The organism is Solibacillus sp. FSL R7-0682, from assembly GCF_038005985.1.
Lineage (GTDB): Bacteria > Bacillota > Bacilli > Bacillales_A > Planococcaceae > Solibacillus.
Genome location: NZ_JBBOUI010000001.1, coordinates 40,001 through 97,500, shown reverse-complemented (window position 1 = coordinate 97,500; position 57,500 = coordinate 40,001). Strand labels below are relative to the sequence as shown.

58 protein-coding genes, 2 tRNA genes and 2 rRNA genes are annotated in these 57,500 nt (G+C 38.6%); 5 read left to right on the top strand and 57 right to left on the bottom strand.

The features are described 5' to 3' along the window. Nucleotides 1-106: 106 nt before the first annotated feature. From lysS to MKZ17_RS00395, 19 genes are all read right to left on the bottom strand, one after another. Nucleotides 107-1,609, bottom strand: a complete 1,503-nt coding sequence (gene lysS / locus MKZ17_RS00485; RefSeq protein ID WP_340721884.1) for a lysine--tRNA ligase — start codon at nt 1,607-1,609, stop codon at nt 107-109. A gap of 204 nt (nt 1,610-1,813) precedes the next feature. Then, nucleotides 1,814-2,848, bottom strand: a complete 1,035-nt coding sequence (gene dusB / locus MKZ17_RS00480; RefSeq protein ID WP_340721883.1) for a tRNA dihydrouridine synthase DusB — start codon at nt 2,846-2,848, stop codon at nt 1,814-1,816. Nucleotides 2,849-2,866: 18 nt separating this feature from the next. Next, a complete protein-coding gene (locus tag MKZ17_RS00475) occupies nt 2,867-3,070 on the bottom strand; it encodes a helix-turn-helix domain-containing protein (protein WP_340721882.1) in 204 nt (67 codons plus the stop codon). After that, nucleotides 3,022-3,543 carry a 2-amino-4-hydroxy-6-hydroxymethyldihydropteridine diphosphokinase gene (gene folK / locus MKZ17_RS00470; RefSeq protein WP_340721881.1) on the bottom strand — a complete coding sequence of 174 codons (522 nt, stop codon included), beginning with the start codon at nt 3,541-3,543 and terminating at the stop codon, nt 3,022-3,024. The genes MKZ17_RS00475 and folK overlap by 49 nt, the downstream gene beginning before the upstream one ends. Further along, nucleotides 3,540-3,908, bottom strand: a complete 369-nt coding sequence (gene folB, locus MKZ17_RS00465) for a dihydroneopterin aldolase (RefSeq protein WP_340721880.1) — start codon at nt 3,906-3,908, stop codon at nt 3,540-3,542. The genes folK and folB overlap by 4 nt, the downstream gene beginning before the upstream one ends. Before the next feature lie 10 nt (nt 3,909-3,918). Then, nucleotides 3,919-4,782, bottom strand: a complete 864-nt coding sequence (gene folP / locus MKZ17_RS00460; protein ID WP_340721879.1) for a dihydropteroate synthase — start codon at nt 4,780-4,782, stop codon at nt 3,919-3,921. Then, a complete protein-coding gene (gene pabC, locus MKZ17_RS00455) occupies nt 4,776-5,630 on the bottom strand; it encodes an aminodeoxychorismate lyase (protein ID WP_340721878.1) in 855 nt (284 codons plus the stop codon). Before pabC ends, folP begins: the two co-directional genes overlap by 7 nt. Then, nucleotides 5,630-6,211, bottom strand: a complete 582-nt coding sequence (pabA, locus tag MKZ17_RS00450; RefSeq protein ID WP_340721877.1) for an aminodeoxychorismate/anthranilate synthase component II — start codon at nt 6,209-6,211, stop codon at nt 5,630-5,632. The genes pabC and pabA overlap by 1 nt, the downstream gene beginning before the upstream one ends. Continuing rightward, nucleotides 6,208-7,617 (bottom strand): anthranilate synthase component I family protein, encoded by a 1,410-nt coding sequence (locus MKZ17_RS00445; protein WP_340721876.1) that lies wholly within the window; start codon nt 7,615-7,617, stop codon nt 6,208-6,210. Before MKZ17_RS00445 ends, pabA begins: the two co-directional genes overlap by 4 nt. 155 nt (nt 7,618-7,772) lie before the next feature. Beyond that, the gene (gene cysK / locus MKZ17_RS00440) at nt 7,773-8,708 is read right to left on the bottom strand and encodes a cysteine synthase A (protein WP_340721875.1); all 936 of its coding nucleotides are present in this window, start codon (nt 8,706-8,708) and stop codon (nt 7,773-7,775) included. A 224-nt stretch (nt 8,709-8,932) separates the two neighbouring features. Next, a complete protein-coding gene (locus MKZ17_RS00435; RefSeq protein WP_340721874.1) occupies nt 8,933-9,901 on the bottom strand; it encodes a peptidyl-prolyl cis-trans isomerase in 969 nt (322 codons plus the stop codon). Next, nucleotides 9,885-10,766, bottom strand: a complete 882-nt coding sequence (gene hslO, locus MKZ17_RS00430) for an Hsp33 family molecular chaperone HslO (RefSeq protein WP_340721873.1) — start codon at nt 10,764-10,766, stop codon at nt 9,885-9,887. The genes MKZ17_RS00435 and hslO overlap by 17 nt, the downstream gene beginning before the upstream one ends. An 18-nt stretch (nt 10,767-10,784) precedes the next feature. Then, nucleotides 10,785-11,552, bottom strand: a complete 768-nt coding sequence (locus tag MKZ17_RS00425; RefSeq protein ID WP_340721872.1) for a type III pantothenate kinase — start codon at nt 11,550-11,552, stop codon at nt 10,785-10,787. A gap of 90 nt (nt 11,553-11,642) precedes the next feature. Further along, nucleotides 11,643-12,269 carry a nitroreductase family protein gene (locus tag MKZ17_RS00420; RefSeq protein WP_340721871.1) on the bottom strand — a complete coding sequence of 209 codons (627 nt, stop codon included), beginning with the start codon at nt 12,267-12,269 and terminating at the stop codon, nt 11,643-11,645. 30 nt (nt 12,270-12,299) lie between these two features. Continuing rightward, complete coding sequence (locus MKZ17_RS00415) at nt 12,300-12,728, bottom strand: MarR family winged helix-turn-helix transcriptional regulator (RefSeq protein ID WP_340721870.1); 429 nt, start codon at nt 12,726-12,728, stop codon at nt 12,300-12,302. A gap of 171 nt (nt 12,729-12,899) precedes the next feature. Further along, on the bottom strand, nt 12,900-14,927 hold the full coding sequence (gene ftsH / locus MKZ17_RS00410) for an ATP-dependent zinc metalloprotease FtsH (protein ID WP_340721869.1): 2,028 nt from the start codon (nt 14,925-14,927) through the stop codon (nt 12,900-12,902). Between the two features lie 166 nt (nt 14,928-15,093). Then, the gene (gene hpt, locus MKZ17_RS00405; protein WP_340721868.1) at nt 15,094-15,636 is read right to left on the bottom strand and encodes a hypoxanthine phosphoribosyltransferase; all 543 of its coding nucleotides are present in this window, start codon (nt 15,634-15,636) and stop codon (nt 15,094-15,096) included. Between the two features lie 32 nt (nt 15,637-15,668). After that, nucleotides 15,669-17,075 (bottom strand): tRNA lysidine(34) synthetase TilS, encoded by a 1,407-nt coding sequence (tilS, locus tag MKZ17_RS00400; protein WP_340721867.1) that lies wholly within the window; start codon nt 17,073-17,075, stop codon nt 15,669-15,671. 48 nt (nt 17,076-17,123) lie between these two features. Then, on the bottom strand, nt 17,124-19,475 hold the full coding sequence (locus MKZ17_RS00395) for a SpoIIE family protein phosphatase (protein WP_340721866.1): 2,352 nt from the start codon (nt 19,473-19,475) through the stop codon (nt 17,124-17,126). A 291-nt stretch (nt 19,476-19,766) separates the two neighbouring features. Between MKZ17_RS00395 and MKZ17_RS00390 the strand changes: the two genes are divergently transcribed. The 3 genes from MKZ17_RS00390 to MKZ17_RS00380 all read left to right on the top strand — a co-directional run bounded on the left by MKZ17_RS00390 (nt 19,767) and on the right by MKZ17_RS00380 (nt 20,243). Then, nucleotides 19,767-19,843 (top strand) — tRNA-Met (locus MKZ17_RS00390). A gap of 10 nt (nt 19,844-19,853) precedes the next feature. After that, nucleotides 19,854-19,925, top strand: a tRNA-Glu gene (locus tag MKZ17_RS00385). Nucleotides 19,926-20,042: 117 nt separating this feature from the next. Next, a complete protein-coding gene (locus MKZ17_RS00380) occupies nt 20,043-20,243 on the top strand; it encodes a sodium:potassium antiporter (RefSeq protein WP_340721865.1) in 201 nt (66 codons plus the stop codon). A gap of 138 nt (nt 20,244-20,381) precedes the next feature. Here the strand turns inward: MKZ17_RS00380 and MKZ17_RS00375 are convergent, their stop codons facing one another. From MKZ17_RS00375 to spoVT, 8 genes are all read right to left on the bottom strand, one after another. After that, the gene (locus MKZ17_RS00375; RefSeq protein WP_340721864.1) at nt 20,382-20,810 is read right to left on the bottom strand and encodes a S1 domain-containing RNA-binding protein; all 429 of its coding nucleotides are present in this window, start codon (nt 20,808-20,810) and stop codon (nt 20,382-20,384) included. A 267-nt stretch (nt 20,811-21,077) separates the two neighbouring features. Further along, complete coding sequence (locus tag MKZ17_RS00370) at nt 21,078-21,500, bottom strand: FtsB family cell division protein (RefSeq protein WP_340721863.1); 423 nt, start codon at nt 21,498-21,500, stop codon at nt 21,078-21,080. Nucleotides 21,501-21,569: 69 nt separating this feature from the next. Beyond that, complete coding sequence (gene yabQ / locus MKZ17_RS00365; RefSeq protein ID WP_340721862.1) at nt 21,570-22,001, bottom strand: spore cortex biosynthesis protein YabQ; 432 nt, start codon at nt 21,999-22,001, stop codon at nt 21,570-21,572. Nucleotides 22,002-22,003: 2 nt separating this feature from the next. Next, nucleotides 22,004-22,303, bottom strand: coding sequence for a sporulation protein YabP (yabP, locus tag MKZ17_RS00360; protein WP_340721861.1), 300 nt, complete (start codon nt 22,301-22,303; stop codon nt 22,004-22,006). A 93-nt stretch (nt 22,304-22,396) separates the two neighbouring features. Beyond that, nucleotides 22,397-22,687 (bottom strand): RNA-binding S4 domain-containing protein, encoded by a 291-nt coding sequence (locus MKZ17_RS00355; protein WP_340721860.1) that lies wholly within the window; start codon nt 22,685-22,687, stop codon nt 22,397-22,399. Nucleotides 22,688-22,691: 4 nt separating this feature from the next. Further along, entirely contained in the window at nt 22,692-24,158 is a 1,467-nt protein-coding gene (mazG, locus tag MKZ17_RS00350; RefSeq protein WP_340725480.1) for a nucleoside triphosphate pyrophosphohydrolase, read from the bottom strand. Nucleotides 24,159-24,167: 9 nt separating this feature from the next. Beyond that, nucleotides 24,168-25,775 carry a putative polysaccharide biosynthesis protein gene (locus MKZ17_RS00345; protein WP_340721859.1) on the bottom strand — a complete coding sequence of 536 codons (1,608 nt, stop codon included), beginning with the start codon at nt 25,773-25,775 and terminating at the stop codon, nt 24,168-24,170. 143 nt (nt 25,776-25,918) lie between these two features. Then, nucleotides 25,919-26,455 carry a stage V sporulation protein T gene (spoVT, locus tag MKZ17_RS00340; protein ID WP_340721858.1) on the bottom strand — a complete coding sequence of 179 codons (537 nt, stop codon included), beginning with the start codon at nt 26,453-26,455 and terminating at the stop codon, nt 25,919-25,921. A gap of 259 nt (nt 26,456-26,714) precedes the next feature. Between spoVT and MKZ17_RS00335 the strand changes: the two genes are divergently transcribed. Next, nucleotides 26,715-27,038, top strand: a complete 324-nt coding sequence (locus MKZ17_RS00335) for a hypothetical protein (RefSeq protein WP_340721857.1) — start codon at nt 26,715-26,717, stop codon at nt 27,036-27,038. A gap of 85 nt (nt 27,039-27,123) precedes the next feature. Here MKZ17_RS00335 and mfd read toward each other — a convergent pair whose 3' ends face one another. The 18 genes from mfd to metG all read right to left on the bottom strand — a co-directional run bounded on the left by mfd (nt 27,124) and on the right by metG (nt 45,938). Beyond that, nucleotides 27,124-30,633 (bottom strand): transcription-repair coupling factor, encoded by a 3,510-nt coding sequence (gene mfd, locus MKZ17_RS00330; protein WP_340721856.1) that lies wholly within the window; start codon nt 30,631-30,633, stop codon nt 27,124-27,126. Nucleotides 30,634-30,708: 75 nt separating this feature from the next. After that, nucleotides 30,709-30,936 carry an anti-sigma-F factor Fin family protein gene (locus MKZ17_RS00325; protein WP_340721855.1) on the bottom strand — a complete coding sequence of 76 codons (228 nt, stop codon included), beginning with the start codon at nt 30,934-30,936 and terminating at the stop codon, nt 30,709-30,711. A 58-nt stretch (nt 30,937-30,994) separates the two neighbouring features. Beyond that, on the bottom strand, nt 30,995-31,558 hold the full coding sequence (gene pth, locus MKZ17_RS00320) for an aminoacyl-tRNA hydrolase (protein WP_340725479.1): 564 nt from the start codon (nt 31,556-31,558) through the stop codon (nt 30,995-30,997). Between the two features lie 81 nt (nt 31,559-31,639). After that, on the bottom strand, nt 31,640-32,845 hold the full coding sequence (locus MKZ17_RS00315) for an MFS transporter (RefSeq protein ID WP_340721854.1): 1,206 nt from the start codon (nt 32,843-32,845) through the stop codon (nt 31,640-31,642). A 127-nt stretch (nt 32,846-32,972) separates the two neighbouring features. Next, nucleotides 32,973-33,626 (bottom strand): 50S ribosomal protein L25/general stress protein Ctc, encoded by a 654-nt coding sequence (locus MKZ17_RS00310; RefSeq protein ID WP_340721853.1) that lies wholly within the window; start codon nt 33,624-33,626, stop codon nt 32,973-32,975. Between the two features lie 112 nt (nt 33,627-33,738). Then, on the bottom strand, nt 33,739-34,698 hold the full coding sequence (locus MKZ17_RS00305) for a ribose-phosphate diphosphokinase (protein WP_340721852.1): 960 nt from the start codon (nt 34,696-34,698) through the stop codon (nt 33,739-33,741). Between the two features lie 27 nt (nt 34,699-34,725). Beyond that, nucleotides 34,726-36,096, bottom strand: coding sequence for a bifunctional UDP-N-acetylglucosamine diphosphorylase/glucosamine-1-phosphate N-acetyltransferase GlmU (gene glmU, locus MKZ17_RS00300; RefSeq protein WP_340721851.1), 1,371 nt, complete (start codon nt 36,094-36,096; stop codon nt 34,726-34,728). A 280-nt stretch (nt 36,097-36,376) separates the two neighbouring features. Then, entirely contained in the window at nt 36,377-36,676 is a 300-nt protein-coding gene (gene spoVG, locus MKZ17_RS00295; RefSeq protein WP_340721850.1) for a septation regulator SpoVG, read from the bottom strand. A gap of 153 nt (nt 36,677-36,829) precedes the next feature. After that, nucleotides 36,830-37,204, bottom strand: coding sequence for a RidA family protein (locus MKZ17_RS00290; RefSeq protein ID WP_340721849.1), 375 nt, complete (start codon nt 37,202-37,204; stop codon nt 36,830-36,832). Nucleotide 37,205: 1 nt separating this feature from the next. Then, entirely contained in the window at nt 37,206-38,033 is an 828-nt protein-coding gene (purR, locus tag MKZ17_RS00285; RefSeq protein WP_340721848.1) for a pur operon repressor, read from the bottom strand. 73 nt (nt 38,034-38,106) lie between these two features. Then, nucleotides 38,107-38,973, bottom strand: a complete 867-nt coding sequence (gene ispE, locus MKZ17_RS00280; RefSeq protein ID WP_340721847.1) for a 4-(cytidine 5'-diphospho)-2-C-methyl-D-erythritol kinase — start codon at nt 38,971-38,973, stop codon at nt 38,107-38,109. Nucleotides 38,974-39,163: 190 nt separating this feature from the next. After that, nucleotides 39,164-39,355, bottom strand: coding sequence for a small, acid-soluble spore protein, alpha/beta type (locus tag MKZ17_RS00275; RefSeq protein ID WP_340721846.1), 192 nt, complete (start codon nt 39,353-39,355; stop codon nt 39,164-39,166). 118 nt (nt 39,356-39,473) lie between these two features. Then, on the bottom strand, nt 39,474-39,731 hold the full coding sequence (gene veg, locus MKZ17_RS00270) for a biofilm formation stimulator Veg (RefSeq protein WP_340721845.1): 258 nt from the start codon (nt 39,729-39,731) through the stop codon (nt 39,474-39,476). 140 nt (nt 39,732-39,871) lie between these two features. Continuing rightward, a complete protein-coding gene (rsmA, locus tag MKZ17_RS00265; protein WP_340721844.1) occupies nt 39,872-40,759 on the bottom strand; it encodes a 16S rRNA (adenine(1518)-N(6)/adenine(1519)-N(6))-dimethyltransferase RsmA in 888 nt (295 codons plus the stop codon). After that, nucleotides 40,752-41,315, bottom strand: coding sequence for a ribonuclease M5 (gene rnmV / locus MKZ17_RS00260; RefSeq protein ID WP_340721843.1), 564 nt, complete (start codon nt 41,313-41,315; stop codon nt 40,752-40,754). The genes rsmA and rnmV overlap by 8 nt, the downstream gene beginning before the upstream one ends. A gap of 180 nt (nt 41,316-41,495) precedes the next feature. Continuing rightward, the gene (locus MKZ17_RS00255) at nt 41,496-42,698 is read right to left on the bottom strand and encodes a ubiquitin-like domain-containing protein (protein WP_340721842.1); all 1,203 of its coding nucleotides are present in this window, start codon (nt 42,696-42,698) and stop codon (nt 41,496-41,498) included. Between the two features lie 255 nt (nt 42,699-42,953). Then, nucleotides 42,954-43,730 carry a TatD family hydrolase gene (locus tag MKZ17_RS00250; RefSeq protein WP_340721841.1) on the bottom strand — a complete coding sequence of 259 codons (777 nt, stop codon included), beginning with the start codon at nt 43,728-43,730 and terminating at the stop codon, nt 42,954-42,956. Nucleotides 43,731-43,979: 249 nt separating this feature from the next. After that, nucleotides 43,980-45,938: a methionine--tRNA ligase gene (gene metG, locus MKZ17_RS00245; protein ID WP_340721840.1), complete on the bottom strand. Its 1,959-nt coding sequence runs from the start codon at nt 45,936-45,938 to the stop codon at nt 43,980-43,982. 345 nt (nt 45,939-46,283) lie between these two features. Here metG and MKZ17_RS00240 point away from each other — a divergent pair, with 345 nt between their 5' ends. Further along, nucleotides 46,284-46,562 carry an AbrB/MazE/SpoVT family DNA-binding domain-containing protein gene (locus tag MKZ17_RS00240; protein ID WP_445326890.1) on the top strand — a complete coding sequence of 93 codons (279 nt, stop codon included), beginning with the start codon at nt 46,284-46,286 and terminating at the stop codon, nt 46,560-46,562. A 67-nt stretch (nt 46,563-46,629) separates the two neighbouring features. Here the strand turns inward: MKZ17_RS00240 and rsmI are convergent, their stop codons facing one another. From rsmI to MKZ17_RS00180, 12 genes are all read right to left on the bottom strand, one after another. Continuing rightward, a complete protein-coding gene (gene rsmI, locus MKZ17_RS00235) occupies nt 46,630-47,502 on the bottom strand; it encodes a 16S rRNA (cytidine(1402)-2'-O)-methyltransferase (RefSeq protein WP_340721839.1) in 873 nt (290 codons plus the stop codon). Beyond that, nucleotides 47,483-47,761 carry a GIY-YIG nuclease family protein gene (locus tag MKZ17_RS00230; RefSeq protein WP_340721838.1) on the bottom strand — a complete coding sequence of 93 codons (279 nt, stop codon included), beginning with the start codon at nt 47,759-47,761 and terminating at the stop codon, nt 47,483-47,485. The genes rsmI and MKZ17_RS00230 overlap by 20 nt, the downstream gene beginning before the upstream one ends. Next, nucleotides 47,745-48,494 carry a tRNA1(Val) (adenine(37)-N6)-methyltransferase gene (locus MKZ17_RS00225; RefSeq protein WP_340721837.1) on the bottom strand — a complete coding sequence of 250 codons (750 nt, stop codon included), beginning with the start codon at nt 48,492-48,494 and terminating at the stop codon, nt 47,745-47,747. Before MKZ17_RS00225 ends, MKZ17_RS00230 begins: the two co-directional genes overlap by 17 nt. A gap of 152 nt (nt 48,495-48,646) precedes the next feature. Next, nucleotides 48,647-49,006, bottom strand: coding sequence for a DNA replication initiation control protein YabA (gene yabA / locus MKZ17_RS00220; protein WP_340721836.1), 360 nt, complete (start codon nt 49,004-49,006; stop codon nt 48,647-48,649). Nucleotides 49,007-49,030: 24 nt separating this feature from the next. Then, nucleotides 49,031-49,846 (bottom strand): PSP1 domain-containing protein, encoded by an 816-nt coding sequence (locus MKZ17_RS00215; RefSeq protein ID WP_340721835.1) that lies wholly within the window; start codon nt 49,844-49,846, stop codon nt 49,031-49,033. Further along, nucleotides 49,839-50,843, bottom strand: a complete 1,005-nt coding sequence (holB, locus tag MKZ17_RS00210; RefSeq protein WP_340721834.1) for a DNA polymerase III subunit delta' — start codon at nt 50,841-50,843, stop codon at nt 49,839-49,841. Before holB ends, MKZ17_RS00215 begins: the two co-directional genes overlap by 8 nt. Before the next feature lie 117 nt (nt 50,844-50,960). Further along, nucleotides 50,961-51,401: a YaaR family protein gene (locus tag MKZ17_RS00205; RefSeq protein WP_340721833.1), complete on the bottom strand. Its 441-nt coding sequence runs from the start codon at nt 51,399-51,401 to the stop codon at nt 50,961-50,963. 21 nt (nt 51,402-51,422) lie between these two features. After that, nucleotides 51,423-51,752, bottom strand: coding sequence for a cyclic-di-AMP receptor (locus tag MKZ17_RS00200; RefSeq protein WP_340721832.1), 330 nt, complete (start codon nt 51,750-51,752; stop codon nt 51,423-51,425). Nucleotides 51,753-51,821: 69 nt separating this feature from the next. Continuing rightward, entirely contained in the window at nt 51,822-52,451 is a 630-nt protein-coding gene (gene tmk / locus MKZ17_RS00195) for a dTMP kinase (RefSeq protein ID WP_340721831.1), read from the bottom strand. A 19-nt stretch (nt 52,452-52,470) separates the two neighbouring features. Continuing rightward, entirely contained in the window at nt 52,471-53,892 is a 1,422-nt protein-coding gene (locus MKZ17_RS00190) for an aminotransferase class I/II-fold pyridoxal phosphate-dependent enzyme (protein ID WP_340721830.1), read from the bottom strand. Between the two features lie 352 nt (nt 53,893-54,244). After that, nucleotides 54,245-54,360 (bottom strand): 5S ribosomal RNA (gene rrf, locus MKZ17_RS00185). 60 nt (nt 54,361-54,420) lie between these two features. Then, nucleotides 54,421-57,348, bottom strand: a 23S ribosomal RNA gene (locus tag MKZ17_RS00180). Nucleotides 57,349-57,500 lie beyond the last annotated feature (152 nt).

The following is a 57,500-nucleotide window of genomic DNA, read 5'->3' as shown; positions in this document are numbered from 1 at the left end:
TTTTAATTACTTTCTTCTATATAAGAAGACACTACATACCAAACGTTTAACATAATTAAAAAAAGAGAGGAATGTCAAAATAACATCCTCTCTCATTCATTAAAAACTATTTTGAAACGTGACGCATTGTTGGGAATAATAGTACGTCGCGAATTGAAGGTGAATTTGTTAGTAACATAATTAAGCGATCAATACCAATACCTAGTCCACCAGTTGGCGGCATACCATATTCTAATGCCTCAATGAAGTCGTTATCCATTTCATGCGCTTCATCGTTACCAGCCGCTTTTTCTGCCATTTGTGCTTCAAAGCGTTCACGTTGATCGATTGGATCATTTAACTCCGTGAAGGCATTGGCATGCTCCCGACGAACGATGAATAACTCGAAGCGATCCGTGAAGCGTGAATCCTCTGGGTTTTTCTTCGCAAGAGGTGAGATTTCAACAGGGTGACCTGTAATGAATGTTGGTTGCACTAACGTCTCTTCGACTTTTTGCTCAAAGAATTCATTAATAATATGACCAACTTCATGCGATTCTTTAATTTCTACGCCATGCTCAGCTGCATGTGTGCGTGCTTCTTCCACCGTCATCGGTGCCCAGAAATCTACACCAGTCGCTTCTTTAACTGCATCTACCATATGCAGTCGTTTCCAGCCTACACCTAATTCAATTGTGTCTTCCCCGTATTGTACAGAAGTTGAACCTAACACATCTTGCGCAACGTGTGCGATTAAGTTTTCTGTTAAGTCCATAATATCTTTATAATCTGCATACGCTTCATATAATTCAATCATTGTGAATTCAGGATTGTGACGTGTTGAAATTCCTTCGTTACGGAATACACGGCCAATTTCATATACTTTTTCTAATCCACCAACGATTAAACGTTTTAAGTGTAGCTCAATTGCGATACGCATGTATAATTCCATATCTAATGCGTTGTGGTGTGTAATGAACGGACGAGCAGCTGCACCACCAGCAATTGTGTGTAACATTGGTGTTTCTACTTCTAAATAGCCATTGTTATCTAAATAATTACGTATTGCACGGATAATTTTAGAACGCACGATGAATGTGTTTTTGCTTTCTTCGTTTGTCATTAAATCTACGTAGCGTTGACGGTAACGTTGCTCGATATCTGTTAAGCCGTGGAATTTGTCTGGTAACGGGCGCAATGCTTTTGTTAAGAAAGTGAACTCAGTCGCTTTTACTGATAACTCTCCTACTTGTGTACGGAATACATTCCCTTTAACTCCAACAATATCACCAAGGTCAGCTTTATTGAATAATTCATATGCTTCCTCACCAATTGCATCTTTACGTACGTAAATTTGGATTTGGCCACCTAAGTCTTGAATATGCGCAAAACCAGCTTTACCTTTACCGCGCTTTGTCATAATACGTCCTGCGATTACCACTTCGCGTAAATTTTCTTCAAGTTGCTCTTTATCGAACTGCTCGTTTTCTGCAATTACTTCGTTTGATAAATGTGTACGATCAAAACGGCCACCGAATGGGTCCATACCGTTCTCACGAATATCAGTCATCTTTTGGCGTCTCACCAAAAGTTGGTCGTTTAATTCTTCGATATTTGACACGTGTCTCACTCCTTCATAATTTTGCGCTCATGTCACGGCACAATTGTCCATAATGTTTCTATTGTACAGTATTTTAATAGGTGATTCATCTGTTTCGAATTAATTTGAAATGTTTAATAATTCTGTTAAATGATAGTTTTAGCAAAATATCACTCTCATTTACACCCATACAAAAAAGGGGCCGCTTCCCTAGCGGACACCCTTTCTTTTAGTTTATACCATTTCTAATTGAGCTTGCTCATCCTGGATTGCATCTTGTTCGTATTCCGCAACCACACCATTAATTAACATACGTAACTCTTGCTCAGTCTCCGCCATGTTAATAGCATTACGGATTTTTCCGTTCCCACGTATACCTTTTAAGTACCATGAAGCATGCTTGCGCATTTCACGTACAGCAACTACTTCACCTTTTAGTGCTTTTAAGCGTTCAAAGTGAAGCAAACAAACGTCCATTTTTTCGCGAACTGATGGCTCTGGCGTAAGCTCTCCTGTTTCTAGATAACGCACCGTTTGATACATCATCCACGGATTTCCTAGTGCCGCGCGACCAATCATAACTGCATCTGCCCCTGTATGCTCTAAAATACGCTTTGCATCTTGTGGCGTTTCTACATCCCCATTGGCAATGAATGGGATATTGATGTTTTGCTTAACTTCCGCTAATACATCCCAGTTTGCTTTACCTTCATACATTTGTACACGCGTTCGACCATGCATCGCAATTGCCGCTGCACCTGCACGCTCTGCTGCTTGTGCATTTTCTACCGCAAATACACGTTCGTCGTCCCAACCGATACGCATTTTTACGGAAACAGGCTTATCCACGGCATCTACTACTGCCGAAACCATTTCGTAAATTTTATTCGGATCAAGGAGCCATTTTGCACCGGCTTCACATTTAATGATTTTATTTACAGGACAGCCCATATTAATATCAATAATATCCGCTGTCGTATTTTTATCTACATACTTTGCAGCTTGAACAAGATTATCCTTATCGCCACCGAAAATTTGTAATGTTAATGGATTCTCACGCTCATCAATATAAAGCATGCCCATTGTTTTTTCATTGCGGAAATTGATTGCCTTATCACTAATCATTTCTGCATAAACAAGACCTGCACCAAACTCTTTAACCGTTAAACGGAAAGCCGAATTACAAATCCCTGCCATTGGAGCAAGAACGACACGGTTGTCCATTACAATGTCGCCAATTTGGAAAGGTTTTTGCTCGATGTTTGACATCATATTCCCTCCATAAGGTTATTGACCTTTTAATTCCTCAATATCTATCGATAGCTCATCTGCAATCGTTTGGAGCGTTTCTTCTTTAGGCAGTTTTTCGCCTCGCTCGATACGCCCTAAAGTTGTCACAGATATGCCTATACGTTTTGCAAATTCTGTCTGTTGAATTCGTTTTAACTTTCGAAAGGCACGAATTCTTCGGCCGTATTGACCTTTTTCCAAAGCTTGACGCCCTCTTTCTGCAAATCAAATGCTTGTAGTGCTTGTTGCACATCCTCAAGCATATCATATTTTGGCGTCATAATCTCCTGAAGCGGTACTAGAACGAAAGCACGTTCATACATTCTTGGATGCGGGACGATTAAGCTTTCAGTCTCAATATTTTCGTGATTATATAGCAAAATGTCAAGGTCAATAATTCGAGGACCCCATCTGAATTCACGGATACGCCCTAATTTATTTTCAATCCCTTGGCAAATCGCTAGCAAATTAGCCGCGTCAACGGGCGTTTCTAGCGCGACCGCAATATTTAAAAAGTCAGCTTGCTCTGTATAGCCGACCGCTGCAGTTTCATATATTGAAGAAATAGCTGTAATTGTAATGGCATCATGCCCACTTAGTAAACGAACAGCCTCTTGTAAATTTTGCTCTCGTTCGCCAATATTCGTTCCAATCGATAAAAAGGCTCTATTCATATAAATGTACCTCTTGTAATATCGACCGCTACTTCTTTGTAGTGCCCTGGAATTGGAGGGTCAGGTTTTACAACTTCTATGCGGCAACCAAATACTTGCCCTTCATATTGTGTAAGAATACGCATTGCGATCGTTTCAGCAACAGCCTCAATTAACTTAAACGGCTTGCCTTCAATAATTTCTTTGCAAATATCGTAAACACCCACATAGCTTACTGTATCGTCTAACTCATCCGTTTCCCCTGCGCGCTTTATATTAACCGCCAATGAAACGTTTGCACGAAAGCGTTGACCTAATACATTTTCTTCTGGTAGAACGCCGTGATAACCAAAAAACTGCATTTCTCTTAAATGAATGTAATCCATCGTTAACTCCTTAATGTCTCGGTGTTAATTCACCTTGTACTAAAAACTTCCCTACTAATGCATCCATCATTTTGACTGTACGTGCGACTTCCTTCACATCATGCACACGCATCATGTGACAGCCCTTTTGTACACCGAATGCACAAGTAGCTGCTGTTCCTTCCACACGCTCATCTACCGGTAAATCCAAAACTGCACCTATCATACGCTTACGTGAAGTAGCCAATAGAACTGGATAGCCAAGTGCGACAAGCTCATCTAAGCGTTGCATTGTTTCAATACTTTGTGCCAAGTTTTTCACAAAGCCAATTCCCGGATCAAGAAAAATATGATTGTCAGGAATACCTGCTTGTTTGGCAATCATAATACTTTCTTTTAAATCTTCTATAAAATCTTCAAAATAATTCGTGTACTCGGCAGATTCACGGTTGTGCATTAAAATAATTGGAACGTTTAGCTCTGCCGCCACCTGTACCATTTGTGGATCCGCCTTTGCACCCCAAATATCATTTATCATATGTGCACCCGCTTCAATAGCTGCTTTGGCAACTGTTGCTTTATACGTATCTACGGAAATGATCGCTGGCACTTCTTTTACTAATGCTTCAATGACAGGGGTAATACGCGCGATTTCCTCTTCATCAGAAATTCGTGTGTAGCCTGGACGTGTTGATTCTCCCCCAACATCGATAATCTTTGCGCCCTCTGCAACCATTTTTTTCGCCTGTGCGACGGCTGCTTCCACAGAGTCAAATTGCCCACCATCCGAAAAGGAATCCGGTGTGACATTCAAAATTCCCATAACAAATGTTTCTTTCATAAAATCAAGCTCAATGCCATTCAAAACAAGTGGCTTTTTATAGTTTTCTAACATTTATGTTCTCCTAAATGTGCTACGATTTTTTGCAAATATGCATTGTGTAATTGTTGATAGTATTTACCTTCAGCACCCGCAAAACGAATGCCTCCAATACAGACAATTGGCACTAGCTCTTGAACCGCCGTTGTAACGAAGCATTCATCCGCCTGTTCAAGTTCCCACTTCAAAAAGCGTCCCTCACGCACAGGAATCACCAAACGCTCTGCCAGTCCAATGACGATTTGGCGTGTAATCCCATTTAAAATGCCTGTTTCAACAGAAGGCGTATATAGTATACCATCTTTTATCCAAAATACATTCGACGTAATCCCTTCCGCCACAACGCCTTGTGCATCGGTAAAAAAGCCTTCATATTGAGCTAGATTTGGTAGCTCCATTCGTGCTTTTACGTTGTTTCCATAATGGTGGCTTTTTAGACGTATTTGTTGCTCAGGTGTATTACGCACCGTTTGTAGCCATACCGCTTCTTTTTCTTTACCGCGTACAATGTTAGGTAGTTCTTTTCGAAAAAGAATAACTGTTGGGGAATTGTATTCGGTTGGGGAAAGTCCAATCGGATGAGCACCCGCGGAGACGTTCAAGCGGAAATAACCTTCCTGACCATCCTGTTCATTTAACTTTTTAATAACTGCTTGAATTTCATTAATTGTATAAGGAAATGCAATCCGATATTCCTTTAACGCTTCAAGCAATCGATTGAAATGTTCTTGTAAGTAAACAGCTTGTCCCTCATATGTGCGAAACGTTTCAAAAAATCCTAGACCGTATAAAAAGCCATGATCAAATGGTGAAATTGTTAAATCCTTTTCATCCATATAACGACCATTCATCCAACAAAGCATTACTTCACCACCTGACAATAAAGCTCTATAAACGTACGTAACAGTTGCTTACCATCTTCCGTCATAATGGATTCTGGGTGATATTGTACGCCTTCAACCTGGTACTCTTTATGTCGTAACCCCATAATTTCGCCTTCTTCCGTCCAGGCAGTCACTTCAAGACAATCTGGTAAGGATTCCGGTTCAACAATGAGCGAATGATAACGTGTTGCAGCAAAGGGACTTGTATTTTTATAATGCAGTCCAATTCCTTTATGAAACACCGGGGACGTTTTACCATGCATTAAGCGTTCTGCCCTTACGACCTTTCCGCCAAATACTTGTGCAATAGCCTGATGCCCTAAGCACACACCTAAAATCGGAATCTTTCCAGCAAAATGCGCAATAATGTTTAAGCTTTCCCCTGCTTCGTTTGGTGTACAGGGCCCTGGCGAAATTACTAACATCATTGGGGCAAGCTGTTCAATTTCTTCGATTGTAATGTCATCATTCCGTCTTACAACGAGCTCATGTCCGAATTCACCAAAATATTGTACTAAGTTGTACGTAAAGGAATCATAATTATCAATCATTAAAATCATCGAACCACCCCTTCTGCCATTGCCTTTGCTTGCCACATTGCTTTTGCTTTATTCATCGATTCAATGTATTCATTTGCTGGAATTGAATCGATGACAATACCTGCACCTGCTTGAATATAGGCCATTTCGTCTTTAATATATGCTGTGCGAATGACGATATTTAACTCTAAATCGCCCGTATAACCAATCCAGCCAATCGATCCTGTATAAAGCCCGCGCCGAACAGGCTCTAATTCTTCAATAATTTCCATCGTTCTGATTTTTGGTGCCCCCGTAATCGTGCCCCCAGGGAACATGGCACGAATGACATCTGTATTCGTTTTTCCTGTCGCAACTTTGCCACGGACGTTGGATACAATATGCATAACGTGAGAGTAATACTCAATCACCATAAATTCATTCACTTCTACTGTTCCGTATTCACAAACTCTCCCTAAATCATTGCGCTCTAAATCAACAAGCATAACATGTTCTGCCCGTTCTTTTTCGTGATGGATCAACTCGTTGGCAAGTGCTTCATCTTGTTCTTTCGAATCACCGCGAGGACGTGTCCCTGCAATTGGCCTAGTTGAAAGCTCTTGGCCTTTTCGCTTCACGAGTAATTCCGGAGAGCCACTTACAACAGCAAAATCTTCACTTTCAATATAAGCCATATATGGCGAAGGATTAAATGAACGAACTGCTTCAAATACCGTAATCGGCGCAGTTTGTAACCTTTTCCCTTGGCGCACTGATAGGTTCACTTGGAAAACGTCGCCTTGCCCGATATATTGCTGAATCTTTTCTACAGCCCTTTCAAAATCTTCGTCTTGGAAGGATACTTGTAATTCATTATCATCTTGTTTAATATCTTTAGCCGCCTCTTGATTGAAATGGCGGTTTTCCAGACCTAATGTCGCCTGTTTTTGCCACGCCTCACGCCATTCATTCAAATCAACTGAACTATTCTTAAGCTTCATTAATGTTACTTCATCTGTTTTTACATTATGTACTGCCCATGATTCAAATAAATAAAAGAAAATATCCGGTACTTGAAGATCATCTTCTGCTAGTGCAGGCAATACCTCAATTGTGCGAGCATAGTCATACGAAATAAATCCAATTGCTCCACCTTGGAAATCTGGTAAATTTGGAATTGGCGCATAGTAATAATCTTTTATTAATACTTCAAGTTGTTCAAGCGCTTCCCCTTGTCTTACTTCTACCTCGCCAGATTGCCATGTAATTTGTAGGCCTCCCTGGATAGATTTAGTCGTCGCAATTGGTTGCCATGCCGCAATCGAATAATGGCCACCACGACCACTTTCCAAAAATACTCGTGCCTTTTCATTTTTTGTTTGTTGTTGAAAACTATAATAAAACTCATCTTTTGTCAGTGAAAAAGTTTGGTACTCTACTTGCTGCATACATTTAACACCTGCTTTTCTTATTTTCTTAATTAAACTCGAAAATGCTGGAAAAATCCATTTATTAATGATAAGCGGTGAATTTCAGTATTAAATAGACAAAAAACCACTCTATAAGTTCGCACTCATAGAATGGTCTAATATAAATTTTATGATTAGTCTTCAAATTGGTATAAAGGAGTAGATAGGTAGCGTTCACCGTTTGATGGGATAATCGCTAATACGTTTTTACCTTTACCTAGACGTTTTGCTGTTTCAATCGCTGCATAAATAGCTGCACCAGACGAAATACCAGCTAAAATACCTTCTTCACGTGCTACTTTACGTGCATTCTCGAATGCCACTTCATTTTCTACTGGGAACACAGATGTATACACTTCTGTATTTAATACATCTGGAACAAATCCAGCACCAATCCCTTGAATTTTGTGTGGACCAGGGTTACCACCTGAAAGGACAGGAGAATCTTTTGGCTCAACTGCTACAATTTCAATTTCTGGGTATTTCTCTTTTAATACTTCACCCGCACCTGTAATCGTACCACCTGTACCAACACCAGATACGAAAGCATCTAATTGTAAACCTTCTTCTTCAAATGCCGCAATAATTTCTGGTCCTGTTGTTAATCGGTGGATTTCAGCATTTGCTTCGTTTTTGAATTGCTGTGGTAAGAAGTAGCCTTCTGAAGCAGATAATTCTTCTGCTTTTGCAATTGCACCTTTCATCCCTTCTGGACCTGGTGTTAATACTAAGTCTGCGCCATATGCACGTAATAAGTTACGACGCTCTAATGACATTGTTTCTGGCATTACTAAAATCGCTTTGTAACCTTTTGCTGCAGCGATCATCGCTAGACCGATACCTGTGTTACCTGAAGTTGGCTCGATAATTGTCCCACCCGGCTTTAATGTGCCATCTTTTTCTGCCGCTTCAATCATCGCTAAAGCTAAACGATCTTTTACAGAAGAACCTGGGTTGAAGTACTCAAGCTTAACATATACCGTACCTTCATTTTCATTTGTTGCATTGTTTAATTTTACGATTGGTGTGCGTCCTACTAAGTCCGCCACTGAATTTGCTAATTTGCTCATTTAAACTAATCCCCTCTCAATTCCTACTAACTTAATAGGTTTTCCTTAATTCGTATCTTATCAATTTTTATTAGTAATTGTCAATGATCTACGCCAACAATTTCAAATAAATTTTCTGATTATTTAATTTTAATAAGGTATCTTTCATTTTTCCTTAAAAGGAACTGTTTTGCAAAAGAAAAAGAGCTGAACAAAAAATATTTTTTGACAGCTCCTTCCCATTTTTATTTTGTCGCCTCGCCGTAAAACCATGTGGCCTCAAACTCTGCCCAAAAGGCTTCCGGAGTAATTGATGGTGGTAATTGCTCTAATGCGAGCTGACGCTTTACATGATTCTCAACTTCTTCATATGAAAAAGATTGGCCTTCGGTAATTTCTGCTACATAGGCAATGGCATACCGACCATCACTTAAAACAAATGATTTCGAAATGTCATTTGCCTTTAGCTTTTTTACTGCCGATACTATTGCCTGGTCAACAGTCGATTGATCTTCCGTTATAAAACCGATGTCCCCACCAAGACTTGAAGAAGCAGTATCTAAAGAATGCTCTCGGGCTAATACTGCAAATTCTGAGCCATTTTTTAACTCTTTTTGTACACGCTCTGCATCTTCCTTTGTATTAACAACAATCATGCTTGTACGGTATGTAGTTGGAATATTATAAAGGGACTGATTCTCTTTATAATACGCCTCTGCTTCTTGCTCTTCAACAACTACATCATTGGTTAAAACTTTATCTAAAATCAGCTGCGCACGTACTTTTTGACGTAATTGCTCCGTCGATAAACTATGTAAAGAAGTATCGTTCGAATCTTGTGCCGAACGTAATAATGCAATTTCTAAATCGATTTCTTTATCTGAAACATCGATTTTATATTTTTTTGCGGCTTTTTCCATCACTGCTTCATTGACTAACCCTTGTAATGTTTCTTTCCCATAACGGTTTTCCATCGCAGCTAGCCACTGTTGGCGTGTAATAACCTCTCCATCGACGGTAGCGACTTTCTCGCTACCGTTTTTAGATGAATTATCATCTGATGGGAGTAACCATAACACGAACCAAAATAAATTTCCGACTACTAAAATTAACAATAAAATTAACGTAGGTTTTGTTTTTAAACGACGTTGGGATAACGGTATATTTGGCGGTGTTTGTGGTGTTTTTTGCTGTAAATTACGATTGGATCTCATCAATGAAGCCTTCTAGCTCTACTTTAGAGAAGTGATAATTTTCTAAGCAGAAATGACATTGTGCCTCTGCTTGACCGTCTTCATCAATCATTTCTTGAATTTCTTGTACACCTAAACCAATAATTGCCGCACCGAAACGATCTTTTGAACATTGACATTGGAACTTAACAGGCATTGATGAAAGGATTTGTACATTTCCTTCACCTAAAACTGCATCTAAAATTTGCTCTGGTGTATAGCCTTTTTCAATCATTTTTGAAACTGGCTCAATCGAAGATAATCGTTTTTCGATTTCATCAATTGTGTCATCTTCACAGCCAGGCATTAACTGAATGATAAAACCACCAGCAGCTAAAATTGTGTTATCCGGGTTTACTAATACGCCAAGACCGACAGATGAAGGCACCTGTTCAGAAGTTGCGAAGTAATATGTGAAGTCTTCTGCAATTTCCCCTGACACAATGGGTGTTTGGCCAGAGAACATGTCGCGCATGCCTAAATCTTTTACGACTGTTAATGCGCCTTCTGTACCTACACCTGCGCGTACATCTAATTTTCCGTGCTCATTTAAATCAAAGTGTACATGTGGATTTGTAACAAAACCACGCACATCTCCTTTTGCATCTGCATCGATAACCATAGGACCGATCGGACCGTTCCCTTCAATTTTAACAGTAATTTTATCTTCACCTTTTAGCATTGCACCCATCATTACAGATGCTGTCATAGAACGACCTAATGCAGCTGATACAATTGGCCATGTGTTATGACGTTTTTGTGCCTCACTTACAGTTTCTGTTGTTGTCGTTGCAAATGCACGTACTTGGCCGTCAAATGCAATCGCTCTAACTAAGTAGTCTTTCATGTTGTAAATTCCTCATTTCTATTGATTTCTTTTGTATATGATATATAAGCCTCTTAATGTTAAAAAAGGATCAACGACATCAATAATTTGTGTCTCATTTGCAATCAATTTTGCCAAGCCACCTGTAGCAATAACTAAGGGCTCTACCTTACTCTGTGCCTTCATGCGACCGACAATACCTTCTACTTGGCCAATAAATCCGTAAAAAATCCCTGCTTGCATTGCCGCAATTGTGTTTTTACCTACCACTTGTTCTGTGCGCATAATTTCGATACGTGGTAGCTTTGATGCACGTGCATATAAAGCTTCTGTCGAGATACCAATTCCCGGTGCAATAGCGCCACCCATATAAAAACCTTGTTCATTTATATAACAATACGTAATCGCTGTTCCGAAATCGACGATAATAAGTGGTTTCCCTCCGTATTCTGAAAGGGCAGCTACTGCATTTACAATACGATCTGCTCCAACTTCACGTGGATTTTCATATTTTATATTTAAGCCTGTTTTGACACCTGGACCTACGATAAGCGGTGCACTATGGAAATATTTTTGACACATCGCTTCAAGGGAAAACATGATTGGCGGTACCACTGAGGATATAATAATTCCTTTAATTTGTTCAAATAATAAACCTTCATGTGAAAAGAAAGCCTTTATTTGCATGGCATATTCGTCTTCTGTTTTTCGTGGATCTGTTTCCATCCGCCAATGGTAGCGAAGTCGATCTTGTTCATATACACCTAAAATGATATTCGAATTACCAGCATCCATTACTAGTATCACGCTCGTCACCTACTTCTAAAAGTGTTCTATTTCAAAATGATACCATAGATTAATGCCTTGTTTATAGTGTTGCTGTTTTATACGTATTGATTAAATGAAACGCGTAATCTTTTCAGCTGGGATTCGTGTAGAACCGTGTGCTGGTACTGCTGCTTCTCCTATAGCAATTAATAATATTGGGACTTCGTTTGCTGGTAGGTTAAAGTATTTCGCAAATTCTACTTTGTTAAAGCCTCCCATTGGCACTGTATCATAACCAAGTTCTTTAGCTAATAGCATCATTTGCATGGATACTAATCCCGCGTCAAAATGAATAATATTTTTGATTACTTCTTGAGGTAACGAGCTATATAGCTTACGTGAGTTTGCAATCATCATATCCGCAACCTCTTGTGACATTACACCTTTTTCAACGTTTGCATTGTAAATTTCTTCTGAACGCTCATACATTTCTATGTCGCCTAATACTGCAATAATAGCGGAGCACTTTTCTACTTGTTCTTGGTTATTGGCAATCGGAAGTAACTCTTTTTTTACTTCTTGATCTTGGATGACCAAAAAGCGCCAAGGTTGCATATTGCTTGAAGATGGTGCTGAAATTGCATCCTGAATTAGTTGTTGTAATACTTCCTTTGGAATTGTTACACCCTCGTTGTATTTTCGTACAGATTTTCTTATGTGCATTAATTCTTTTGCTGATTGAGTTTGAGTTGTCATTACGTTTCTCCTTTATTATATAAATTAAGCTTACTCACATTGATCACTATTTTTTTGTAGGCGGACTAATAATTCATAAAACTTCCGTAGCTCCTCCTCCGAAAAACCTTCTGTCAGTTTTTCTAAAAAGCTATCTTTTCCACCCTTGCATATCGTTAAGTGTGCTCGTCCTTCCTTCGTAATACTTACATGCACTTCCCTATTGTTTTGTGCGTTCCGACTGCGGACGACAAATTGATCTTCTTCTAAAAGCTTTAAATGTCTTGTTATTGCTGCTTGGTCAATTTGCAATGCTTGCTTCAAAACATGCTGTGAAACGGTCCCCTTATTTACGAGTGTGTACAAAAGCTCATACCGTGTCATGCTAATATCTGTTTGTTGCTCAAATTGCTTTGTTACTTGTCGATCAATCGTCTTCATTAGCAAAATAATTTGTTTTAATTGCTCACTACTCGTCATAAGATCTCCCTTCCCTAAAACTTCTTTTTGTCATATGATAAATCAATTATTGACTAGTCAATTATAATCGATTTTAATCAGAACTCAATTAATTTGCTTACTCCAAAAACCATTCACCATTCAAAAACAAAAAAACGAGCCCCCATACATGAAAGGGAGCTCGTATATTATTTATTGTTTTGGACGGTCTTCGTTAATACCTTGTGGACGGTCAATTTGATCGTCTTTTGGTAAATTTTCTACTGTCGGATCTACTGGCTTACCGATTACTTCATCATTAATCGATGCATCACCTGATTTTTCAATAACAGGAGTTGCTTCTTTTGATAGTTGAACAGTAGATTCTTCTGTAACCGACTCTTCAGGAGGTAGTACACCGTGATCACGTAAATGCTCGATTTCTTGCGCGTTTAATGTTTCTTTCGTCATTAACGTATTCGCAATTAAATCTAATAAATCACGGTTTTCCGTTAAGATGCGTTTTGTACGTGCATATTGCTCATCAACAATACGTTGAACTTCCTTGTCGATTTCATAAGCAACTGAATCAGAATAGTTTTGGTCTGAGCCGAAGTCACGACCTAAGAACGGGTTGCCACCTTGGCTAGATCCATATTGAACCGCACCAAGATTTTCACTCATACCATATTCTGTTACCATTGCACGGGCAATGCTTGTTACCTTTTGGAAGTCATTATGCGCACCTGTTGATACTTCTCCAAGTACAATTTCTTCCGCAACACGTCCACCTAATAAGCCGGCAATACGGTCAAGTAACTCTTGTTTTGTCGTAAAGAAGCGCTCTTCCTTCGGCAACATAATTGCATATCCACCCGCTTGGCCGCGTGGTACGATTGTTACTTTGTGAACTGTATCTGCTTCATCTAATTCTAGACCAACAACAACGTGGCCAGCTTCGTGGAATGCCACTAGCTTTTTCTCTTTTGGAGAGTAAACACGACTTGCCTTTGCTGGACCCGCAATTACGCGGTCAGATGCTTCGTCTATATCGACCATGTTAATTGTTTTTTTGTTTTTACGAGCTGCAACAAGTGCTGCTTCGTTTAGTAAGTTTTCTAAATCGGCACCTGAGAATCCTGGTGTACGTGACGCAACTGCTGCTAAATCAACTGTATCAGCTAGCGGCTTATTACGTGCGTGTACTTTTAGAATTGCTTCACGTCCTTTTACATCTGGGTGTCCAACTGTAATTTGACGGTCAAAACGACCAGGACGTAATAATGCCTTATCTAAAATGTCTGGGCGGTTAGTTGCAGCGATGATAATGATACCTTCGTTTGCACCAAAACCATCCATTTCAACTAGTAATTGGTTTAATGTTTGCTCACGCTCATCGTGACCACCACCAAGACCTGCACCACGTTGACGACCTACTGCATCAATTTCATCGATGAAAATGATACATGGTGCGTTTTTCTTCGCGTTTTCGAATAAATCACGAACACGTGACGCACCGACACCTACGAACATTTCTACGAAGTCAGAACCTGAAATCGAGAAGAATGGTACTCCTGCTTCACCCGCTACTGCACGTGCAAGTAATGTTTTACCTGTACCTGGAGGACCAACAAGTAAGATACCTTTCGGAATACGTGCACCGATATCCGTGAATTTGCGGTGATCCTTCAAGAAGTCTACAACTTCTACAAGCTCTTGCTTCTCTTCGTCAGCACCTGCAACGTCGTTGAAGCGAACTTTTTTCTTCGAGTCGTCGAAAAGCTTAGCTTTCGATTTACCAAAGTTCATTACTTTATTACCGCCACCTTGAGACTGACTCAATAGGAAGAAGAATAAAATGATGATAATAACAAATGGAATAATACTTGTAAGGAATGTTACAAAGCCACTTGTTTGCGGTGCCTCCATAATTTTTACGCCTGGATAAGCACCATCTTGAATTTTTGTAATACGGTCAACCGATGTTTGATCGTTTTGAAGAATGTTAACGGTGAATTCTTCACCTTCTTTAGCACCCTTCATCGTTCCAACGATTTTGTAGACACCTTTTTCAGGTTGAATCGTAATCGAGTCAACCTTGTTACTATCTAAAGCCTTGAAAAACTCATGGTAATCAAGGTCTTCAGTTGTTTGTTTTCCACCATTAAATGTTCCAAAGATCCCGATGATTACGAGAAATATTAGTAAATAAAATATGGTGTATCGAAATATTCGATTCATCCCCAGCCTCCTCACAACGTTACAGAAAAACTATAAGTAAAATCTTAACATACGTTGAAAATTTCATACAACGAAAAGCACCTAGCATTTTAAATGTTCGAACGATTTATGACAAAATCCGCTCAATTACTTTAAATTGCTTCCTCATAACACCTATAATAGCGAATTAAAATGAGTATACTTCTGGTTTTAAAATCCCAATGTACGGTAAGTTACGATATTTTTCTGCGTAATCTAAACCATAGCCTACTACGAAACCGTCTGGTACTTCGAAGCCTACGATGTCTGCATCTAAGTTCACTTTACGACCTGATGGCTTGTCCAATAATGTAACGATCTTAATTGATTTTGCTTTACGGTATTTAAATAAGTCTACTAAGTAGCTTAATGTTAAACCGCTATCAATGATATCTTCGATGATAATCACGTCGCGACCTTCAACAGATGTGTTTAAGTCTTTTACAATTTTTACTTCGCCTGATGAAACTGTTGCATTTCCATAGCTTGTTACATCCATGAAATCCAGTTCTACGTAAGAATCAAAACGCTTCATTAAATCTGTCATGAAAGGCATAGCACCTTTTAAGACACCAACAGCTAAAGGGAAACGAGTTGCATATTCTTCTGTTAATTGTGCTCCTAATTCCTTAATACGCTCTTGAATTTGTTCTTCGGTAATCATTATTTTTTCGATATCATTTTGAATCATGAGTAGATTCCTCCTTAGATTGTTCAAACTTTCTAAAAACGTTCATTGCTATCGACGATGAACACGTAATCATGTGCCGATGACTTTACGTTAGAAAATTTATTGTTTACCCGTACAGCTGCTATTGCTAAAAGCTCGTCAGTAGCATCGACTACTAATGGCCAATTAGCTCTTTTTGTTAAAGGAATCTTGTCATCAATAAAAATGCGAGAAACTTTTTTCTTTTGCTGCATGCCGTGTAATGCAATGCGATCTCCTTGCTTTGGGGTTCTTACAGAAAGCGGAAACGAAACCGTAGAAGCGGTGAAAAAAACAGGTTGATACTTTACAAGAGAAGCTTCATCACAAACTGCTAATTCCCCGATAAACATACGCATCGCCCCTACTGTATGCCACTCATTCAAAGTTAAATGTTGCTTTGAAATCGGAGCGCTTTGTTGCTTTCGTTCAAATACAACTTCATCGTATTGACGTCGCGCAATAAAATTCTCAGGTAAATCAACTGAACGACTACCTTCTGACGTTTCTAACAACGTTAAAATCGCCGTACAAAGTGCGTAGCTTTGAATCGTATTTGAATCGTTATAAATATAATTTAATAGTATTAAAATGAGCCTTCTTTGTAAAGCAAGTGGTTCACTTTGTAAGGCAGAAACCTTCACTTTATAACAATTTTGAGTAATTTGTTCAAAAAGCTCTGAAAAACGGCTAAACGCCAGCTCCATTAAAAACAAATCATCCTCTGCCAGCTGTTGGGCAATTTGTACAGCATGAGACGAAACTGCACCATTTTCCTTTTTTAGCATTGGCACAATATGATGACGGAATCGATTTCGTGTGTACGTATCTTTTTCATTACTCGCATCTTCCCGGTAGGAAACACCCTCGTTATGTAAATATTCCCCAATATCTCTTTTTGTAACCGTTAAAAAAGGTCGAATTACAAAATGTTTTTGAAAGGCTCGAACAGGTAAAATACCCTTTAGCCCATTAAGTGAACTCGCCTTCGTCAAAGCCATTAACATAGACTCAAGCTGATCATCGGCATGATGTGCTGTTACAAGCTTTGTAAAACCTTCTTTTAACATCACTTCATCAAAGAAACGATAGCGCTCCCTCCGACAAATCGCTTGAGAATTACCACCTTCTTGTTGCTGATAGGAGGCAATCGGGATGGCACAGCTAAATACCGCTACGCCCCACTGCTCACCCATTTCTTCTACAAATCGTCGATCACCGTCTGATACATCTCCGCGCAACATATGATCCACGTGCGCAACGGCTACTTCAATTTCAAAATACTGTTGAAATTTAACCAAAAAAGAAAGAAGCGCCATAGAATCAACGCCTCCCGAACAAGCAACAAGCAATCGATCCCCTTTAGAAATCAATTGTTGTTGTTTAATATAGGCTAATACACGATGCTCTAATGCATGCATCCCTCTCACCTCATCTATTGAATCATATATCCATCTCTTTTTAAGCCTTCACTGATATGCTGGTCTAAAAACAGACCACTGGGTTGCCACATGCTGCAAGCGGAATAACATGACCGTACAATCATCATTTACTGGATGGCGCTCTTTGAATTGAGCCATGACATCATATAATACCACTTGAATGGAGTTGCCCTTTTTTATTCCTTGACGAATCAACTGAATAAATAATTGCTCTTGTAGTTCCCAGCTTTCATTGCTTGAAAATAAGCCATCTGAAATCATTAATATCGTATCCTCAGAAAGTAAGGAAAACATCTCTGTATCCACTGCAAAATCCGGTAAAAATCCAATTGGTGCACTTTTACTTTCTATTTTAAACAAATCGCCACCGCGAAGCACGTAAGTTGTCATACTGCCGGCTTTCCAGCACCATAAATCACCTAATTGTAAGTCTACCAATGCAAAGTCCATCGTAGCGTACATATCCGTGTCTTTTTTTAATGACTGTACATAATGCATCGTATGCATCGCTGTTTCTGGATCCATATTGTACGAGATACATTCTTGCATCATTTGAATTAAACGACTACTCTCTTGCTGTGCTGCATAACTTGTCCCCATCCCGTCAGATAACATGATGGCCATTAAGCCTGGATGAATCGCAAATACACTATAAGAATCACCCGAGACCATTTGTTGCCCTTGTGAGTGCTTATATATATCATACTCCAATTGATAGCGAATTGCTGAACGAAACCTTAATTGACGATAAAAAAATGGTGTTTCAATTTGTTGGATTTGACTACCTTGCATTGGTTCATGCAATAACTCCAGCAATAATTGCTCCACTTGTCGAATAACGATATGTGATTCACGCTCATCTGCAATGGAACAAATAAGCTCCCTTGCACCAATATCTGTCTTTATCCATTCTATACGGACGCAATTTATTTGGTGCTCCTTTAAAAACTCCTGTACATAATCGTCCATTTCAGTTATTTCGATTTCATTTTGTCGCACATCCAACAATTGCTCTAAATGATGACTTAAATCGCGTAGTTGAAGGGCAATCATCTTTTTCCCATGATAAAATTGCCTTTCCATATTTTCTTTATGCAAAGCTGATTCTAATTCTTCTAGCAGCTTTGCTGATTTAATGCATCTTCCTTTCACTTGTTCTTCTGCTCGAATCCATTCTAAAGGCTTTGAACTTCTTCGTGCCATTTGCCAGTTCTCTACCGTCTTTTCCATTTCACGTCGCTCCCCCCAACATTGTTCGTATCGAAAACAGCTCGAACAAATGATGAAAGATTCTTTCTTTTGATTTGCTTGAATTTCCTGTGTAAACCGGTCAAACACAAGACCTTTCATAAACGATACAAATTGCTGAAATTGCTTCAGATGCTCGGTTGCTAATTCATTATTATTCACAACAATTTGGTGGTTTGAATGCTTATTAAAATAACGTTGAAGCTGATCTAATTGCGTCTGTGGGAAAAATAAAAAACCGATCGTCCCTGTTAAAATCGACAAAAAATACACACTGTCGATTGGTAATGTCGCATCATAAAAGAAGAAAAATACACTTGGAAACAAACTAAATAGCGCTATTCCATAACGGCCCGTTGATTGCATTAAGCCCGTTATTAACCCTGTACATGCATATAAAATCATCATGCTTGTAAAGGATAAATTTGCCATACCTATAATAAACCCTAGTGACAGCGTAAAAACGACAGTCGCTCCTACTGTTGTTACCGCTGCTACTACACATATTAAAAGATGCATCAATATAAATGGTAAAGAGAAATAAAATAGCGTCAAATTTTGCATCCCAATAACAACCCCTGCCATTACTACAAAAAGAGCTACTGCCTTCTCCTTAGACCAATGATAGTTTTCTATTTCTTGTAGTGGCACAAAAAACTGGTTCATAAAAAACAACATAACCATTGAAAAAAAACATTCGTTAAATACGTAAAATAAAATTAAAAAAGGTGGAATTCCTCCATGTGCGACTGTTTGCCATGCTATTTGTACAATACCAATCGCTATAAGGACCGCTACATAGGGGGACATTCGCAAGTATTTAAAGCGTAAAAAGCCTTCAACTAGTATAATCTCGAGCAACAAAATGACTCCTTGTCCTACCCCTAAAAATAATGTTCCTGCAAATCCGCCAATTAATGCGACTGTTTGAAATGATTGAAACTTAGAACGAACAATTAACCAAAACGGAAGAAATAATGGGGCAATAACTTCAAAAAAGGTTGCTTGCGCAAAACAAAATGCTATAAATAATATAATTCCAGTAACAATACTTTTTATTTTTTTTGCCTGTAACGTGGTCGAATTTAAGTAGAAGGACTGGAATTCTGATTCTCCGTTTACTGTTGCCATTTCTATCACCTTTTCTTTTTTCCGTCATTATATAAAGAAGATGAGCAGATTTTTGTCTGTTTATAGAAGCATGCTTAATAAAGTGTTCGACGGTTTCTATCATGTAACTATCAAAGTTTTACTTTTCAACAAAAGTTGACATGCTATTTCCTCTAAAAAGCCCTCATCTCTTGTATTTTGTGGTAGATTATCGAATCAAAAGCAAAAAGAGATTATTTTTCCTAGAAATTTAATAAAATAGTGTTGACACTTAAATCGTTGCCCTGTATTATTAATTTTGTTGTTAATTTTGGCGGTGTAGCTCAGTTGGCTAGAGCACTCGGTTCATACCCGAAAGGTCGTGGGTTCGACTCCCTCTGCCGCCACCATATTTTTTATGGCCCGTTGGTCAAGTGGTTAAGACACCGCCCTTTCACGGCGGTAACACGGGTTCGAATCCCGTACGGGTCATCCTATTAAAGAGTCACCTTTTATAAGGTGGCTCTTTTTTCATACCTACCTCTCCCATTGAATGGAAATTTATTTGTATTATCCCTTATAATAGACGTGAAAGAGGAGGCGTTTTCTTTGGTACAAAACTTTACATACCTAGCTTTTCTATGCGGAATAAGCATGCTATTAATTGTTGGGGGCGTTGTTTTAACAAAGTTGCCAGTAATGCTTCAAACGATTATGATCTTTATTGGCTTAGTTGGCGGAGTTTTTTGCTTCATTACTCTAATTCGCGTACTTATAAAGCATAATACTGAAGGTACAAAAAAAGAATGATGGGAAATGAGTTTCCACCTTCTGTTCAACTATCTATTTTTCTAAACTAAAAGGAGCTGTAATGTAAGAAATCTCTTACATTACAGCTCCTTTATCATCTATATGTCACTTTTTCTACGATTCAAATAGCCAGCCAAATTAACCTCTGCGAGCTCCTCGGCCACCGCGCTTAGATTCTGTTGCACGTTTTAATGTTGTTAATCGCTCGTCGCTATCTTTTAAGAAACGTGCCATCTTTTGTTCAAAGCTTTCCTTTGGTTGGCGATCATTACGATCGTTTGAACGATTATTTTCACGACGAGGACGCTGCGGACGCTCTGGTCGCTCAGCTTGAGGCTTTGCTTTACGAATTGAAAGACCAATCTTCCCATCCGCTTCAACATTCATCACTTTAACTTCGACTTCATCGCCTACTTTAAGATGCTCATTAATATCTTTTACATAGTTATCTGCTACTTCACTAATGTGAACTAAACCTGTCTTACCATCTGGAAGTTCAACGAATGCGCCAAAATTTGTGATGCCTGTTACCTTACCTTGTACCTTGCTGCCTACTTCAATTGACATAAAAAAAATGCTCCTCCTTAAATTTTGAGAGACCTTTCAAATGAAAAGTCATTATTCATTATACTGAAACTGTATTTCATTAGTTTCTTCTCTAATTATAGCTAACATAAAAAGAGTGTCAACAAGACACTCCACCAAAAAGGTAATTACTACCAATGATTTATCATAAAAATAATAAATTTGAAGGATATTCATCTGATTTTAAGGAATTATAGGCAATACCATAGTGATTACAAACAAATGGTCCATTTCACTCAATTCTGATGGCTATTCCTTGTCTTCCTCATCATTTTTTTCTGTTGTTTTAGGAATTGTGAAGATAATCTCGCCTTCTTCGGATAAGAAAAATTCCTTACGCGCTAATTTAGCGATATATTCATCATCTTCTAACTTGGCAATTTGCAAGTTAAGCATTTCTTGCTGCTCTAATGTTTCATTAAGCTTTTCTGTTACAATGGCCTTCTGGTCTTCTTTTGCAGCTAGTCGCTCTTTTTGTACTTCGTTTGCTTGTACCAATCCCGTAATCACTATTGCTGCTAAAATGAAAAAGATAGCCATTCTTCTACGACGTAAAACTGCTTGTCTTGCTTTATATTGTTTTTTTGCTTGCGGATTCGAGCGGACATAGTCGTTATTCAAAGACTGAACATTGCGGGTATGTAGCTCTTCATGTGATTTTCTTCGTACCATTCCGTCGCCTCCATTAGTTTAAATAGTAGTCTCTATTATACGAGTTCCCCTTTTCATTTAAAAGGTTTTTTACATAATTTTCTTGAAAAGTTTGTAAATTGGACGTGTTAACACTACGAAAAACCCAACAATCCAACGTAGGACCGTGCGTATAAATCGAACAATTAAATGCCCAACAAAATAAATGGGCTTAATAACTAGTGTCACAAATACTCGTCCTAGGAAACGAAACATTCTTTGTAATACAAATTCATACGTAATAATACCTGCAATTTGGGCGAGTGGATCCACAACACGCCACTGCCCGCCTTTTATTAAAAACAATAAGTAAAACGTACATACCCCTAAAGCCAACCAAACGAACCATTCTATAAACGTTTTTACATAGCGTACACTTTTAAACGGAATGTTATAAAATATAGTTCTTGTACAATCAATAACTGCACCTACAGCGATTCCACTTATAAACATGACAATAATGCTTACAAGTTGCGCGCTCATCATCATCCAAACAATTTATGGAGGAAGCTTTTCGATAGACCACTATCACTTTCGTCATATTGCAGTTGCTTTACTTCACCTTCTAGCGTAAGTAGCCCCTTATCCACATCTAAATGAACAATGCGTAGCTCCTCGCCTCGAATTAGTAAATGTCCTTGAGATGTATGCACGTAGAATTCTTCTTGGTCAAATCGTTCGATTGACTTTACAGATGTCATATCCATTCGCTTGCGATTGCGCACCGTCACTAAATGGTCGCCAGATGAAATTGTGTAACGAGTGCTTTCTTGATGAATTGTCATGTAAGTCCTCCCTTATTTCATAGTTTTACACTATATGCTCGTACACAAAAAAGCATGACAACAAAATCGCTGTCATGCTCTCTTTATTATCTATTAATCTTCATCGTCAATAAATTCAGGCTCTACTTTATCAAGACGTTCTTCTTTTATAATTGTAAACATTTTTAATGCTTCTTCTTTTTTAACATTTTCACGTATTTCTTCTACACGTGCAGTCACAATTTTTTGACCAAAACGAATTGCTAGCTCATCGCCTACTTTTACCGTACTGCTTGCTTTTGCTACTTTATCATTAATTGTAATACGCCCCTGTACCGCAACTTCCTTTGCTAATGTACGGCGTTTAATTAATCGGGAAACTTTCAAAAATTTATCTAAACGCATTATCTTACTCCCCTTTTTCTATACGCTTTGCTTCATCCCAAAACGCATCTAATTGTTGTAATGTAAAATTACTAAATGCTTTGCCACTTAATTTTACTTGCTGTTCTACATAGTTGAAACGGCGAGCAAATTTTTCATTTGCATGGAGCATTGCTTCCTCAGGTGATATTTTATAAAAGCGTGCTAAGTTGACAAGTGTAAAGAGGACATCGCCAAACTCATCTAACCGTGAAGTAGCTGTTCCATTTTGAATTTCTTCCCTGAACTCTTGCCATTCTTCCGCAAATTTTTCCCATGCTTCCTCTACATTTGGCCAATCAAAGCCTACTGTCGCGGCCTTTTTTTGGTAATTGAAAGACGTTAGCAACGAAGATGCTGGGCGATATTCAGGTGTTAATAATGGCTCGTCGACATCATGGCCCTTTTCGTCTTTTTTGATAGCTTCCCAGTTTGCAACAACCTCATCTGCACCGTCTACTGACACATCCCCAAATACATGTGGGTGACGACGAATCATCTTTTCGCTAATGGCAGCCAGTACTTCCTCTAATGTGAAGTAGCCATTATCCTCCCCAATTTGTGCATGCAGGAATACTTGTAATAAAACATCCCCTAGTTCGTCGACCATTGCAAAGTCATCCTCTGCATCTACCGCTGCTAAAAACTCATGAGTTTCTTCTAATAAATATTTCTTTAACGATTCATGGGTTTGTTTTTGATCCCATGGACAACCATTTGGACCACGTAGCTTCGCTATGATTTGACGGAATGTTACCCAATCGCGCAGCGCCTCTTCATTTGACTGTACAGGTGGCACATATACGGTTGTTAAGTTATTAATTTCTGCTGCTTGATCAAGCTCATATAAAGGCACTGTACGTAGCTGTTCTTGTGACGAACCTGCTGCTGTAACAATCGTTACGGGATAATCATCACGGTATTTCTCCATTAATGTAAGCTTTACTTCCGATGCACTAAATGAGTCATACACTTGGGCAATTAAAATGTGCTGGCGCATATTAATATCATGCATCGACATGATTGTCCCATCTAGTAATTGAAAGCCTTCAATTGGGTCAATTTTTAAAGCCCCAAAAATCGGATCTAAAAAGCTTTGGCCTCCTTCAATGACCAATCGTATACGTCCTTGACGGTCTGCTTCAATTAAATGCTGAACCGTTTGCTCAGCAACTAATGGATGTCCTGGTACGGCATACATAATTTCTTCTTTCGCCACTTCTTCAATTAAGCGCTCTGCAATTTCTTCATAAACCGGCCCGAATGCACCATGCTTAATATAAATTTCATCAAAGCTCGTAAATTCTACACCTTCTTCACGTAAATCTTGCAATACGGGATGGTCTTCCGTACGTACGTACAATTTTTTAGCTGCTTTTAATTTTTTATAAACGCCCATTTGCATTTGTTCAAAGTCTGCTGCTCCTAAGCCAATGACTGTTAATTGATTCAACATACACACCTACTTCTTTCGATTTAACCAAAGTTGATAGCTAGCCATACGGCGTCCAAGTGGAATTAAAAACCAATCCTTCTCTGCTAGTACACGCAATTTCGCCACAACTGTTATAAAACTAAACGCACCAAGCGTTACTAGAATTCCACTATAAATAAGCGCATCGGAGCGCGTTAATTTAGTACTAAACACTAAATTTAATAGAAAAACTACTGATAAAACGACTACAATCATTGTCCCACAGGCTATAGCTAGCTTCCCATAAAACTTTTGATTTGCTAACTGAATGGGCTTAATTCTTTTCAAGTAAATTATGAGTGCCACAGCAGCAAAAGTAAGTCCTATATTACTCGCAATCGCCGCGCCAACTACTCCCCATGATGCAATAAAGAACATATTTCCACTATATTTTATTCCTATACTTAATGCTAAAAATAGCATCGGTACTTTTAGTTTACCATAGCCCTGTAACACCGCTGTGAACGTTAAAATAATCGACAACGGAATGATTTGAAAAGCATATAATTTTAGTACTTGTGATAAAGTATCCGTTTTAAATAACAACTGATTCACATAAGGCATGACAAGTATTAAGCCAAGGGCAGCTGCTACACCAAATATTAAAGTGCTTCGATACGTCAATTGTATAAAAGGCGCCGCACCACGACCATTTTTATTTTTCGATTTTAGGGCAACAAGTGGCACAATCGCAAGTGACAACGATGTGGCAATCACAAGCCCTAATTGAACAAGAGGTTGTCCACGGTCGTAAATTCCCTTTACCTTCATTGCCTGAAGCGGCTCCATTCCTGACTGAATGAGCGTTTTAAAAATCGTGAATGAGTCTACTAATTGAAAACATAATAAAAGTAGCCCGCTCATACTGATTGTAATACTGTATAGTGTAACTTCTTTTACTATTGGCCATTTTGCAGTTTTTTGCGTTGGATTTAATTTTTTTTCTTGCTTACCTTTTAAGAAAAACAACAATAATAGAATTCCTGCCACTTCACCAATAACTGTTCCGAAAACTGCAATTTTCCCCACTTCGTACACAGATTGCGTAAAGTTTAATAATAGAATGGTTCCAATTAAAATAATTGATACTCGAATGGCTTGCTCGAACACTTGAGCATAAGCAACAGGCTTCATTTTACCTTCTGCCTGATAATTGCCCTTTAATACAGCGTGTAATGGCATACAAAGAGCAATGAATGATCCTACTTTTAATAACGATGCGAGTTCAGGGTCTTTCATGAATGACGCGATTGAATCTGCTCCAAAATACAACAAGCTAAAAAAGATAGCAGCTAAAAATACTAAATAGTTAAAAATAATTTGGGTAACATTGCGTTTTTCTAAATATGTACCGCCGCGTGCCTCAATATCCGCTAATATTTTCGAGATGGCGACAGCAAATCCGCTAGAAGTCCACACTACAAAAAACGAAATAAATGGATACACCTGCTGGTACACATAAAATCCTTGATCCCCTACTAAATTTTGATAAGGCACACGATACACTGCGCTAAGTACTTTTACAATTAAAGCGGCAATCGTTAATAGTAAGGCACCCTTCATATAATTTTTTATACCATATTTTTGCGAAGACATTCTATTTCCATCCTCTTCTACATACAATGATACAAGTATAACATGAAAACTACATTTGCCATTTAAATGCCTATTGTCTTTCTTAATAACAAAAAAGAAGATGCCAAATAGGAAATTTCCTATTATGCATCTTCTATTTTCAATTAATTTTCCATTTGCTTAGCTAAAAAGTGTGCAGCAGTTTCAGCTGCTTTTTGTTCTACTTCACCAATAAAATGTGCTCTTGAAAGTAAATAAACAGCACCTATTGGATCTCCATTCGAAATGATTGGTACGACACAATACGATTTTACTTGCTCGTATTGCCCTGTGACTAGCTCAATAGTCTTTTCCAACTTTTCAGATACAGCTGTCCTATCTTTTATAATATCTTCAGAAAAAACGGTTAAGCGTCGAGCTAAGTAATCTTTTCTTGATACACCTGCAACTGCAATCATTTCATCTCGATCACTAATTAAACTTGGTGTCCCTAATGTTTCAAAAAGCGACTCTACGTATTCTTGTGCAAACTCACCTAAATCATTAATTGGTGAATATTTTTTTAATATTACTTCTCCTTCGCGGTCGGTATAAATCTCTAGCGGATCCCCTTCACGGATGCGAAGTGTCCTACGAATTTCTTTTGGTATAACAACACGACCTAAATCATCGATGCGGCGAACTATCCCTGTTGCTTTCATCGTTTGTATTCCTCGCTTTCACATCATTTGTCTACAAGATGTTACTAGTATGGTGTGATTAAACAAAATCTATGCAAATCTATGTAAGATCAAAAAAAATTTGAAAGTAAACGATTCAATTGTAGTGATTCACTCAATTACTTTGGAACTAATCAAAAATTTTCTAAATAGTAAATAACTATAGTTTAACGTTAGTTTTGTTTCAATTTCATTATTTGCGGAAATAAAAATGTAGGAAAAATTTTAGGAGGGGTTCACTATGTTGAAAGTAGATTCCATTGTTTCTACGCCAGACGCGTATCGTCAACATCAATATTATGCAGGAACGCATTTAGTCCATTACCCTAATTTATCGCAAGAACGTACACAAATTATCCCGAAATTTGAGAATGGTATTTTCAAGCGTTATTTAGAAAAGCCAAATGGTCAACGCGATTTAATTTCTACATCGACAACGCGCGAAAAACAATTTTTATCATTACGCCAGGAACATCACAATCGTGAAGAGTTACTTCAACGCTTAAGTTATAATAATGGTGTACATTACAGTGCTCAAAATTCATTAAGACACTTAATAGGGTAAATTAAATTTACACCGAAACAAAAAGTTATGCTTTTTTTCAGAAATAAAGCTGATAGACGACCTTTTAGTCATCCATCAGCTTTTATTATGCCTTCTTTGATGTTGCAATAATCTCCATCATTTTTTCAACAACAACAAACGGTAAGTACTGACCACATTTATGGTAATCAACTGTAATAATTAATTGGCTTCCATCCATCCCAAAGCCAACAGCGCGTCCAAATTCCATCGATTGCTCGACGATTTTTGCACCATCTGCCCGTGCTGTTCCTTCTTCAGATAAGGTAATCGTGACAATTTGTTGCTTTTCTTTAATAGACAGTACTCCTGCTTGTATTGCCCAAACCTTCATACGTGCAATTCGCATTAAGCGTTCAGTTTCCACCGGTAAATCACCAAATCGGTCCTGAAGCTCATCGATAATTTCATGATAATCATTAATTTGCTCCATCGCTTTAATTCGCTTGTACATTTGAATTTTTTGATAGCCGTCTGGAATATACGCATCTGGAATATATGCGTCGATATTGAGCATAATTTCTACTTCTGTCTTCTCTTCTCGCTTCACACCGCTGCGTCGCTCTTCTACTGCTTCTTCTAACATTTGAGAATACAAATCAAATCCGACCGAATCAATAAAGCCATGTTGCTGCGCACCGAGTAAATTACCCGCACCTCGAATTGATAAATCACGCATCGCGATTTTAAAGCCTGACCCAAGCTCGGTAAACTCCTTCACCGCCTGTAGCCTTTGTTCTGCGACTTCCGTTAATACTTTATCACGTTCATACATAAAGTATGCATACGCAATTCGATTCGAACGGCCTACACGACCACGTAATTGGTACAGCTGTGATAAGCCCATTCGATCTGCATCATGAACGATTAACGTATTAACATTTGGAATGTCGACACCCGTTTCAATAATCGTTGTCGTTACTAATACATCATATTCTCCATCAATAAATGAAAGAATAATCGATTCTAATTTTGCTTCGGTCATTTGGCCATGGGCAAATGCAACACGGGCATCCGGTACAAGCATTTGAATTTCCTCTACGCGCCTCGCAATATCCTCTACCCGATTATATAAATAAAACGTTTGACCACCACGGGCCATTTCACGTTCTATTGCCTCACGTACAAGTGCACCATTATGCTCCATTACATACGTTTGCACGGGGAAGCGATTTTGCGGCGGTGTCTCTATTACCGATAAATCACGCACACCTACCATCGACATATGGAGTGTTCGTGGAATTGGTGTTGCAGTTAACGTTAAAACATCAATATTTGTACGGAGTTGCTTAATTTTTTCTTTGTGCGTCACGCCAAAGCGTTGCTCTTCATCGACTATTAACAATCCTAAATCTTGATACGCCACGTCCTTTGATAAAATACGATGTGTTCCGATAACAATGTCAATTGTCCCCTCACGTAAGCCTTTAATCGTTTCCGTTTGTTGCTTTTTCGTCCGGAATCGACTTAGTAAACCAACATTAATCGCATATTCCTCAAAGCGCTTTTGAATCGTCTCATAATGTTGCTGTGCTAAAATCGTTGTCGGGACTAAGAAAGCGACTTGCTTTCCATCTAGGATGGCTTTAAATGCCGCGCGAATGGCTACTTCTGTTTTTCCATAGCCAACGTCCCCACAAACAAGTCGATCCATCGGGCGTTCACGTTCCATATCATGTTTCACTTCAACAATTGTACGTAATTGATCATCCGTTTCCTCATACGGGAATGCGGCTTCAAAGCTTCGTTGTTCATCTGAATCTGGTGAAAACGCAAAGCCAACCTCAGCTTCACGCTTAGCATAAAGTTTAATTAAATCATCTGCAATATCTTGTACCGCCGAAGATACTTTCGCCCGTGTCTTTTTCCATTCCGCTCCACCAAGCTTATGTAACTTCGGCTCTTTTTCTCCTGAAGCAACATATCGCTGAATGAGTTCGATCTGGTCTACGGGCACAAACAATTTATCGTCTTCACGGTAGCGCACATGTAAATAATCTTGATGTGTACCGTTGACGACTAATGTTTCAATACCAATATATTTCCCAATACCGTGATGTACGTGAACCACATAATCCCCTGGCTTAATTTCAGTATAGGATTTAATGCGCTCGGCATTGGTCATTTTTTGTGAGCGCGCTTTTTTCTTCGCCTGTTGTTTAAATAACTCATCATCCGTTACAATCGCAATTCGCTGGAGTGGCATTTCAAAACCACTCGATAAATTGGCATTTACTAAATAAATACCCGGCTGATCTGAAAAACCAATCGTGGCCTGTATATGGTAATCTTCGAGCAATGTCTGAATCGCTTTAATTCGTTCATCTGTCTCAGCCGTAAATAATACAATATACTTTTCTGCTATCCAACGGGCAATTTCATTTTGTAATAACGCAATTTGCCCATGGAATTGTTGCATCGGTTTACATGAAAAACTCGTCGTCTTTTTAATTGTCACACCCGCAAAAGTTCGGGTAAACAAAGCGAAGTAAATCGTTTGCTGTTTTAACATGGCTAGTACTTCTTTAATTGCATATGAAGGCTTAACTTCATGCAACATCTTGCCCTCTTCAATTAACGAAATAAACCACTCCGATTCTTCACGCTCCCAAGCTTCCATTACTTCTTGAATACGTCCAAGCTCATCAAATAATACAAGTCCATCAGATGAGAAATAATCTCCTAGAAAATGAGGTTGATCAAATAGCAACGAGCCGTATTTCGCTATATGATCGGGTAAATGTCCCTGACGTAATAACTCAATATCTTGCTCCATATTTTGTACAAGTAATTCTTGTATTTCTTTTTTTCGAACTTTCTTCAAACTTTTCGCAAGAGCGGTTTCTAATCGCTCGGCTAATATAACTCGTTTCTCTGCTGTTAATAACAACTCCGTTGCAGGTAAAATATGAATTTGCTCTAGTTTTTCAATTGAACGTTGATCATCTGCTGAGAATGTCCGGATCGAATCCACTTCTGTGTCAAATAGTTCAATACGAATTGGTGATTCCATGTAGGGTGGGTATATATCTAAAATACCACCACGCATCGCAAACTCACCTGGTGTTGTTACCATTTGTCCTCGTGTATAGCCCATTTCGACCAGCTTGTGTAGCCATTGGTCAATCACTATTTCTTCGCCAATCGAGGTATTTAATTCGTGTCCTTTCCAATCGCTTGGTGCATTTAAAATTTTGCGCATTCCTGCTGCTGGAATTATATATATACCGCGTTCTTTTTTGACAAGTCGTCCAAGTGTTGCAATTCGCTGTGCGCGTAGCTCTGGAGAAGAAATCGTCATATTTGCTGCAATGAACTCCTCAGCAGGGTAATAATGAACCCATTCTTCTCCAACTAACGCACTAATATCATCGACGAGCTTTTGTGCTTGTAGTAAGTTGGATGAAATGATATAAACTGATTTTCCTGTTTCGTTGAAAATCGATTGTATAATTGCTGGTCTGGCACTCCCTGTTAATCCTGTTACTAGTTGATTGTTCGCCGTACCAGCTTTTATTTGTTGAAGAAAATTATGAATCTGCTTATCTTTTAAAAGCAATTGATGAATCGTTTCCACACATAGTCTCCTTCCGTCCTCTATATAAAAGCGGAAAAAGCCTTGGCGCAACTGAATGCGACCAAAGCAACTCCTCTACTGTAACCATCTTTTTAACGCATAATAATCTGGGAATTGACGCAATGACTCTTCACAATGCTCACATATACTATGCACTGTTGTTTCACCACGTTCGTTTTTTTCGATATAATCATCGACTTCCCCAACTTCGAATTGATGAAGCTTACGAATTGTTTCATCTGCATCAAAAGGTAATGTACCAATTTCTACTTCGCAATGTCTGCAACGATAGCGTACAGGCATTTTCTAAGCCTCCTTTAAACACTAAATGTATTCAAAGTATAGCCCCACTATTCATCAATTATGCACCGTTGAATTGATTCATAACTTCTAAAAATGGTTTTGTTAACGACAATTCAACTGCATCACAGCATTTATCAATCGAATCTTTTACGATTAGTTGGTCTTCTTTTGAAAATTTTGAAAGTACGTAATCAGCTACCTTCACCCCTGCTGGTGGGCGACTAACGCCAACTCGGATACGATTAAATTCTTGTGTACCTAAATGCTGAATTAATGATTTAATGCCATTATGGCCTCCCGCGCTCCCTTTGCCACGTAATCGTAACTTACCTGTATCTAAATCTAAATCATCATAAATGACGATGATATCTTCTACATCTATATCAAAATAATCCATTAAAGGTCGCACACATTCACCAGATAAATTCATATATGTTAGTGGTTTTAATAATATTACTTTTCCCTCTGGACGATGCACGCTCGCATACATGCCATTGAACTTTGATTGATTTAATGGTGCATTCCACTTATTTGCTAATTCATCAATGACGTCAAATCCAATATTATGACGTGTATGTTCATATGGTTTACCCGGATTTCCTAAACCAATAATTAATTTCACTAGTAATCGCATCCTTTTTCTCTAATCGCCTTTATTTTATCATACATTCCAAATAAAAGTATGCAACTCTAACTCGGTGCTTTACATAGTAATTTCACGTTTTTTACGTATGATATATAGGACGAAAAATCCAAAGGCTGCAAGTAAGCGCATCCCTGTTGATAAATACATCGCTACTTCCATCGAATACATTTCCAGCAACCAAATACCAATTTGCGGGGATGTAAAAGCAATTATGGCTAAAAGTACATTATATGACGTAATACAATATGTTCGTACTTCCTGCGGAGAGTTTTCTAAAAGTAAATTAAATAAAATTAAGACCGTTCCTGATACGAAAAAGCCAGATAGCATATACATTGCGACTAAATAAAGATGGTTGGTTGATAGAACAGTCAATAATGGCGCTGAAGACATGCCAAATGCGACCCATACAAAGACGCTCATATTGCCGTATTTTTGTGACCATTTGCGCCATAATGAAAATGAAAAGATTTGTGCGATCATACTGCCTACATTAAACATACTTACCCAGAAAATTGTCGCTTCTGCATAACGAATGTTATAAATATTAAATAGTCCCCATGCCATTTGCCAGCCAAAATTAAATACGAGGGCGACAACTAAAAAAAGCACATATCGATTGTTTTTAAAAATGGACCAATCCATCGCACGTTTTCTTGTTGCTGATACTTCCTCTCGAATTGGCTCATTATGCTTCAATAAAAAATATAACTCGAAAATTCCTACGATAAACGTAAACATAAATAAAATTTGATACGTTACCGCATTGGCTGTCGCATCCTTCATTAATAGCCCGATGATGAGCGTGACGATTAGCCCGACAATTGTTAAGAGACGATTGCGGTCACTAAAAAATTGTGCTCTCCGATGATCTTCTATAATATTCCCAATAAATGATTGCCAGCCCATATTGGCCATTGTGTTTGGAATACTCATAGTTGCAATTAATAGAAGTAATATCCATGAACCAAAACTTCCTGGCACATAGCTCACAAATGCGATTAATAAAAAAACAAAGCGCGCCGCTAACACTGAAAAAGCCACGAGTTTTTTTTGTTCAATCGCACGGTTCAATAAAATAGCTGCTGGTAAAGTCATAAGAAGTGTTACCAAGGGCGGAAGTGAGCTAATTAAACCAACTTGGTAATTTGTTGCCCCTAAAATCGTCATTGCAAATATGGGTATATAGCTATTCGACATATTCGTCGCTACTGCCGACGCCATCCCATGATAAATACTCATTTTCTCATTATAAGTTCTCATATTCCCCTCAAAATATTCATAATTTTTACTTATCAACCCCATTATACTGGATTTCCTTCGGATGTCGAAGTTTTTATTTTTTCACAAAGAAAAAGCCGCTCCTTTTTAAGAGCGGCCCACATATTATTTAGTCTTCTCGACCTGGTTTGTCAGGTGATAACTTTTCACCTGTTGCTTCAACATCATTAGCTGTATTCCCTTCAGCTTCTGAATCGACCTCTTCTACTGATGGAGCTGGCGGTGTTACCGTTGCTAAAGTGTAATCATCTTCATCTATAATTGTGTAATCCGTAAACTGATTACGTACATTACCCACAGATAACGTATCGCCAACTGCTAATTCGGATACATCGATTTCAATTACATCTGGAATATTACTTGGTTTTACTTTTACCTTCAATGTATGGTTAGGTTGAGTAAGAACTCCACCTTCTTTAACACCAATAGAAGTTCCGATTAATGTCACAGGAATGTCTACCTCTAATTCTTCTTTCATGTTGATAGCAAGGAAATCGACATGCTTAACATGACCCTTTAATGCATCACGTTGAATGTCTGTTAATATTACATTCACCATTTTCCCGTCTACGTCAATTTTAAACACGCTTGTAGATCCGTATTGTTGAACTGCTTTTGCCATTTTTTTATAATCTAATGAAATCGGCATTGTTTCTGTTTGATAACCATATAGCACGGCTGCTAGTTGGCCACCTTTTCTAAGTTGGGTTAATGTTGAACGTTTCCCAGTTTCTCGCTTCTTTGCTTGTAATACTGTAGTCATCTTCATATCCCCCTTTAAGTATAGTAATACAAATATATGTTTACCCTCTTACAAAAAAATTTAAACATAAAAAAGCCTAGGAATTTAATTCCTAGGCTACTTCTATTATTAATTAATCAAATAAAGTACTTACTGATTTATTTTCATACACACGAGAAATTGCCTCTGCCATTAGCTTTGCAACCGATAATTGCTTAATTTTTGGAGAAAGCTTTTCTTCGCTTAATTGAATTGTGTTTGTTACAACTAATTCTTTAATTGAAGAATTTTCAATACGCTCAATTGCAGGACCTGATAATACTGGGTGAGAACAGCAAGCATACACTTCTTTTGCACCGCTCTTAATTAACGCTTCTGCACCAATAGTAATTGTACCAGCCGTATCGATAATATCATCGATTAAGATACATACTTTGCCTTCTACGTTACCAACAATATTCATAACTTCCGCTACGTTTGGTTTTGGACGACGTTTATCAATAATCGCGATTGGTGCTTTTAGACGTTCTGCCATTTTACGAGCACGCGTTACACCACCGTGGTCTGGTGAAACAATTACTAATTCGTCTTCGTTGAATCCTTTTGATCCGAAGTATTCAGCAAGTAGTGGTACTGCTACTAGGTGATCGATTAAGATATCAAAGAAACCTTGGATTTGAGGTGCGTGTAAATCTAAAACGATTACACGTGTTGCACCAGCCGTTTCTAAAAGATTCGCTACTAATTTAGCAGTGATTGGTTCACGTGCTTTTGCTTTACGGTCTTGACGTGCATAGCCATAGTAAGGCATAACAACGTTTACTGTACGAGCAGATGCACGTTTAACAGCATCAACCATAATTAAAAGTTCCATTAAATGCTCGTTTACAGGAGCAGAAGTAGATTGAACAATGAATACATCCATTCCACGAATACTTTCTTCAATGCTAATTTGGACTTCTCCATCACTGAAGTGTTTTACAGATGATTTCCCTAGTTCTACCCCCATTTCATCCGCAATCTCTTTTGCAAGTGGATTGTTTGAATTTAATGAGAAGATTTTTAATTTTGAGTCAGCGTATTGATACGGCATGATGGCCTCCTGTATTTTAAATAATTTTTATTTTGAATTTAATTTACTAACATAGCCTTGCTTATTTTCCTGACGGGCACGAGCAATTGCAAGTGCATCCTCTGGAACTTCTTTTGTAATCGTAGAACCTGCAGCAATAAATGATCCTTTGCCAAGCTTCACTGGTGCTACTAAGTTCGAATTACATCCAACAAATACATCGTCTTCAATAATTGTTTTAAATTTGTTTTTACCATCGTAATTGACAGTAATCGAACCACAACCAACATTTACATTGTTGCCGATTTCCGCATCGCCAATATAGCTTAAGTGCGAAACCTTTGTGGCATTACCTAATGTACTTTTCTTCACTTCAACAAAGTTACCGATTTTTACATGATCACCTAATGAAGAATCTGGACGAATGTGCGCAAATGGACCAACTGTCGTTTCATTCCCTACATGGCTATTTAAAACCACTGAGCTATGAATCGTTGTCCCGTTCCCAATTTGGCTATCAACAATATGACTGTTTGGGCCGATTTCGCAATCTTCCCCAATCACCGTCGTTCCTTCAATGATCACGCCAGGTAAAATCACTGAATCACTTCCAATAATTGCATCCGCGCTAATGTGCGTTGTCGCTGGATTAATAATTGTAACCCCATTACGCATATGGTGCTCATTAATACGTGCGCGCATTAGTTCTTCTGCTTGCGATAATGCAAAACGATCATTTACACCTAATGTTTCATTAAAATCATCTGTTACATAAGCGGAAACGATTTCACCTTGCTTTTGTAAAATTTCAATAACATCTGGTAAATAATATTCACCCTGTGCATTATTATTATTCACTTGTTTTAATGCATCGAATAATGCTTTGTTGTCAAAGCAATACGTACCTGTATTAATTTCCTTTACAAGCTGTTGTTCAGCTGTTGCATCCTTTTGCTCAATGATTTGAGAAACTTGACCAGAGCCATCGCGTAAAATACGACCGTAGCCTGTTGGATTTTCTGCAACCGCTGTCAAAATTGTTGCTTTCGCATTTTGCTTTTCATGATGCGCAAATAACGCTTGCATCGTTTCTGGGCGAATTAATGGTGTATCGCCACATACGACAAGCGTAGTTCCTTCCAGGCTACCTAAAATCGGTTCTGCCTGTTGCACCGCATGTGCTGTCCCTAGCTGCTCTGCTTGTAAAACATATTCACTCTTTTCTCCAAGTGTTTCTTTTACAAGTTCAGCTCCATGACCTACTACGGTTACAATGCGTTCAACATCTAGTGAGCCGATATGGTCAATGACATGCTCAACCATTGGCTTACCACATACTGGGTGTAGTACTTTATATAATTTGGACTTCATTCGTGTACCCTGACCAGCAGCCAAAACGACTGCAAAGATATTTGTCATTTACAAGTCCCCTTTTTAGCTCATTTTCTCTTATGACTATATAGTAAATTCACTATATTTTCAAGGCATTCAGACTTGACAAAAGTTTGAAATTAAAATATTTTTTATAGTTTAACTGATTTTAAGCTATGTTTTAAAATGGTAGATATTTGATACCTAAACTAGACTATTACGTCTTTTTCACTATTAATCCCGAAATCTTCTGTTAACTGTCTAATATTCCTAAAGAAATTTAATAAAAAAAGAGCCTCTCTCATATTGAGTGGCTCTCATTTTACGATTACACATTTACTTCTGCTAGTTCTACTTGTTCTACAGCATCTTCTTCTGAGACAGCATGGTAAGCTTCAAGAACGATTTCTTGAATTTTATTACGCGTATTCGAATTAATCGGGTGCGCGATATCACGGAATTCTCCATCCGGAGTTCTTTTACTTGGCATCGCAACAAACAATCCAGTATTACCATCAATTACTCGAATATCATGGATGACGAATTCATCATCTAATGTAATCGAAGCAATTGCTCGCATACGTCCATCTGTCTGAACGCGACGCAGTCTTACATCAGTAACTTCCATTTTTTCCACTCCTCTCATCTACGGTGTCTACTAGGTATGAGAGATTAGATTCTTCAAAAAAATGAAAACTCCTTCTAAAATATACAAAAAATTTAAAAAATTTTTCCGGGAAAATAAAAAGCACCACTTAAATTAAAGTGGTACCTCTATTAATTATTTCACTAGAGCAATTACTTCAATCTCTACTTTTACATCTTTCGGTAAGCGCGCAACTTCTACCGCCGAGCGTGCTGGCTTATGTGAGCCGAAATGTGCAGCATAAACTTCATTCATAGCTACAAAGTCATTCATGTCCTTCATAAATACAGTTGTTTTGACAACTTGATCTAAAGATGAACCCGCTGCTGCTAGAACTGCTTTTAAATTTTCAAATACTTGATTTGTTTGGGCTTCGATATCACCATCTACTAATTCGCCTGCAGCTGTTAGAGGAATTTGACCTGAAGAGTAAAACATATTATTTACGATAATTCCTTGTGCATATGGTCCGATTGCCGCTGGTGCATTTGTTGTTGAAACTGTTTTCATGTTAATTTCTCTCCTTTTGAAAAAAATTACCTTCACTTAATGCAATTGTGCGATCTTTCTCATTGACTTCATGAAGCTTTACTAAAGAATAGTAATCATCTACTAATGTCTCATCAGCATGCTCTGCTTCCACTAATACGGCAATACCAGCAAGCTCACAATCAAACTCTTCTAGTAAGTTTTTCATCCCGTTCATTGTACCGCCGACTTTCATAAAGTCATCCGTAATTAAAACACGCTGACCGCTTTTCATACTCCGTTTAGATAAAACCATCGTTTGAATACGACGAGAAGATCCTGATACATAATTAATACTTACCGTTGAGCCTTCTGTCACTTTACTATCACGACGTACAACAACAACTGGTACATTTAAGTGTCTTGCAATGGCATGGGCAATCGAAATCCCTTTTGTTGCTACGGTCATAATGACATCAATTTGTTGATCAGCAAATGCCGATGCAAACACTTTTCCGACACGGTTCATTAAATCGGGATTTCCTAATAAATCGGTCATAAATAAATAGCCACCGGGAAGTAGACGATCGGATTGGCTCAATTCTATAATTAATTCCCCAATAATTTCACGAACTTCCTGCTCCGCCATTTTGGGAATATACTTCACTCCACCTGCTGCTCCAGGTACGGTAATTAAAAGCCCGATTCCTTTTTCTTCAAATGTTTCCTTTACAATCGTTAAATCTTCACTAATTGACGATTTAGCGGAATTATAAAGATCAGAAAAATAAGTTAGCGGGATCAACTGATGTGGATGCTCAAGTAGATAATACGTCATATCTACAAGGCGTTCACTACGCTTCCATTTCATGCGACCCTCTCCTAAACATTGATTATTTATAAATACGAATATTCCACTGTCAAATTACCATAAATATACGCATTTAAGCAAGTGGATTTCGTTCTCCTAACAGACGAACTACATACACTTCTTCACAAAAGCCACGTAAACCATTGTATATACGACTAACACGCGGTTCACTTTCTACTAAGCCAAACACTGTCGGACCACTGCCACTCATGAGGACAGCATCTGCTCCAAATCGTTGCATTTGTTCCTTTATTGTTACAACTTCAGGATGAAGTTTAAATGTTACAGTTTCCAAAACATTACCAAGTGATGCACAAAGTAATGGATAATCATTTGTTTCTATTGCTTGAATCATTTGTTTTGTATTTGGATGCTTAATACCGTCAAGCTTTAAACCCCCATAAACATCCGCTGTTGAAACACCAATTTTTGGTTTCGCTAAAATGACCCAACAAGGTGGCGGCGGCGCAATTTCCTGAATCTTTTCACCGCGCCCTGTCGCAAGGGCTGTCCCACCATACACACAAAATGATACATCTGAGCCTATTTTAGCACCATACTCTGCTAATTCATCTAATGATAGATTCAAGTTCCATAGTTCATTTAAGCCGCGTAATGTAGCAGCCGCATCACTACTTCCCCCCGCTAACCCTGCCGCAATTGGAATTTGCTTTTCAATCGAAATTGTAACGCCTTCTTTGATGCCATATGTATTTCTCAATAACTCAGCAGCTTGGTAAGCAAAATTTCGATGGTCATCTGGTACGAAATTATCTGTAGATACAATTTTGATTTGCCCATCGTGACGAGATTCTAATCCAATACGGTCCGCTAAATCTACCGTTGTCATAATCATTTCTACTTCATGATAATTGTCGGGACGTTTATAAAGCACATCAAGAGTTAAATTAATTTTTGCGGGTGCTTTTACATATAACATTAAAAATTCCTCCTATTTGTAAGGCACGCATGTTATTAATACGTTATCAATTTAGTAATGTTCCTATTTTAACACAGGAAACGCATGAATATTGAACGTATTACTCACATTTTTAATGATATGAATGCCCGACAAAAAAATAGTGTCTTGTAAGATTTCTCTCACTAAGACACCATACATTTTTGCCAACTTACTTTTGGTTGTTTTGCATAGAATCTTTAGCTAAATTTTGTTCAGCCATTTCTATCGCACGCTTTACCATGTTACCTGCATCACGGGATTTAATACCGCCCCAACCTTCACGCTCGACGACATCATAAAATCCGAGTTCCTTGGCGATCTCTTCTTTAAGACGATTCGACATGACTCCTTGTTTTGGCATGCAGAAAACCTCCTCTTTTCCAAAAGTTTCGCTGACGGTTGTAGTATGTGTAAAAAATAAAAAAACACTCATATTGAATGAGCGCTTTTTCAACATATAAAAATAAGTACTAGAAAAACTATTTGATGGCTGCTACAGCATCATCTAAAAAAGTAATCTCTACTGCTTCGGTAAGTATATCTGTGTAACTGTAAGATACGCGTTTACACGCATTATCTTCTTGCATCAGTTCAATAACGAAAATAGCATGATAAGTTTCCCTTAAAACACCTTCGCATTCAACTGTTTTCTTACGTCCACCGTTTGCTTTTAATTGCAAACGTTTACCCAATTGAGTATCTAAGGATTTTTTAATGTCTGCTAACGTTTTTGGCATTTTCGCATACACCTCACTGTTAAATAGTGTAACACGCAGCCAGATAATTGTCAATAAAATATAATATTTTATCACCGAGAAATAGTAGTCGTCAACTTATTTTTAAACATTTTTTTAGTTTTTTTGAACTAAATTTCATATTATTGTTGAACACAAAAATTTGGATGTAAACAATCCGCTAGTTTTCCAAATTCCTGGATAGATAACGTTTCTCCGCGACGTGTTGGCTCGATGCCTGCTTCTTCTAAGGCTTTTACAATCAGATCTTTGTTTTTCTTGCCATTTACAAGTCCGTTTTGTAAATTATTTAAAATCGTTTTACGACGTTGTGCAAAAGATGCACGAGCTACTGCAAATAAGAAATCTTCATCAATTACCTGTACAGGTGGTGTATCATGTTTAATTAAGCGAATGACTGCTGAATCTACATTTGGCTGTGGCATAAATACGGTTTTTGGCACGACCATTGCAATATCCGCCGTCATGTAATATTGGATTGCAATTGATAGCGATCCGTATGCCTTTGTACCAGGCTTCGCTGTAATACGATCTGCTACTTCTTTTTGCATCATTACAACAAATCCGCGAATTGGTAAGCGATCATTTAATAATTTCATTAAAATTGGCGTTGTAACATAATACGGTAAATTGGCTACGACCATAATATCTTCAATACCTGGCATTTCCTCTTGAATTACCTGTTCCACATCTGCCTTTAGAATGTCTGAATGGACAATTTTAACGTTTGGATATGGACTTAATGTATCTTCTAATACTGGTAACAAGCGTTGGTCAATTTCAAAGGACACAACCTTCTTCGCCTCACGTGCTAAATGTTCCGTTAAGGCCCCGATTCCCGGCCCAACTTCAATAGCACCACTGTTTTCAGTTAAATTTGCGTGGCTTACGATATTACGTAAAATATTCGGATCAATTAAAAAGTTTTGACCTAGGCTCTTCTTAAATGAAAACCCGTACTTTTCTAAAATCTCCTTTGTGCGAATCGGTGTTGCGATATCTTTATACATGCTTGTCCTCCTGATCTAATTGCTGAATCGCTTCTGCAAATTGCTCTACCGTAATCTGAAACATCATTAATCGTTTGTGTAATTGCTTGCCGTTTGTCATACCGATATTTAAAATTTCACCTAATTGATCGCGTCTTGTTTTTGACTGCGGGTGACCAATCAATTTAGCGGTCATTAAGTCTTCTAATGTAATATGTTCTTCAATTTGTGATTGTGCCATTGTATATACATTGCGAAGCGCTTCTCGTATATCTGCATCACTCGCATGCTCAATTCCTAAACCTTTGCCATTTTTTGCGATTGTTTTTGCTTTTGCTAAAAAGGCATGCTTTACACCTGGAACACGCTCCTCAATAATTGCTCGAATACGTCGACCTGGGTAATCAGGGTCCGTAAATACGATTACCCCTCTCTTTTTTTGTGCATGGGCAATACGACGTAGCACCTCATCTGAAATCGCTGAGCCGTTCGTTTCGATTGTATCTGCTCCTGTCGCTCGCTTAATCGCTGTTGTATCGTCCTTTCCTTCTACAACAATAATCTCTTGTATATCCAAGAAACGTTCCTCATTTCTAACATAGTCTTTCGCTATTTTACCATAGATTACACTCAGTTACTTAACGGTTGTTTTCCGGTAATTCAAAACGAAAAAGAGCTCTCTCGCCATCAGTCTAAAAGCGAGAAAGCTATTATACATTTTGGAATATTTACATGAAAAGTTCATGTAAATAAAAAATTAGTTTAATACTTTTATGCGTACCTTCTTACGGCCCCAGCTATATGCTTGTGCCTTTGTTGGTACTAAAATATCGATTTTATTTCCTTTAATCGCACCGCCAGTATCGCCAGCTACGGCATAGCCATACCCTTCCACCCACACTTTAGTGCCAAGTGGAATTATTCGAGGATCTACTGCGACTAATTTCATACTCGGGTTTGAACGCAAATTTATACCTGTTGCTGATACACCTGAGCAGCCTTCACAATAAGGTGTATAGGCTGTTGCTTCAACATAAAACTCTTTACCTGAAGCGGGTTCACCATTAGAACGAGAGACAGTTGCTGTTACTACTTTTGTTCCAACTGCTACTACTTTTTTGGTTGGTTCCGCTAACACTTTTTCTGAGGAAACTTGTTTCGATACGACTTTACCGTTTTCTTTTACGATTTCATACGTACGTTCGATTTTACCCTTTTTACCGTCTGTTACTACTTTTTCTTTACCCTTCAATATCGAAGAATCATTTTTCTTTTCAACTGCGAAATCCACTGATTCTTCCACTACATCGGTAACCTTTTCTACGCGAACAACTGCGATTTTATCATTTGGAGTGATAACATGCTCCAAATCTGTGTCGACACGATCGGATTCATTTAGCAGAACCCCTTGTTGTTTTAAAAAGTTAGCGACCGTAGTCGAAGTGGACCATACTTGTCTCTTTTCTAAGCCATCGACAAGCGTTAACTGAAACGCTTTTTGAATATCGATTTTGTTATCTGCTCCTACTTCTGTATCTAAGCTTTGTGATACTAAATCATGCTCTGTTACTTCAATATTTGCTTCTTCCAAAATGTTCTTCACTACATTTTCAGTTGTCCAAACTTTTGACTGATTTCCATCAACTGAAATTATTACTTCTTTTGCCTGTTCCCATTCGATTGACATTCCACTGTCAATTTTGGTACTCAGTGAGGGTGATAATTTATCATACTTACTTATTTCTATATTTTCTGCTTCTAAAAGCTCTGCAACCGTGTCTGCATGAGTATACAATTCGGTTGTTTCGCCGTTTGCTGTAATTGAAACGGGTGTTTTCGTCCCTTGATAAAGAACGAATCCAATAACTGAAACAAACAGGACAAGCGTTAATAATCTTACACCTGTTTGCTTACTCCTCAATGATCCTAAGAACTGGCTTTTCATGGAATTATTTGACATGAAAAAACGCCTCCTTAATACAAAGTTGGATTATACGGACTAGTTTTCTGGCTGTCAATAGAAATGATTTTCTAATAAAATGCAAACTTTGCTTCAACTATTGTAATAACTAGTATTGGAGGCGTATTAAATTTTTAAACATTTTCTTTTTTTCTATGCAATAGTTCACTATTTTTTGAATTACATTTTTTTACTTTTAAACCATATAGCAGAAGGTTTTGAGGAGAATTTATTTAAACAACCCCCCTCCATTTTTTATGGTTTAATTTTAAAAAATCGCATTGCATTTTCTGTAGTTTTTTGTGCGATTTCTTCTACAGGTAATTCCTTTAATCTTGCAATTTCCTCAGCTACTAATACTACATGGGCCGGCTCATTCCTTTTACCACGATATGGATGTGGTGTTAAATACGGTGCATCTGTTTCAATTAACAAGTATTCTAATGGGATTTCTGTTGCAACCTCTTTTGGCTGTCGCGCATTTTTAAATGTCACAGGGCCACCAAGACTAATCATAAAATTCATTTTAATACATTCTTGAGCAGTTTCAACACTCCCACTAAAGCTGTGCATAATGCCCCCTACCGAAGCTGCATTTTCTTCACGTAAAATTTGAACAACGTCGGCTGTTGCGTCACGATTATGAATAATGATTGGTAAGTTTAATTTTTGGGCTAAATGTATTTGTTTACGGAACCAATGCTTTTGGATATCTTTCGGAGATTTATCCCAGTAATAATCTAGACCCGTCTCACCAATGCCTACTACTTTTGGATGTGCGGCCAATTGTTCGATCCACTGTAAATCCTCATCCTTACAATCAATTGCATCTACTGGATGCCAACCAATAACTGCATAAATAAAATCATAGTCTTCTATTAACTTCATTGCCCGTTCAATTGTTTTACGATCAAACCCAATAACAACCATTTTTTCCACTTTTGCAGCTAATGCTCGATCAATTACTTCTTGTAAATCTTCTTCATACTGATCTGCATTTAAGTGGACATGGGTATCGATATATGTGCTCATTTTCATTTCTCCTGTCGTTAGTTATATGAATTGAATATCTCTAGTTTTTAGATTTATTTCAGATATATTACATATATTAAGTTTAATGTCATTTTATCTAGTTCACTTTTAAAAAATAGTGTCAAACAACCTAATTAATTCCCTTTTATTACTAAATAATATTATATCGATATACTTTTAATTTATTTCCTTTTACTAAAATAATGGAAAAGTCTGTTGAACTTCATTCGCTCAACAGACTTTCTACAATTATTTTACTTGTGCACCGTTCGCAAGCTTCGGATCAACAGTTGCTAACGTTAATACACCATCATGAGAACCTGCTAAAATCATACCTTGTGATAGCTCTCCACGTAATGTAACTGGCTTTAGGTTTGCAACGACTACTACTTTTTTGCCGATTAACTCCTCAGGCTTATAATGCTCTGCAATTCCAGATACGACTTGGCGTTGCTCATATCCTAAATCTACTTGTAGCTTTAAAAGCTTTTTCGCTTTTGCTACTGGCTCACATGCTGTAACTGTTGCAACACGTAAGTCCACCTTCATGAAATCATCGATTGTAATTTCCTCTGTTTGAGGTGCTTCTACTACTGTTGTTTCTTCTTGAGAAGTTTTAACTGAGCTTTGCATTTGCTCACGAATGTAAGAAATTTCCACTTCTGCATCAAGGCGTGGGAAAATCGGTGTTCCTTTTTCTACCACTTTTATGTTTTGTGGAATAGTATTACCGAATGTTTCAATCGTGTCCCATGATAATAATGTTTCATCAAGACCTAATTGCTCCATAATCTGCTTTGGTGTTGTCGTCATAAATGGTTGAATTAATACCGCAATATGGCGTAAGCTCTCTGCCAAATTGTACATTACCGCTGCAAGTTTTGGTTTATCTGCTTCGTCTTTTGCTAATACCCACGGAGACGTTTCATCAATATATTTGTTCGTGCGTGATACTAGTGACCAAAGCTCCCCTAATACAACACTAAATTGCATTTTTTCCATACTTTCTTCATATTTAACACGGACATTTTCAGCATGGGCTTTTAGTGCCGCATCAAATTCAGTTGCTTGTAAGTTTTCTGTTGGGATCTTCCCATCAAAATACTTGTTCATCATGGAAACGGTACGATTTAAAAGATTCCCTAAATCGTTTGCTAAGTCAAAATTTGTACGCTCAACAAATGACTCTGGTGCAAATACACCATCTTGACCGAATGGTAATTCACGTAATAAGAAATAGCGTGTTGCATCTAATCCGTAACGCTCAATTAGCATTTCCGGGTATACAACATTGCCTTTTGATTTCGACATTTTGCCATCTTTCATCATAATGAAGCCATGAGCGAATATTTTTTTCGGTAATGGTAAATCTAAAGCCATCAGGAAAATTGGCCAATAAATTGTATGGAAGCGCACGATGTCTTTACCAACCACATGCACATCTGCAGGCCAGTATTTATTAAATAGCTGGTCATCATCTGAGCCGTAACCTAATGACGTAATATAGTTCGATAAAGCATCTACCCATACGTAAATAACATGCTTTGGATCACCAGGTACTTTAATTCCCCAGTCGAATGATGTACGAGATACTGATAAATCCTCAAGACCTGGCTTAATAAAGTTGTTAATCATTTCGTTTTTACGAGACTCAGGCTCAATAAATTCTAGATTATTTTCGTAGTATTCCAGTAATCGATTGGCATATTTCTTCATATTAAAGAAGTATGACTCTTCTTTTACTTTTTGTACTTTTCTACCACAGTCTGGACACATTCCATCAACCAACTGTGTTTCAGTGTAATACGATTCACAAGGCACACAATATAAACCTTCGTATTCACCTTTGTAAATGTCACCGTTGTCTAAAAACTTTTGAAAAATTTTCTCTACAGAGTCAATATGACGCTTTTCTGTAGTTTGAATAAAGTCATTATAGGAAATATCCATAATAGCCCATAATTTTTTTGCACTAGCTGCAATTTCGTTTACGTAATCTTGTGGATGCATGCCTGCTTCTTGCGCTTTTTCCTGAATTTTTTGTCCGTGCTCATCCATTCCTGTTAAAAAGCGAACATCAAATCCCTTTAATCGCTTGTAGCGTGCGATGGCATCTGATGCAACTGTTGTATACGCAGTACCAATGTGGAACTTTCCACTTGGATAATAAATTGGGGTTGTTATATAGAATGTTTGTTGTTCACTCACGCGAGCTGCCTCCATTTGCTTTTTTCGTATAGTCTTTATTCTAACGAAGTACGAAATTTGTTTCAATCAAAGTTTATTTTTAAAATTCATATGTCGAAAAATCGAAACAAATGTTGGTAGTTTGTTGGAGCTTTTAGACTATTGAGAAAATTTTGTAGTAAAAATCTTTAAATTATCCGGGATAAAGTACAGAAATAACAAAAATCTTTCTAAAACTTAGGAAATATGAATGCTAATTTATTGACGTTTATGGCATTAGTTGGTATGATTCATATTAGACAAGTAATGAATGTCGAATTTTGACGAATTTAAAATAACTTTTAAAATATAGGAGGAATTATCATTATGAAATCAACAGGTATCGTTCGTAAAGTAGATGAATTAGGACGTGTAGTAATTCCAATCGAATTACGCCGTACATTAGGTATTGCAGAAAAAGACGCTTTAGAAATTTATGTGGATGACGACAAAATCATCTTAAAAAAATACATGCCTAACATGACATGTGCAGTAACTGGCGAAGTTTCTGATGACAATATGCGTTTAGTTGGCGGTAAGTTAATTTTAAGCTCAGAGGGCGCAGAAACTTTAATGAAAGAAATCCAAAACAACTTAAAAAAATAAGTCATGATTTTGGCTTTATAAAAAAGGAATATCCATGGAGAGATATTCCTTTTGTTATTTATATTATTTATTGATGATACGCTTGATATACATCTCTCTTTGGTAAACCTCTTAATTTTGCGACTTCTTTAATCGCATCCTTCGAAGAAATTTGGCTTTCTTCTATTATATAGTTTACATGTTCTTCTAATGATAGGTTTGTCCAATAGATTTCATCTTCCTCTTCTGGCTCGCCTGAAAGATTCCCTTCTATTACGATACAAAATTCACCTCGAATTTCGTTTTCTTGCGTCCACGTAATTGCTTCTTCAATCGTACCACGTAAAAACTCTTCAAATTTTTTCGTCAGCTCACGTGCTAATGTAATTTTACGATTCCCAAGTACTAACTCTAAATCCTTTAACGTATCCTTCAAACGATGTGGCGCTTCATAAAATACTAACGTTTCCCCTCGCTTTGCTAATTTTTCAAGTTGCTCACGACGTTCCTTTTTATTTCGATTTAAAAAACCAAAGAAATAAAATGGCTGTGGGGTTAATCCTGATGCAATAAGTGCTGTTAAAGCTGCGTTCGCTCCGGGAATTGGTACTACAGCAAAATCTTCTTCAATTGCTTTCATTACAATATCCGCACCTGGATCAGAAATACATGGTAGACCAGCATCACTCACAAGGGCAACTGACTTTCCTTCACGTAAATAAGCTAGTAACTTTTCTCCCCCTACTTCAATATTGTGCTCATGATAGCTAATGAGGGGTGTTTGAATATCAAAGTAATTACATAGCTTTCTCGTATTGCGTGTATCCTCTGCTGCAATAACGTCCACTTCTTTTAAAGTACGCAATGCGCGCATCGTCATATCTTCTAAATTGCCAATTGGGGTTGCCACTAAATATAAGCAGCTCCCTTGTTCATGCTGGCTACTTTTCTGTGATTTCATCGGTAGCCCTCCTCATATACTCAATTTTTTTTATTCTAGGTAATTGTTTAAACGCATATTCTGCTGACATTGCCTGCTGCTTTGTTTCAAATGTTTCAAAGTAAATGCATTTTACAGGTCCTCTCGCTTTTGTATATTTAGCGCCTTTCCCTGCGTTATGTGTTCGTATTCGTTTTTCTAGATTATTCGTATAGCCGGCATAGAAACTTTCATCGCGACATTCTAATACATAGAAGTAATGACTATTTTGCTTCTCCATATAAAATCGCCCTCACTTCTTCTGTGTATTCATTATTATCTTCATACACATATAATGGCGGTAATATTTTTAAATCCGGTTTTCCATCTTTAATTGCCTCGATTAATAATGTATTCGCTTCCTTACCCTTCTTAGGATAAACAAATTGAATCCGTTTAGGCTCTAATCGGTTCGCGCGCATGGCCATCACAATATCTAGTAAGCGACCTGGGCGGTGTACAAAAGCCGCTTTTCCACCTTGCTTTAATAAACGACTCGCAGATTCAACTGCTTGTTCTAATGTTAAGTATAGCTCATGTCGTGCAATTGCATAATGTTCACTTACATTTTTCTCACTTAATTCGTGGGCTAAAAAATATGGTGGGTTACATGTGATCGCATCATATTTTTCAATGCCTAATGTTTTTGGTGCTTCTTTTACATCACCTAGTTGCATGTTGATTTGGTGTTGTAGTTTATTGTATTCAATACTACGTTTCGCCATATCATAAAGTCTTGGCTGTAACTCTACACCTGTAATTTTTGCCTTTGTTCTTGCGCTTAAAAATAATGGAATGACCCCATTGCCTGAACAAAGATCTATTATATGCCCCTTATTTTTAGGAATTTGTACAAAGCGTGCCAACAATACTGCATCTAATGAAAACGAAAAGACAGATGGGCTTTGGATAATACGTAAGTCCTCAGCTAATAAATAGTCTAATCGTTCGTCTTCCTTTAACCACTCTTCCACTGTAGATCCTCCACTTATTCGTACTAATTTTGTGTAATGAGAAAGACACCTCATACGTCTATTTGCATGTATAATGTTCTTCCTTACGATAGGATTTCCTATAGACCAAACAAAAGACTGATATCTACTGTTTGCAGATTCAGCCTTTTATTTTAACCATTTTGTTTATTTAAAAACGATAGACAGAACAAACAATCTTCACCTTTACGCGAGCTACCAAAATGTACATGACATACGTGGAAACCTTCATTGTAGAGACGTGCTAAATTATCATAGCCTTCTCCAATATCAATTGCCTCTTTTTTAAGCTCTTCCGTTTGTAGATTCTTATCAGCCTCATTTGCTAATAGTTCTTCTAAACGACTTCGGAGGTGAAGGTTTTCTGTTTGAAGCGTCTGATGCTCCTCCATCATATGCGCAACAAATTGCTTTAAGGCTCCAAATTGCTGCTGCATTGATTCAAGCTGTTGTTCGAACTCCATAACAGTATCTAAAAAATTACGGTCCTTCACTCAAGCCACCCCATTAATTTCTATCTATATAAGATTTTTCTCACATTGTAACAACTCATCCAATGTATACTCAACCATACGCTCTTGCTTTGTTAAATATACTTGTATTAATCGTTCTAATACATTTAATCCAATTACTTTACCTTCTCCATCTGGGGTCATTGCTGCGTCTCCGATATCTGGCATGCCTTCTTTTGCAAGTTCATAATCGTCATTTTCATACTTTAAACAACACATTAAACGGCCACATAAGCCTGAAATTTTCGTTGGATTTAATGATAAATTTTGATCCTTCGCCATCTTAATCGATACTGGATCAAAATCACCTAAAAACGTCGAACAACATAGCATTCTTCCACATGGGCCAATACCACCAAGTAATTTTGCTTCATCACGTACACCAATTTGGCGAAGTTCAATACGTGTACGGAAAACACTCGCTAAATCCTTTACTAGCTCTCGGAAGTCTACGCGTCCCTCAGCTGTAAAATAGAAAATAATTTTATTGCGATCAAATGTATATTCTACGTCAACAAGCTTCATTTCAAGCGAATGCTCTAGTATTTTAGTATTCGCTAATTCAAATGCTCGCTTTGACTCCACTGTATTTTCCTCTACTTGAATGCGATCGCGCTCATCCGCAGGGCGTACAACTTGCTTTAGTGGTAGAACGACATCATTCTCGCCAACTTCACGCATTGGGACAACAACTTTCCCATATTCAATTCCGCGAGCAGTTTCTACGATGACATATTCTCCAACATCTAAAATATATGCTGCTGGATCAAAATAATATATTTTACCCGCTTTTTTAAAGCGAACTCCGACTACATTATACAAACGTATACCCCTCCTGAAGATTCAGCATTAGCTGTTCCATCAATAACGCACGATTCATATTACGATTTAAGTTCGCACGTGCATGTAACACCGACTGCATTTGACGTGACAGCTTTTCATACGTCTGGTGCAAGGCGATTTCATTAAAACGTTGATACATATCGGGATATGTGCAAGTCGCTTGTTGATTTGCTTTAATCGCAACGATATCACGGTAAGCAAATAATAACAAATCAAGTGCTTGCTCCATTTCTTCCTTTTCTTTAAATAACGGAAGCCACTCGTCATGAACTAGTAATAATGCTTCATGAACATTTTGATGAACGGTCTCTACTAATTTTAACACTGTTTTTCGTGCAAGTACAAACTGCTCATTCTTTACAAGTTCTAACGCAGTATCAACATCATTTGTTACCATGCTAGCTGTCGCTGCCATTGAATTGGTTACGCCCTGCTCAACTAATGATTGTACAAGAGATTGACGAGGTGCTTTCGCAAATTTAATATGCTGACATCTTGATCGAATTGTAGGAAGTATTGATTGTAGGTGCTCTGTTAAAAGAATGGCGACAACTTGTCCATCCGGTTCTTCTAAAAATTTCAACAGCATGTTTGCCGAAGCTACATTTAACTTATCGGCATGATGAAGCACATAAATTTTCTTGCCTTCCTCAACACCCGTCATTTTCATTTCAGCAATTAAATCCCGCACTTGGTCAATCTTGATAAATTGTCCATCTGGCTGAACTTGTTGAATATTCGGGTGATTTCCCGAATCGACGCGTCTGCAATTTCGACATGTTTCACATGGAACATTTTCTGACAAATTACTACAAAGGAGAAGTTTTATAAAAAAAGACACGACATCACGTTTACCTGTCCCTTTTTCACCTTCAAAAATATAGGCGTGTGCCAAACGGTCTTTCTCGACAATCGTTTGTAGTTGCTTTATTACTACAGGCTGTAGTTTTATTAGCTCCTCTATTGTTCGTCCCATTTTCTTCACCTTTTCATTGCTCTATTAAAATCGTCTATGTACTATTCATCAAAAAGGTGTAACATGCTCTGCTAGAAAAAACCCGTGTCTAGTGCACGACAAAGACACGGGGATGCTTTACATATAAAGGTTTATTAAAAGTCCTTTAATCTCACCAATTTTCGCTAATAGCTCAATCGACTCTTTTTCTTCACTTAAAATATCTTCGGCTAATTCAACAAGACGTTCATCAATCGTTTCGACAATTTTTAAACGTCTTCCTTCACCGAAACGATTCCATGTATGCGACTGTTTCATTTCTAAACCATGATCTACTGTTTCTTGCAAAAAACGTTTCACAAGCATTTTAAATCTTGCTAATTCACGTAAATTCCGTGAACGTGCAACACGATCTCCGGCAGCAGAAATATCGCCCATTAATCTTGTTAACTGTTCCGTTTGCAATTTGGAACCTTGCTTGACGACCATATCCCCAAAACGATTGCCCGCCTGGTTTGCTGGACGTAAATCATTACGATTCGTATTTACATTCATACGAAGTTCTTGATTAATTTTCATTTACCTCTCGCCTCCACTTAATTAGAAATGGTGGAACTGTTCGATTGGTAAAACAAATACAATTGCTCCTCCAACTTCAACTTCCACAGGGTACGGAATATAAGAATCTGCATTTCCGCCCATTGGTGATACAGGCGCGACCATCTGCTCCCTCGATCGACAGTTTTCACGAATAATATCCAGTAATTTTGGAATTAACGAATCATCCGTACCAATTAAAAATGTCGTATTTCCAGAGCGTAAAAAACCACCTGTACTCGCTAATTTCGTTGCACGATAATTATTTTTCGTTAATGCATTCGACAATCTGCCACTATCTTGATCTTGCACAACGGCTACTACTAACTTCATCCGCACTCACCCCTTCATTGAATTGGTGCCTCTATTATATCATAGATAGAAGGTACACTTCATTTACTTTTACCCTAATATTGGATTTAAAATCCTCCATACATCCTCAATAACATTTTCCAATGGTTGATCTGCATTAATAATTTTAAATCGTTCTGGGTATCTCTTCATCGCTTCTTGATACCCTTCATAAACCTTTTGATGAAATGCCAGACCTTCCGCATCTAAACGGTTAATCTCATCTGCTCGCGTTGCTTGAATTCGCGCTAAACCCTTTTCAGGCGAAAGTTCAAAGTAAAACGTTATATCTGGTAGTCTCTTCCCAATTGCAAATTGATTAATTGCTAAAACATCATCAACACCAATTTCACGTGCATACCCTTGATATGCAAGTGATGAATCAATGAAGCGATCGCACAATACATGTTTCCCTTCCTCTAATGCAGGAATTATTTTTTCATAAAAATGCTGTGCTCGTGCTGCTGCATAGAGTAAGGCTTCCGTACGTTCATGCATTTCTATATGTGCCGGATCTAAAATAATCGCACGGATTTTTTCGGCAATTTCAATTCCTCCGGGCTCACGTGTTAACAGTGCATTAATCCTTGCTTCCGCTACTCGTTCTCCAATAGCCTTTAACACGGATGTCTTTCCAGCACCTTCTCCGCCTTCAAATGTAATAAATAAATTCCCTTGCATTTTTATATTCCCCTTGCCTTTATTTTATGACATATATTAATTTTTCCTGTAAGCGATGAGTACCTTGGAATGCCGCTCCTATTGCAAGCAATTCCTCTAATTGACTCAATTTTGCTACTGTAATTTTTTCACCTGGTACAAATAATGGAATACCCGGTGGATACGGAATAATCATCGAAGCGGCAACTCGCCCTATCGCTCTCATATATGGTACCCATTCTTTTTGTGCTTGTTCAATTTCTGCAAAGCTTAATTCAGGTTTAGTAATCATCGGCATTTTATAATTAGCACTGTTACTAGTATTCGTATTTTCAGGGCATTCTTTTAGGTTAATTAACGCTTCCTTCATCCGAATTCGTAAATCTGCAAATGGGTAGCTATCTCCATGTTTTAATAAAGGTAAAACTAGGAGTACTTGCTCACTATCTGCCAATTCTACATAAACATGCATTTTTTCTAAAGCATCTTTAAGCTCAAAACCTGTATAACCTGGTGCACGCACTACTAATTTTAATGCATCATCTACCTCAATAACTTGCAACTCTGTCAATGTCCTTAATGACTCGATTAATTGCTTACGCTTATCCATTAAATATACAAAATCACTTTCCGTATAACTCGCTACATATTGTCTTGCATCATCTAAAGAAGCCAAAAGTAAATACGATGGACTGCTTGATTGCAGCATACGTAAATAATGATTTATTTTCTGTTCACTTACAATAGTTGAATTAATATGTAGAAATGAAGCCATTGTCATTGCTGGTAACGTTTTATGTGCTGATTGTACAACTACATCCGCACCAAGCTGTAATGCAGAAAGAGGCAATTGCTCACTAGCTATGAAATGTGCTCCATGGGCCTCATCAACAAGGACAGGTATATGTGCTTCATGACAAAGCTCAATTTGCTTTGCTAGCTCTTTTGTCGTCACACCGTAATATGTAGGATATGTCAATATGACTGCTTTTGCAAAAGGATAACGCTTTATCGCTTCTACTAACGTAGTCGTTTGAATACTCCCTGCCGTTCTTGTCTCTTCATGCCATTGTGGCCCTACATATACCGGATTTACGCCTACTAGCTGTAATGCATGAAAAATTGATTTATGTGCATTTCGTTGTACAAGGACTGTATCCCCCACTTGGCACGTCGCATAAATCATTGCTAAATTACCGACAGTCGATCCATTTACTAAAAAGAAGCTACGGTTCGCTTTGTATATTTGAGCTAATAATTGCTCTGCTTGTAATATTGCTTCTTCTGGATGATGAAAATCATCTAGTCCTGTTAACTCCGTTACATCATATATTAAAGCTCGTTTTATTTCTGAAGGTAAATTTGATAGTAAACCATTTTTATGTCCCGGCACATGAAGTGATTGCGGCTCGTTAGCGACAAATTTTTTTAATGCTTCAACAATGGGTCTTCCATTTTTCATCATGTCACCTCATTTATCATTATTTCTTTATTATAAAGTTGTATACTACATACGACTAGCTCCTACGAAGAATTAATCTTTAGATTCTTCCTTTATTAAGAGAAACAGAAAATTATGGTTGTATTACAGCGAATATTTACTACTATCATAAAAATAGAAAGATAATCAACTTAAGTTACTGAAAATAGCTAGTCATTAGCTAATAAGCTTATCTCGATAAAATTGTTCAACATCCAGGTGAATTTTGATTTTCTCCCTATTTAGATATAGTATTAACATTGCTATTCCCCTGTACATCAACAAAGGCGTTTTTAAACATAAAAAAACCACTGATTCCTCAGTGGTTTGTGTTGCGAAGCGACGTCCTACTCTCACAGGGGGAAGCCCCCAACTACCATCGGCGCTAAAGAGCTTAACTTCCGTGTTCGGTATGGGAACGGGTGTGACCTCTTTGCCATCATCACTTCACTATTGAAAGTTTGTTCTTTCAAAACTGGATAAACGTTTCATTGAATTATGCAATAAAATGTGGTTAAGTCCTCGACCGATTAGTATTCGTCAGCTCCATACGTCACCGCACTTCCACCTCGAACCTATCTACCTGATCGTCTTTCAGGGGTCTTACTTACTTGCGTAATGGGAAATCTCATCTTGAGGGGGGCTTCATGCTTAGATGCTTTCAGCACTTATCCCGTCCACACATAGCTACCCAGCGATGCCTTTGGCAAGACAACTGGTACACCAGCGGTGTGTCCATCCCGGTCCTCTCGTACTAAGGACAGCTCCTCTCAAATTTCCTACGCCCACGACGGATAGGGACCGAACTGTCTCACGACGTTCTGAACCCAGCTCGCGTACCGCTTTAATGGGCGAACAGCCCAACCCTTGGGACCGACTACAGCCCCAGGATGCGATGAGCCGACATCGAGGTGCCAAACCTCCCCGTCGATGTGGACTCTTGGGGGAGATAAGCCTGTTATCCCCGGGGTAGCTTTTATCCGTTGAGCGATGGCCCTTCCATGCGGAACCACCGGATCACTAAGCCCGTCTTTCGACCCTGCTCGACTTGTAGGTCTCGCAGTCAAGCTCCCTTATGCCTTTACACTCTTCGAATGATTTCCAACCATTCTGAGGGAACCTTTGGGCGCCTCCGTTACCTTTTAGGAGGCGACCGCCCCAGTCAAACTGTCCGCCTGACACTGTCTCCTACCCCGCTAAGGGGCATGGGTTAGAAGTTCAATACAACCAGGGTAGTATCCCACCGACGCCTCCTTCGAAGCTGGCGCTCCGAGATCTCTGGCTCCTACCTATCCTGTACAAGTTGTACCAAAATTCAATATCAGGCTACAGTAAAGCTCCACGGGGTCTTTCCGTCCTGTCGCGGGTAACCTGCATCTTCACAGGTACTATAATTTCACCGAGTCTCTCGTTGAGACAGTGCCCAGATCGTTACGCCTTTCGTGCGGGTCGGAACTTACCCGACAAGGAATTTCGCTACCTTAGGACCGTTATAGTTACGGCCGCCGTTTACTGGGGCTTCAATTCGCAGCTTCGCTTGCGCTAACCACTCCTCTTAACCTTCCAGCACCGGGCAGGCGTCAGCCCCTATACGTCACCTTACGGTTTTGCAGAGACCTGTGTTTTTGCTAAACAGTCGCCTGGGCCTATTCACTGCGGCTCTCATGCGCTTGCACGCTCAAGAGCACCCCTTCTCCCGAAGTTACGGGGTCATTTTGCCGAGTTCCTTAACGAGAGTTCTCTCGCACACCTTAGGATTCTCTCCTCGACTACCTGTGTCGGTTTGCGGTACGGGCACCTCTCACCTCGATAGAGGCTTTTCTTGGCAGTGTGAAATCAGGAACTTCGCTCATACGAGCTCGTCATCACAGCTCAACGTTATAGTGTGCGGATTTGCCTACACACACGCCTTACTGCTTGAACAGAGACAACCAACGCTCTGCTTACCCTATCCTACTGCGTCCCCCCATTTCTCAAACGGTGAGGAGGTGGTACAGGAATATCAACCTGTTGTCCATCGCCTACGCCTATCGGCCTCGGCTTAGGTCCCGACTAACCCTGAGCGGACGAGCCTTCCTCAGGAAACCTTAGTCATACGGTGGACGGGATTCTCACCCGTCTTTCGCTACTCATACCGGCATTCTCACTTCTAAGCGCTCCACCAGTCCTTCCGGTCTGACTTCAACGCACTTAGAACGCTCTCCTACCACGCATACCAACGGTATGCATCCACAGCTTCGGTGAATCGTTTAGCCCCGATACATTTTCGGCGCAGCGTCACTCGACCAGTGAGCTATTACGCACTCTTTAAATGATGGCTGCTTCTAAGCCAACATCCTGGTTGTCTAAGCAACGCCACATCCTTTTCCACTTAACGATTACTTTGGGACCTTAGCTGGTGGTCTGGGCTGTTTCCCTTTTGACTACGGATCTTATCACTCGCAGTCTGACTCCCGTGTATAAATATCCGGCATTCGGAGTTTGTCTGAATTCGGTAAAGCGAGATGCCCCCCTAGTCCAAACAGTGCTCTACCTCCGGTATTCTCAATCACGAGGCTAGCCCTAAAGCTATTTCGGAGAGAACCAGCTATCTCCAGGTTCGATTGGAATTTCTCCGCTACCCACACCTCATCCCCGCACTTTTCAACGTGCGTGGGTTCGGGCCTCCAGTAAGTGTTACCTCACCTTCACCCTGGACATGGGTAGATCACCTGGTTTCGGGTCTACGACCACGTACTAATTCGCCCTATTCAGACTCGCTTTCGCTGCGGCTCCGTCTTCTCAACTTAACCTCGCACGTAATCGTAACTCGCCGGTTCATTCTACAAAAGGCACGCTATCACCCATTAACGGGCTCTAACTACTTGTAGGCACACGGTTTCAGGATCTATTTCACTCCCCTCCCGGGGTGCTTTTCACCTTTCCCTCACGGTACTGGTTCACTATCGGTCACTAGGTAGTATTTAGCCTTGGGAGATGGTCCTCCCGGATTCCGACGGAATTTCACGTGTTCCGCCGTACTCAGGATACACTCAAGAGGGAATGACTTTTTGACTACAGGGCTTTTACCTTGTTTCGCGGACCTTTCCAAGTCGCTTCATCTAAATCATTCTTTTGTAACTCCGTATAGAGTGTCCTACAACCCCAAAGAGCAAGCTCTTTGGTTTGGGCTCTTCCCGTTTCGCTCGCCGCTACTCAGGGAATCGAATTTTCTTTCTGTTCCTGCAGGTACTTAGATGTTTCAGTTCCCTGCGTCTGTCCTCATCACGCTATGTATTCACGTGTAGATACTATCCGATTAAAGATAGTGGGTTCCCCCATTCGGAAATCCCCGGATCAAAGCTTACTTACAGCTCCCCGAGGCATATCGGTGTTAGTGCCGTCCTTCATCGACTCCTAGTGCCAAGGCATCCACCGTGCGCCCTTATTAACTTAACCAAAAGTTAACACTTAAAGCATTCGCTTTAAGATTTGAGTTACACGTCAATGTTACTTGACTTGTTCAATATCTATAAAATAGAAATTTGATTTATTGCTTTCAATGTCGTTTTATCCAGTTTTCAAAGAACAAGACAGCTGACTACCATCAC

Excerpts from the sequence above, each read along its gene's own strand:
- rsmA (WP_340721844.1), bottom strand. The coding sequence starts at position 40,759 with ATGTATAAAGATATCGCAACACCGATTCGCACAAAGGAGATTTTAGAA.
- MKZ17_RS00345 (WP_340721859.1), bottom strand. The coding sequence starts at position 25,775 with ATGTCTTCGCAAAAATATGGTATAAAAAATTATATGAAGGGTGCCTTA.
- folB (WP_340721880.1), bottom strand. The coding sequence starts at position 3,908 with ATGGATTACATTCATTTAAGAGAAATGCAGTTTTTTGGTTATCACGGC.
- MKZ17_RS00435 (WP_340721874.1), bottom strand. The coding sequence starts at position 9,901 with ATGAGATCCAATCGTAATTTACAGCAAAAAACACCACAAACACCGCCA.
- pabC (WP_340721878.1), bottom strand. The coding sequence starts at position 5,630 with ATGCTTTGTTGGATGAATGGTCGTTATATGGATGAAAAGGATTTAACA.
- holB (WP_340721834.1), bottom strand. The coding sequence starts at position 50,843 with ATGGGACGAACAATAGAGGAGCTAATAAAACTACAGCCTGTAGTAATA.
- folP (WP_340721879.1), bottom strand. The coding sequence starts at position 4,782 with ATGTTAGAAAACTATAAAAAGCCACTTGTTTTGAATGGCATTGAGCTT.
- folK (WP_340721881.1), bottom strand. The coding sequence starts at position 3,543 with ATGAATAGAGCCTTTTTATCGATTGGAACGAATATTGGCGAACGAGAG.
- spoVG (WP_340721850.1), bottom strand. The coding sequence starts at position 36,676 with ATGGAAGTTACTGATGTAAGACTGCGTCGCGTTCAGACAGATGGACGT.
- MKZ17_RS00375 (WP_340721864.1), bottom strand. The coding sequence starts at position 20,810 with ATGTCAATTGAAGTAGGCAGCAAGGTACAAGGTAAGGTAACAGGCATC.
- MKZ17_RS00190 (WP_340721830.1), bottom strand. The coding sequence starts at position 53,892 with ATGAAAAATGGAAGACCCATTGTTGAAGCATTAAAAAAATTTGTCGCT.
- ispE (WP_340721847.1), bottom strand. The coding sequence starts at position 38,973 with ATGTTATATGTAAAAGCACCCGCAAAAATTAATTTAACTCTTGATGTG.
- hslO (WP_340721873.1), bottom strand. The coding sequence starts at position 10,766 with ATGAAAGACTACTTAGTTAGAGCGATTGCATTTGACGGCCAAGTACGT.
- rsmI (WP_340721839.1), bottom strand. The coding sequence starts at position 47,502 with ATGAAATCACAGAAAAGTAGCCAGCATGAACAAGGGAGCTGCTTATAT.
- MKZ17_RS00275 (WP_340721846.1), bottom strand. The coding sequence starts at position 39,355 with ATGCCAAAACAAGGAGTCATGTCGAATCGTCTTAAAGAAGAGATCGCC.
- MKZ17_RS00200 (WP_340721832.1), bottom strand. The coding sequence starts at position 51,752 with ATGAAGTTAGTAGTAGCCGTTGTGCAAGATCAAGATAGTGGCAGATTG.
- spoVT (WP_340721858.1), bottom strand. The coding sequence starts at position 26,455 with ATGAAAGCAACAGGGATAGTTCGCCGCATCGATGATTTAGGTCGTGTT.
- MKZ17_RS00310 (WP_340721853.1), bottom strand. The coding sequence starts at position 33,626 with ATGACTACAGTATTACAAGCAAAGAAGCGAGAAACTGGGAAACGTTCA.
- ftsH (WP_340721869.1), bottom strand. The coding sequence starts at position 14,927 with ATGAATCGAATATTTCGATACACCATATTTTATTTACTAATATTTCTC.
- purR (WP_340721848.1), bottom strand. The coding sequence starts at position 38,033 with ATGAAATGGAAGCGTAGTGAACGCCTTGTAGATATGACGTATTATCTA.
- tilS (WP_340721867.1), bottom strand. The coding sequence starts at position 17,075 with ATGCATGCATTAGAGCATCGTGTATTAGCCTATATTAAACAACAACAA.
- tmk (WP_340721831.1), bottom strand. The coding sequence starts at position 52,451 with ATGCAAGGGAATTTATTTATTACATTTGAAGGCGGAGAAGGTGCTGGA.
- MKZ17_RS00370 (WP_340721863.1), bottom strand. The coding sequence starts at position 21,500 with ATGGTACGAAGAAAATCACATGAAGAGCTACATACCCGCAATGTTCAG.
- MKZ17_RS00415 (WP_340721870.1), bottom strand. The coding sequence starts at position 12,728 with ATGACGAGTAGTGAGCAATTAAAACAAATTATTTTGCTAATGAAGACG.
- MKZ17_RS00355 (WP_340721860.1), bottom strand. The coding sequence starts at position 22,687 with ATGCGTTTAGATAAATTTTTGAAAGTTTCCCGATTAATTAAACGCCGT.
- dusB (WP_340721883.1), bottom strand. The coding sequence starts at position 2,848 with ATGTCAAACATCGAGCAAAAACCTTTCCAAATTGGCGACATTGTAATG.
- MKZ17_RS00255 (WP_340721842.1), bottom strand. The coding sequence starts at position 42,698 with ATGTCAAATAATTCCATGAAAAGCCAGTTCTTAGGATCATTGAGGAGT.
- MKZ17_RS00305 (WP_340721852.1), bottom strand. The coding sequence starts at position 34,698 with ATGCCGTATCAATACGCTGACTCAAAATTAAAAATCTTCTCATTAAAT.
- MKZ17_RS00325 (WP_340721855.1), bottom strand. The coding sequence starts at position 30,936 with ATGCCTGTACGCTATCGTTGCAGACATTGCGAAGTAGAAATTGGTACA.
- veg (WP_340721845.1), bottom strand. The coding sequence starts at position 39,731 with ATGCCAAAAACGTTAGCAGACATTAAAAAATCCTTAGATACTCAATTG.
- yabQ (WP_340721862.1), bottom strand. The coding sequence starts at position 22,001 with ATGAGCGCGCAACTTGTAAGCATTATTGTCATGTTTATAAGTGGAATC.
- MKZ17_RS00290 (WP_340721849.1), bottom strand. The coding sequence starts at position 37,204 with ATGAAAACAGTTTCAACAACAAATGCACCAGCGGCAATCGGACCATAT.
- MKZ17_RS00335 (WP_340721857.1), top strand. The coding sequence starts at position 26,715 with ATGTTGAAAGTAGATTCCATTGTTTCTACGCCAGACGCGTATCGTCAA.
- MKZ17_RS00205 (WP_340721833.1), bottom strand. The coding sequence starts at position 51,401 with ATGAAAATTAATCAAGAACTTCGTATGAATGTAAATACGAATCGTAAT.
- MKZ17_RS00420 (WP_340721871.1), bottom strand. The coding sequence starts at position 12,269 with ATGACAACTCAAACTCAATCAGCAAAAGAATTAATGCACATAAGAAAA.
- MKZ17_RS00230 (WP_340721838.1), bottom strand. The coding sequence starts at position 47,761 with ATGGAGAAGCAAAATAGTCATTACTTCTATGTATTAGAATGTCGCGAT.
- MKZ17_RS00250 (WP_340721841.1), bottom strand. The coding sequence starts at position 43,730 with ATGAGCACATATATCGATACCCATGTCCACTTAAATGCAGATCAGTAT.
- glmU (WP_340721851.1), bottom strand. The coding sequence starts at position 36,096 with ATGACAAATATCTTTGCAGTCGTTTTGGCTGCTGGTCAGGGTACACGA.
- pabA (WP_340721877.1), bottom strand. The coding sequence starts at position 6,211 with ATGATTTTAATGATTGATAATTATGATTCCTTTACGTACAACTTAGTA.
- MKZ17_RS00240 (WP_445326890.1), top strand. The coding sequence starts at position 46,284 with ATGAAATCAACAGGTATCGTTCGTAAAGTAGATGAATTAGGACGTGTA.
- yabP (WP_340721861.1), bottom strand. The coding sequence starts at position 22,303 with ATGACAATTCATCAAGAAAGCACTCGTTACACAATTTCATCTGGCGAC.
- cysK (WP_340721875.1), bottom strand. The coding sequence starts at position 8,708 with ATGAGCAAATTAGCAAATTCAGTGGCGGACTTAGTAGGACGCACACCA.
- MKZ17_RS00315 (WP_340721854.1), bottom strand. The coding sequence starts at position 32,845 with ATGAGAACTTATAATGAGAAAATGAGTATTTATCATGGGATGGCGTCG.
- hpt (WP_340721868.1), bottom strand. The coding sequence starts at position 15,636 with ATGATTCAAAATGATATCGAAAAAATAATGATTACCGAAGAACAAATT.
- MKZ17_RS00445 (WP_340721876.1), bottom strand. The coding sequence starts at position 7,617 with ATGCAGCAAGTAGAGTACCAAACTTTTTCACTGACAAAAGATGAGTTT.
- MKZ17_RS00395 (WP_340721866.1), bottom strand. The coding sequence starts at position 19,475 with ATGGCAACAGTAAACGGAGAATCAGAATTCCAGTCCTTCTACTTAAAT.